58 protein-coding genes (2 of these 58 only partly in view) are annotated in these 54,365 nt (G+C 70.9%); 23 read left to right on the top strand and 35 right to left on the bottom strand.

Annotated features, from left to right (window positions below; all coding sequences use genetic code 11):
- The 5 genes from ELY19_RS14535 to ELY19_RS14515 form a co-directional block, all read right to left on the bottom strand.
- Positions 1–1,027: the 5' portion of a cysteine desulfurase family protein gene (locus ELY19_RS14535; RefSeq protein WP_126196850.1), read on the bottom strand. Its footprint begins 179 nt before the window's first position; 1,027 of the gene's 1,206 nt are visible here — the first part of the coding sequence; its start codon is at positions 1,025–1,027; its stop codon lies beyond the left edge, outside the window.
- A 64-nt stretch (positions 1,028–1,091) separates the two neighbouring features.
- Positions 1,092–1,964 (bottom strand): lysophospholipid acyltransferase family protein, encoded by an 873-nt coding sequence (locus ELY19_RS14530; protein ID WP_126196849.1) that lies wholly within the window; start codon positions 1,962–1,964, stop codon positions 1,092–1,094.
- Positions 1,965–1,966: 2 nt separating this feature from the next.
- Entirely contained in the window at positions 1,967–2,758 is a 792-nt protein-coding gene (locus tag ELY19_RS14525) for a GNAT family N-acetyltransferase (RefSeq protein ID WP_126196848.1), read from the bottom strand.
- A 127-nt stretch (positions 2,759–2,885) separates the two neighbouring features.
- Positions 2,886–3,704: an NUDIX hydrolase gene (locus ELY19_RS14520; protein WP_126196847.1), complete on the bottom strand. Its 819-nt coding sequence runs from the start codon at positions 3,702–3,704 to the stop codon at positions 2,886–2,888.
- A gap of 62 nt (positions 3,705–3,766) precedes the next feature.
- Positions 3,767–4,132 (bottom strand): hypothetical protein, encoded by a 366-nt coding sequence (locus tag ELY19_RS14515; RefSeq protein ID WP_126196846.1) that lies wholly within the window; start codon positions 4,130–4,132, stop codon positions 3,767–3,769.
- Between the two features lie 96 nt (positions 4,133–4,228).
- On the opposite strand from ELY19_RS14515, the gene ELY19_RS14510 reads away from it, so the two are divergent.
- Complete coding sequence (locus tag ELY19_RS14510) at positions 4,229–4,657, top strand: MarR family winged helix-turn-helix transcriptional regulator (RefSeq protein WP_126196845.1); 429 nt, start codon at positions 4,229–4,231, stop codon at positions 4,655–4,657.
- Here the strand turns inward: ELY19_RS14510 and ELY19_RS14505 are convergent, their stop codons facing one another.
- Positions 4,658–5,257, bottom strand: coding sequence for a TetR/AcrR family transcriptional regulator (locus ELY19_RS14505; protein WP_126196844.1), 600 nt, complete (start codon positions 5,255–5,257; stop codon positions 4,658–4,660). It abuts the gene before it with no gap.
- 81 nt (positions 5,258–5,338) lie between these two features.
- On the opposite strand from ELY19_RS14505, the gene ELY19_RS14500 reads away from it, so the two are divergent.
- Entirely contained in the window at positions 5,339–6,652 is a 1,314-nt protein-coding gene (locus ELY19_RS14500; protein ID WP_126198851.1) for an oxygenase MpaB family protein, read from the top strand.
- Here the strand turns inward: ELY19_RS14500 and ELY19_RS14495 are convergent.
- Positions 6,637–7,131: an HXXEE domain-containing protein gene (locus tag ELY19_RS14495; protein ID WP_126196843.1), complete on the bottom strand. Its 495-nt coding sequence runs from the start codon at positions 7,129–7,131 to the stop codon at positions 6,637–6,639. The two genes, ELY19_RS14500 and ELY19_RS14495, sit on opposite strands and share 16 nt — an antisense overlap.
- Positions 7,132–7,154: 23 nt before the next feature.
- Here ELY19_RS14495 and ELY19_RS14490 point away from each other — a divergent pair, with 23 nt between their 5' ends.
- Entirely contained in the window at positions 7,155–7,733 is a 579-nt protein-coding gene (locus tag ELY19_RS14490; protein ID WP_126196842.1) for a TetR/AcrR family transcriptional regulator, read from the top strand.
- A gap of 6 nt (positions 7,734–7,739) precedes the next feature.
- Here ELY19_RS14490 and ELY19_RS14485 read toward each other — a convergent pair whose 3' ends face one another.
- From ELY19_RS14485 to ELY19_RS14470, 4 genes are all read right to left on the bottom strand, one after another.
- A complete protein-coding gene (locus ELY19_RS14485; protein WP_126196841.1) occupies positions 7,740–8,186 on the bottom strand; it encodes a hypothetical protein in 447 nt (148 codons plus the stop codon).
- A 239-nt stretch (positions 8,187–8,425) separates the two neighbouring features.
- Positions 8,426–9,880 (bottom strand): catalase, encoded by a 1,455-nt coding sequence (locus ELY19_RS14480; RefSeq protein ID WP_126196840.1) that lies wholly within the window; start codon positions 9,878–9,880, stop codon positions 8,426–8,428.
- Positions 9,881–10,036: 156 nt separating this feature from the next.
- Positions 10,037–10,993, bottom strand: coding sequence for an electron transfer flavoprotein subunit alpha/FixB family protein (locus tag ELY19_RS14475; RefSeq protein ID WP_126196839.1), 957 nt, complete (start codon positions 10,991–10,993; stop codon positions 10,037–10,039).
- A 36-nt stretch (positions 10,994–11,029) separates the two neighbouring features.
- A complete protein-coding gene (locus ELY19_RS14470; protein ID WP_126196838.1) occupies positions 11,030–11,809 on the bottom strand; it encodes an electron transfer flavoprotein subunit beta/FixA family protein in 780 nt (259 codons plus the stop codon).
- Positions 11,810–12,017: 208 nt separating this feature from the next.
- On the opposite strand from ELY19_RS14470, the gene ELY19_RS14465 reads away from it, so the two are divergent.
- The 4 genes from ELY19_RS14465 to ELY19_RS14450 all read left to right on the top strand — a co-directional run bounded on the left by ELY19_RS14465 (position 12,018) and on the right by ELY19_RS14450 (position 16,233).
- Positions 12,018–12,758, top strand: coding sequence for a class I SAM-dependent methyltransferase (locus ELY19_RS14465; protein ID WP_126196837.1), 741 nt, complete (start codon positions 12,018–12,020; stop codon positions 12,756–12,758).
- A 20-nt stretch (positions 12,759–12,778) separates the two neighbouring features.
- On the top strand, positions 12,779–14,281 hold the full coding sequence (locus tag ELY19_RS14460; RefSeq protein ID WP_126198850.1) for a 1,4-alpha-glucan branching protein domain-containing protein: 1,503 nt from the start codon (positions 12,779–12,781) through the stop codon (positions 14,279–14,281).
- Between the two features lies 1 nt (position 14,282).
- Positions 14,283–15,590, top strand: coding sequence for a glycosyltransferase family 4 protein (locus tag ELY19_RS14455; protein ID WP_126196836.1), 1,308 nt, complete (start codon positions 14,283–14,285; stop codon positions 15,588–15,590).
- 115 nt (positions 15,591–15,705) lie between these two features.
- Complete coding sequence (locus ELY19_RS14450) at positions 15,706–16,233, top strand: GNAT family N-acetyltransferase (protein ID WP_126196835.1); 528 nt, start codon at positions 15,706–15,708, stop codon at positions 16,231–16,233.
- 19 nt (positions 16,234–16,252) lie between these two features.
- On the opposite strand, the gene ELY19_RS14445 is transcribed toward ELY19_RS14450, so the two are convergent.
- Entirely contained in the window at positions 16,253–17,008 is a 756-nt protein-coding gene (locus ELY19_RS14445) for an acyltransferase (protein ID WP_126196834.1), read from the bottom strand.
- A 98-nt stretch (positions 17,009–17,106) separates the two neighbouring features.
- On the opposite strand from ELY19_RS14445, the gene ELY19_RS14440 reads away from it, so the two are divergent.
- The 4 genes from ELY19_RS14440 to map all read left to right on the top strand — a co-directional run bounded on the left by ELY19_RS14440 (position 17,107) and on the right by map (position 20,634).
- On the top strand, positions 17,107–18,438 hold the full coding sequence (locus tag ELY19_RS14440) for a PQQ-binding-like beta-propeller repeat protein (protein WP_126196833.1): 1,332 nt from the start codon (positions 17,107–17,109) through the stop codon (positions 18,436–18,438).
- A 162-nt stretch (positions 18,439–18,600) separates the two neighbouring features.
- The gene (locus ELY19_RS14435) at positions 18,601–19,563 is read left to right on the top strand and encodes an acyl-CoA thioesterase (protein WP_126196832.1); all 963 of its coding nucleotides are present in this window, start codon (positions 18,601–18,603) and stop codon (positions 19,561–19,563) included.
- Positions 19,564–19,580: 17 nt separating this feature from the next.
- Complete coding sequence (locus ELY19_RS14430) at positions 19,581–19,847, top strand: helix-turn-helix domain-containing protein (RefSeq protein WP_126196831.1); 267 nt, start codon at positions 19,581–19,583, stop codon at positions 19,845–19,847.
- Between the two features lie 19 nt (positions 19,848–19,866).
- A complete protein-coding gene (gene map / locus ELY19_RS14425) occupies positions 19,867–20,634 on the top strand; it encodes a type I methionyl aminopeptidase (protein WP_126196830.1) in 768 nt (255 codons plus the stop codon).
- On the opposite strand, the gene ELY19_RS14420 is transcribed toward map, so the two are convergent.
- Entirely contained in the window at positions 20,618–21,190 is a 573-nt protein-coding gene (locus tag ELY19_RS14420; protein WP_126196829.1) for a TetR/AcrR family transcriptional regulator, read from the bottom strand. The two genes, map and ELY19_RS14420, sit on opposite strands and share 17 nt — an antisense overlap.
- Positions 21,191–21,285: 95 nt before the next feature.
- Here ELY19_RS14420 and ELY19_RS14415 point away from each other — a divergent pair, with 95 nt between their 5' ends.
- Positions 21,286–22,239 carry an alpha/beta hydrolase gene (locus ELY19_RS14415; protein WP_126196828.1) on the top strand — a complete coding sequence of 318 codons (954 nt, stop codon included), beginning with the start codon at positions 21,286–21,288 and terminating at the stop codon, positions 22,237–22,239.
- A gap of 79 nt (positions 22,240–22,318) precedes the next feature.
- Here the strand turns inward: ELY19_RS14415 and ELY19_RS14410 are convergent, their stop codons facing one another.
- The 6 genes from ELY19_RS14410 to ELY19_RS14385 form a co-directional block, all read right to left on the bottom strand.
- Positions 22,319–23,476: a pyridoxal phosphate-dependent aminotransferase gene (locus ELY19_RS14410; protein ID WP_126196827.1), complete on the bottom strand. Its 1,158-nt coding sequence runs from the start codon at positions 23,474–23,476 to the stop codon at positions 22,319–22,321.
- 100 nt (positions 23,477–23,576) lie between these two features.
- Positions 23,577–24,731, bottom strand: a complete 1,155-nt coding sequence (locus tag ELY19_RS14405; protein WP_126196826.1) for a class I SAM-dependent methyltransferase — start codon at positions 24,729–24,731, stop codon at positions 23,577–23,579.
- Between the two features lie 14 nt (positions 24,732–24,745).
- Positions 24,746–25,708 carry a class I SAM-dependent methyltransferase gene (locus ELY19_RS14400; RefSeq protein ID WP_126196825.1) on the bottom strand — a complete coding sequence of 321 codons (963 nt, stop codon included), beginning with the start codon at positions 25,706–25,708 and terminating at the stop codon, positions 24,746–24,748.
- Between the two features lie 111 nt (positions 25,709–25,819).
- Positions 25,820–26,608 (bottom strand): enoyl-CoA hydratase/isomerase family protein, encoded by a 789-nt coding sequence (locus tag ELY19_RS14395; RefSeq protein ID WP_126196824.1) that lies wholly within the window; start codon positions 26,606–26,608, stop codon positions 25,820–25,822.
- A 69-nt stretch (positions 26,609–26,677) separates the two neighbouring features.
- On the bottom strand, positions 26,678–27,337 hold the full coding sequence (locus tag ELY19_RS14390; RefSeq protein ID WP_126196823.1) for an NUDIX hydrolase: 660 nt from the start codon (positions 27,335–27,337) through the stop codon (positions 26,678–26,680).
- Positions 27,334–28,206, bottom strand: a complete 873-nt coding sequence (locus ELY19_RS14385) for an ABC transporter ATP-binding protein (RefSeq protein ID WP_126196822.1) — start codon at positions 28,204–28,206, stop codon at positions 27,334–27,336. Before ELY19_RS14385 ends, ELY19_RS14390 begins: the two co-directional genes overlap by 4 nt.
- A gap of 40 nt (positions 28,207–28,246) precedes the next feature.
- On the opposite strand from ELY19_RS14385, the gene glgX reads away from it, so the two are divergent.
- Positions 28,247–30,415, top strand: a complete 2,169-nt coding sequence (gene glgX / locus ELY19_RS14380) for a glycogen debranching protein GlgX (RefSeq protein ID WP_126196821.1) — start codon at positions 28,247–28,249, stop codon at positions 30,413–30,415.
- Positions 30,416–30,433: 18 nt separating this feature from the next.
- Here glgX and serB read toward each other — a convergent pair whose 3' ends face one another.
- Together serB and ctaD are read right to left on the bottom strand one after the other, a co-directional pair.
- Positions 30,434–31,672: a phosphoserine phosphatase SerB gene (serB, locus tag ELY19_RS14375; protein ID WP_126196820.1), complete on the bottom strand. Its 1,239-nt coding sequence runs from the start codon at positions 31,670–31,672 to the stop codon at positions 30,434–30,436.
- A gap of 85 nt (positions 31,673–31,757) precedes the next feature.
- The gene (gene ctaD, locus ELY19_RS14370) at positions 31,758–33,461 is read right to left on the bottom strand and encodes an aa3-type cytochrome oxidase subunit I (RefSeq protein ID WP_227966841.1); all 1,704 of its coding nucleotides are present in this window, start codon (positions 33,459–33,461) and stop codon (positions 31,758–31,760) included.
- Positions 33,462–33,707: 246 nt separating this feature from the next.
- Between ctaD and ELY19_RS14365 the strand changes: the two genes are divergently transcribed.
- The 6 genes from ELY19_RS14365 (at position 33,708) to ELY19_RS14340 (ending at position 39,963) form a co-directional block, all read left to right on the top strand.
- Positions 33,708–34,652 carry a TroA family protein gene (locus ELY19_RS14365; protein ID WP_126196819.1) on the top strand — a complete coding sequence of 315 codons (945 nt, stop codon included), beginning with the start codon at positions 33,708–33,710 and terminating at the stop codon, positions 34,650–34,652.
- Between the two features lie 389 nt (positions 34,653–35,041).
- Entirely contained in the window at positions 35,042–36,046 is a 1,005-nt protein-coding gene (locus ELY19_RS14360) for an AurF N-oxygenase family protein (RefSeq protein ID WP_164711719.1), read from the top strand.
- Between the two features lie 94 nt (positions 36,047–36,140).
- The gene (locus ELY19_RS14355; RefSeq protein ID WP_126196817.1) at positions 36,141–37,664 is read left to right on the top strand and encodes an FAD-dependent oxidoreductase; all 1,524 of its coding nucleotides are present in this window, start codon (positions 36,141–36,143) and stop codon (positions 37,662–37,664) included.
- Between the two features lie 10 nt (positions 37,665–37,674).
- Positions 37,675–38,622 (top strand): non-homologous end-joining DNA ligase, encoded by a 948-nt coding sequence (gene ligD, locus ELY19_RS14350; RefSeq protein ID WP_126196816.1) that lies wholly within the window; start codon positions 37,675–37,677, stop codon positions 38,620–38,622.
- A gap of 205 nt (positions 38,623–38,827) precedes the next feature.
- Positions 38,828–39,475 (top strand): hypothetical protein, encoded by a 648-nt coding sequence (locus ELY19_RS14345; RefSeq protein WP_126196815.1) that lies wholly within the window; start codon positions 38,828–38,830, stop codon positions 39,473–39,475.
- Positions 39,472–39,963, top strand: coding sequence for a hypothetical protein (locus ELY19_RS14340; RefSeq protein ID WP_126196814.1), 492 nt, complete (start codon positions 39,472–39,474; stop codon positions 39,961–39,963). Before ELY19_RS14345 ends, ELY19_RS14340 begins: the two co-directional genes overlap by 4 nt.
- A gap of 17 nt (positions 39,964–39,980) precedes the next feature.
- Here the strand turns inward: ELY19_RS14340 and ELY19_RS14335 are convergent, their stop codons facing one another.
- The 4 genes from ELY19_RS14335 to ELY19_RS14320 form a co-directional block, all read right to left on the bottom strand.
- Positions 39,981–40,220 carry a DUF1272 domain-containing protein gene (locus tag ELY19_RS14335; protein WP_126196813.1) on the bottom strand — a complete coding sequence of 80 codons (240 nt, stop codon included), beginning with the start codon at positions 40,218–40,220 and terminating at the stop codon, positions 39,981–39,983.
- A gap of 81 nt (positions 40,221–40,301) precedes the next feature.
- The gene (locus ELY19_RS14330; protein WP_126196812.1) at positions 40,302–40,883 is read right to left on the bottom strand and encodes a hypothetical protein; all 582 of its coding nucleotides are present in this window, start codon (positions 40,881–40,883) and stop codon (positions 40,302–40,304) included.
- 98 nt (positions 40,884–40,981) lie between these two features.
- Positions 40,982–41,986: a class 1b ribonucleoside-diphosphate reductase subunit beta gene (gene nrdF, locus ELY19_RS14325; protein WP_126196811.1), complete on the bottom strand. Its 1,005-nt coding sequence runs from the start codon at positions 41,984–41,986 to the stop codon at positions 40,982–40,984.
- 112 nt (positions 41,987–42,098) lie between these two features.
- Positions 42,099–42,839: a maleylpyruvate isomerase family mycothiol-dependent enzyme gene (locus tag ELY19_RS14320; protein ID WP_164711606.1), complete on the bottom strand. Its 741-nt coding sequence runs from the start codon at positions 42,837–42,839 to the stop codon at positions 42,099–42,101.
- Positions 42,840–42,958: 119 nt separating this feature from the next.
- Here ELY19_RS14320 and ELY19_RS14315 point away from each other — a divergent pair, with 119 nt between their 5' ends.
- Positions 42,959–43,579, top strand: coding sequence for a hypothetical protein (locus ELY19_RS14315; protein ID WP_126196809.1), 621 nt, complete (start codon positions 42,959–42,961; stop codon positions 43,577–43,579).
- Between the two features lie 16 nt (positions 43,580–43,595).
- Here ELY19_RS14315 and ELY19_RS14310 read toward each other — a convergent pair whose 3' ends face one another.
- Complete coding sequence (locus ELY19_RS14310; RefSeq protein ID WP_126196808.1) at positions 43,596–44,345, bottom strand: maleylpyruvate isomerase family mycothiol-dependent enzyme; 750 nt, start codon at positions 44,343–44,345, stop codon at positions 43,596–43,598.
- 37 nt (positions 44,346–44,382) lie between these two features.
- Between ELY19_RS14310 and ELY19_RS14305 the strand changes: the two genes are divergently transcribed.
- Both ELY19_RS14305 and ELY19_RS14300 read left to right on the top strand, forming a co-directional pair.
- Positions 44,383–45,000: an LON peptidase substrate-binding domain-containing protein gene (locus tag ELY19_RS14305; RefSeq protein ID WP_126196807.1), complete on the top strand. Its 618-nt coding sequence runs from the start codon at positions 44,383–44,385 to the stop codon at positions 44,998–45,000.
- A gap of 36 nt (positions 45,001–45,036) precedes the next feature.
- On the top strand, positions 45,037–45,414 hold the full coding sequence (locus ELY19_RS14300) for a hypothetical protein (protein WP_126196806.1): 378 nt from the start codon (positions 45,037–45,039) through the stop codon (positions 45,412–45,414).
- Here the strand turns inward: ELY19_RS14300 and ELY19_RS14295 are convergent.
- Positions 45,399–46,013, bottom strand: coding sequence for a TetR/AcrR family transcriptional regulator (locus ELY19_RS14295; RefSeq protein WP_126196805.1), 615 nt, complete (start codon positions 46,011–46,013; stop codon positions 45,399–45,401). The genes ELY19_RS14300 and ELY19_RS14295 overlap by 16 nt on opposite strands.
- 101 nt (positions 46,014–46,114) lie before the next feature.
- Between ELY19_RS14295 and ELY19_RS14290 the strand changes: the two genes are divergently transcribed.
- Positions 46,115–46,597 carry an SRPBCC family protein gene (locus tag ELY19_RS14290; protein ID WP_126196804.1) on the top strand — a complete coding sequence of 161 codons (483 nt, stop codon included), beginning with the start codon at positions 46,115–46,117 and terminating at the stop codon, positions 46,595–46,597.
- Between the two features lie 13 nt (positions 46,598–46,610).
- On the opposite strand, the gene ELY19_RS14285 is transcribed toward ELY19_RS14290, so the two are convergent.
- The 8 genes from ELY19_RS14285 to nrdH all read right to left on the bottom strand — a co-directional run.
- Positions 46,611–46,958, bottom strand: a complete 348-nt coding sequence (locus ELY19_RS14285; protein ID WP_126196803.1) for a hypothetical protein — start codon at positions 46,956–46,958, stop codon at positions 46,611–46,613.
- A gap of 127 nt (positions 46,959–47,085) precedes the next feature.
- Entirely contained in the window at positions 47,086–47,262 is a 177-nt protein-coding gene (locus ELY19_RS23515; RefSeq protein WP_164711605.1) for a hypothetical protein, read from the bottom strand.
- A 68-nt stretch (positions 47,263–47,330) separates the two neighbouring features.
- On the bottom strand, positions 47,331–47,822 hold the full coding sequence (locus ELY19_RS14280; protein WP_126198848.1) for an Hsp20/alpha crystallin family protein: 492 nt from the start codon (positions 47,820–47,822) through the stop codon (positions 47,331–47,333).
- A gap of 243 nt (positions 47,823–48,065) precedes the next feature.
- On the bottom strand, positions 48,066–49,109 hold the full coding sequence (locus ELY19_RS14275; RefSeq protein ID WP_126196802.1) for a Rieske 2Fe-2S domain-containing protein: 1,044 nt from the start codon (positions 49,107–49,109) through the stop codon (positions 48,066–48,068).
- Positions 49,106–51,526, bottom strand: a complete 2,421-nt coding sequence (locus ELY19_RS14270; RefSeq protein ID WP_126196801.1) for a cytochrome P450/oxidoreductase — start codon at positions 51,524–51,526, stop codon at positions 49,106–49,108. The genes ELY19_RS14275 and ELY19_RS14270 overlap by 4 nt, the downstream gene beginning before the upstream one ends.
- 151 nt (positions 51,527–51,677) lie before the next feature.
- A complete protein-coding gene (gene nrdE, locus ELY19_RS14265) occupies positions 51,678–53,858 on the bottom strand; it encodes a class 1b ribonucleoside-diphosphate reductase subunit alpha (protein WP_126196800.1) in 2,181 nt (726 codons plus the stop codon).
- Positions 53,855–54,304, bottom strand: coding sequence for a class Ib ribonucleoside-diphosphate reductase assembly flavoprotein NrdI (nrdI, locus tag ELY19_RS14260; RefSeq protein WP_126196799.1), 450 nt, complete (start codon positions 54,302–54,304; stop codon positions 53,855–53,857). The genes nrdE and nrdI overlap by 4 nt, the downstream gene beginning before the upstream one ends.
- Before the next feature lie 2 nt (positions 54,305–54,306).
- Positions 54,307–54,365, bottom strand: partial view of a glutaredoxin-like protein NrdH gene (gene nrdH, locus ELY19_RS14255; RefSeq protein ID WP_126196798.1) — the end only. It continues 190 nt past the right edge of the window; the window shows 59 of its 249 coding nt (coding positions 191–249); the start codon falls outside the window, past its right edge — the gene reads right to left on this strand; the stop codon is at positions 54,307–54,309.

Below are 54,365 nucleotides of genomic sequence, written 5' to 3'. Positions count from 1 at the left end.
CGACGCCGGCGCTGCACGCCGAGCCGGTGGCGCACTCGATACCGCGCGCATCGAGCAGCATGAGCAACGAATCGCCCTCGCAGCCCGCGAACGAGACGTGGGCGATGCCCGGCAGCGCGGGGATGCCGTGCCCGGCGCCGCCGTTGATCACGGCGCCCTCGAAGCCCCGGACGCCCGCGATGAGGCGGTCGCGCAGCGCGGCGCGGCGCGGCGACTCCTCCCCCATCCGGTCGACCGCCACCGTCAGCGCCGCGGCCATGCCCGCGGCGCCGGCGACGTTGGGCGTCCCCGACCGCAGATCGCGCTCGTGGCCGCCGCCGTGCGCCAGCGGCACCAGCGCGACGTTCCGGCCGATGAGCATGGTGCCCACGCCCTGCGGGCCGCCGAACTTGTGGGCGGCGTTGGTGAGCACGGCGAGGCCGCTGGCGTCGAAGTCGATGGGCACGTGGCCGGTCGCCTGGGTGGCGTCGGAGTGCATCGGCACGCCGTGCCGCGCGCACTCCGCGGCAAGCTCGGCGATCGGTTGCAGCGTGCCCACCTCGTTGTTGGCCCACATGACGCTGACCAGGGCGACGGTGCCCGCCGCCTCCTCCAGCGCGGCCCGCAGGTCGGCGGGGTCGACGAGGCCGCGGTCGTCGACGGGCAGCAGCCGCACGACGGCGCCCTCGTGCTCGCCGAGCCACTGACAGGCGTCGAGCACGGCGTGGTGCTCGATCGCGGACGCGATGACGGTGACGGCGGCGGGGTTCTCGGCGCGGCGGGCCCAGTACAGGCCCTTCACGGCGAGGTTCACCGCCTCCGTGCCGCCACCGGTGAAGATCACTTCCGAGGGGCGTGCGCCCAGCTCGCGGGCGATCGACTCACGCGACTCCTCGAGGATGCGGCGGGCGCGGCGGCCCGAGCCGTGCTGCGAGGAGGCGTTGCCCGGCCGGGCCGCGGCCTGCGCCATCGCCGCCAGTGCCTCGGGCACCATCGGGGTGTCCGCGGCGTGGTCGAGGTAGACGGGGTTCTCGCGGTCGGGAGTCATCGCGTCCCAAGAATACGCGCGCCGGCCCGCGTCACGGATGCCGGAGGTACCGCTCCGCGCCCGCTCAGGCGGCGAGCGGAAGCGGGGCGGCGGGATCGAGGAAGGCCGCGTCGGCGAAGACGGCGGCCTCGGCCCTCGCAGCGAGCGCCCCGCGGCCCGCCGCGACCCACCGACCGGCGTCGACGACCTCGGTGGCGTGCACGCGCACCGCGACGCCCCGCGCGGCGATGACGCGGGAGAGCGTGCCGATCTCGGTGTCCGATCCCACGTAGGCCGCGACGGTGGTCTGCCGTGCGCCGCGCGTGGGTCCGGGCAGGCGCATCGAGTAGCGCAGCGAGACGGGCACCACGTCGGCGCGGGCGTCGATCGCGGCCTGGAAGAAGGCCGGCCGGAATTCACCCCGGTGCACGCCGCAGTACGTGGTGCCCTCGGGGAACAGCGCGACGGTACGGCCCCGGCGCAGCAGCTCGGCGACGTGGTCGACCGTGACCGGCAACTCGCTCAGGCGCTCGCGGCGCAGCGGGATCGCACCGAACGCGCGCATCACGACCGCGACCGGGCGGACGTCGAAGATGTCGGCCTTCGCGACGAACGCCGCCGGCGCGATCGACGCGATCGCGACGATGTCGAGCAGCGACTGGTGATTCGCCACCACGAGGGAGCGCAACGGCACGTTGCCCACCGGCTCGACACGCACCCCCAGCGAGAAGAGCATCGCCCGCGCGCCGCCGCGGATCACCACGCGGCGTGCGGTGGCGCCGCACGGGTAGGCGAGGGCCAGCGCGAGCAGGCCCGCCGACAGCACCGCGACGAGCGCCGCCCATCGGATCGCCCGCAGCCAGGCCGCGGTCTCCTGCGGCTCGCCGGCGGAACAGGCCCCGTCGCACGGGGAGACCTGCTGCCAGGGATGCCGGGCGAGTTCCGCAACGGGGATCACGATCAGATGCTTCCCGCCGCCTGCTGCAGCCGTTCGAGGTAGCGGACGTTGAACCGGGTGCGGTCGATGATCATCGGGAAGTCCGCGACGTCGAAGACCGGGTCGAAGCTCGGGGCGCCGAGGATCTCCGCGTTCATCCGCAGGTAGCCGGTGACGAGCGGAGGGAAGGTCCGGCGGGAGGCGGGCTCGGCGGTGATCTCCTCGACCGCGTTCCTCGGCGTCACCACCCAGCGGGCGCGGTGCTTGGCGTCGACCAGCTCCCGGACCGCCCGCACCGTCGCGCCGCGGTCGTGGCCCTCGTACTGCATCGGGACGCTGACGGCGCCCATCGCGTAGCGGATGCCGCGCAGGTCGCTGTAGGCGAGCAGCCCCGCCCACATGAGGCACAGGACGCCGCCGGTGCGGTGGTCGGCGCGGACGCAGGCCCGGCCCATCTCGAGCGTCTCGGGCCGGATGTGGTCGAGGGCGTCGAGTTCGAACTCGGTGGCGAGGTAGAGCCCACCGGCCGCGATCGCCCCGGGCGGCGGGAGGATCCGGTAGCACCCGACGATGGCGTCGCCGGGCTTGTGGCGGATCACGAGGTGGTCGCAGAACTCGTCGAACCGGTCGGCGTCGCGGCCGTCGGCCACGCCGGCCATCGAGGCCTCGAACCCCGGCTCCGATCCGAAGACCTCGTAGCGCAACCGCTGCACCGTGTCGATGTCGTCCGGGCGGGTGGTGAGCACGACCTCGTACTCGGCACCGTCGATCAGCGTCTCTGCGGCCGGGCTCCGGCCGGTGACCAGTGTTGCCATGCGCTCACACTGGGCGCGCGAGACGACGGGGCGGTGAACCGCGACCGCGCGGGTCGGTGAACCCTTGCCGAACGCGGGTGAATAACGGGCTACGCCCGGGTGCCGGGTCCGGGCGCGGTGCCGCCCGTCAGAGCGCGGGTCGCGGGATGTTCTGCGGCATCGAGGCGACGTAGTCGGCCGACTCGGCGAACCGCAGGGAGTCGATGGTGCCGCCGGGCGGGAGCTCGGGCTCGACGGGCTCGATGGTGCGCTCGGCCGCGAGCAGATCGGCGACGGTGCGGTGTGCGGCCACGGCGCGCAGCTGGGACCAGGTGGGCGGCAGCAGGAAGCAGCGGCCGGCGGACCAGTCCTCCAGGGCCTGGGCGGCGGTCCGCCACCCGGCCTCCTCGACCTCGCTCGTGCGGTCGTCGGCCTCCTGACCGGCGGGGAGGGCGGCCAGGAAGAAGCGGGTGTCGTAGCGGCGCTTCTCGTTCTTGGGGGTGATCCAGTGCGCGAAGGGACGCAGGAGGTCCGCGCGGAGCACGAGGTCCTCGTCGCGCAGGAACCGGGCGAGCGAGAGCTCCTTGGCCTCGAGCCGCGCCCGGGCGGGCGCCAGGGCGGCGACGTCGGGGGCGCCGCCGCCGGCCGCGGAGACGAGGAGCACGCCGCACTCCTCGAAGGTCTCCCGCACGGCGGCGCAGACCAGTTGCCGCGCGTCGCGTTCGTCGGCGCCGAAGCGCTCGGCCCACCACGACGCCGCGGGGCCCTCCCACGCGAGGTCGGCGTCGCCGTCGCGGGGATCCACTCCCCCGCCGGGGAAGACGGTCATGCCGCCGGCGAAGGCCATCTGCTGTACGCGGCGCTGTAGGAACACCTCGATCCCGTCCGCTCCGTCGCGGACCAGGACGACGGTGGCGGCGTCCTTGGGCTGGGGCGGCGCCGCGGGAGATTCGATGTTCGAAGACATTCGCTCACCGTATCCGACGCGCGCCCCGCGATGTCCGGTTCGGCTCGCGTGCCCCGGTCCCGTCAGCCGACCCCGAGCGCCGCGCTCACCCCGAGGGCGCCCTCGTCGATCGCGCGCGCCAGTGCACCGAGCTCGGCCGCGGCGGCGTCGTCGCCGGGTGCGGCGGCGGCCGCGGCGGCGAGCCGGCGGAGCGCACGCCGGAAGGGCCTCTCGTGTCCCCCGCCGTAGGCGTCCGGCGGGCCCGCGTTCTCGGGCGGCGGCGGCACTGCGCCGAGTGCCGCCGCCAGGGCGGAGGCCCGCGCGATCAGCGCGTCGGTCAGGTCGGCGACCGTGCGGTCGCCGGCCGACGCCGACAGGTCCGCCGCCGCGGCCTCCGACAGCACCGCGGCGTACTCCCGCGCCGCGCGATCCAGATCCGATGTGTCCATGACGCCCCCAGTAGGTTCGAATGGTCGACGAGTGCGCGATTCCGTACACCACGGTAGACGATATTCGTGCACCACGGTAGAGGACATGGAGGAGACATGGCCACCGAGGATCCCCCGACCGCCCCGGACCTCGCGGAGGCGGTCGGCGCCCTGGGGCGCCGCCTACTGTCACTGGAGGAGCCGATCCTCCGCTCCGCCGGCGTATCGATGTGGGAGTACGCGATCCTCACCACGCTGCTCCGCGGCGGCGCGGTGTCCCAGGTCGAACTGTCCCGGCGCACCGGGCGCGACACCACCCGCCTGGGCAAGAACCTCGCCGAACTGGAATCACGAGGGCTCATCACGCGCGAACAGGCGGACGACGCGCGCCGCCGGACCGTCGCGGCGACCGCCGACGGCGCAGCGGCTCAACGGCACGCGAAGCAGGAGATCCGCGCCGCCGAGGATCGCCTGCTCGCCGCGCACCTGTCGAACGAGGAGGCGGCGACCCTGCGCCGGCTCCTCGAGCGCCTCCTGCCGGAGTGACTACGAACCCGCCGGGGGGCGTTCCGATCCCGGCGAGGGCGGCGCGAAGGTGCGCAGGCGGCGGATGAGCCCGGTCAGGCGCTCGACCGTCGCGTTCTCCGGGTCCGTCAGGCGCAGGCACAGCAATTCCCGTGCGGTCGCGTGCACCACGCGGGCCAGGTACTCGGGATCCTCGACCCCGGGGAAGGTCTCGCGCAGGCTCAGTTCCATGAACGCCACGACGGCTTCGCGCGATTCGGCCAGCCGCTCATGCAATGCGGGCGGCGCCCCCTCGGGTGGCAGCAGGAAGAGCCGCCAGCCCGACGGATTCCCGTCGATCGCGCGCACGGCCCCCTCGAACGCCGAGACGAAGGGGTCGTGATCCGAGTCCGGCGCCACCTCCGCCACCGCCTCGAGGTACTGCTCCCCGATTCGATCGGCCTCCCGGTCGATCAGCGCGACGAACAGTCCCGCGAGATCGCCGAACTGCTGGTAGAGCACCGTCCGGGTGACGCCGGCAGCGTCGGCGATGCGCTTGGGGGTGGCGGCGTGAAAGCCCTCGGCGGCCACGATCGCGTGCGTCACGTCGAGGATCTGCTCGCGCCTGTCGGTGGCGCTCATACGAGTTCGCGTCATTCCCTTGACAGGATAACTTACACCCTGTCATCGTCGTACTTACGCAATGAAAGTTAAGGAGTGTTCATAGTGCGGCACTTCCCCGAACTCGCCGAACGGGTGCGGTCACAGGCGATCCTGCAGCCGGACCTGTACGGCGACGTCGATTTCGACACCCCGCCCTACCGCCACACGACGAACCCCGGCGACCGGTCCAGCCTGCGCCCGCGCCTGGGCAGGCGGTCCGCGACGCTCGACGACGAGCGGACCGTCGAACTGATCGCCACCGCCACGCTGCTGGGCGACGTGGTCGCCGATCCCTACGCCGCCCTCGAACCGCGCTACGGTACGAGGACACTGGTGGCGATGCTGCGCCGGGCGTGCCGCGAGGGCGTCGAGGCGGTGCCGGACGCCCCGCGGGAACTGGTCGACTTCCTCGCCGCGATGGAGGCGACGCCCGAGTGGGTCGACATGGACCTCGTCGAGCACGGAGCACGGCTCGCGCGGATCGGCTCGGCGCTGACCGCTCCGTTCATCACCCGCGGCGTGTTCCTGGCCACCTTCCTCAACACCTACGCGGCGCTACCGATGGCCCTCACGGGCGCCCTCACCGGCAAACGGGCGGCGCGGCGGATCAACGAGACCGCGAACTTCTTCGCGGTGACGACGCTCCCGGGTGCACTCGACCGGCACCGCGAGGGCTTCGAGGCGGCGGCGATGGTCCGGCTCATGCACTCGATGGTGCGATTCCATGCTCTGACCAGGCCGGGTGCCTGGAACCGGGAGGTCTACGGCATCCCCATCCCCCAGGTGGACCAGATGCCCGCGGGCACCATCGGCAGCTACCTGGTGGCGATCAAGGCCCTCCGCGCCGGGCGCGGCTTCGGCCCCGGCGAGCGGGCGATCGTCGAGTTCAACCGCTATCGCTGTTTCCTGCTAGGCCTACCGGAGGAACTGCTACCGACCACACCCGAGGACATCGTGTCGGTCTTCCACGGGCGCGCCGCCCTGCTGCGCGACGACTTCGACGACGCGACCTGCGGCGAGCTCGTCCGGTCGTCGATGGAGGCCTACCTGCGACCCGAGCGGACCCTCTTCGACCGGGCCGCGGAGCGCGTGGAGAAGGCCTGGAGCAAGACGGCTTTCGCGTTCGCGTTCTGCGACCTGCGCCCCTCGAAGGCCGCCCGCCTCGGCGTCGACTTCACGGCGGCCGACGTCGGCCTCGTCGCGCTCACCTACCCGTTCCTGGCCGGGCGCCTGCTGGCCTGCGAGCGCGGGATCAGGGTCCCGGCGCTGACGGACGCCGTCGACCGCTACCTGACCGATCTCATCCGCCGGCGCCTCGTGACGTACGGGCACCCCGAGTTCGTCTCCGACGGCGCCGACTACGCGCGCGCCTGACGACGCCGGCGCTGCGCCACCGCCGCGATGCCGTACGACCCGGCGACGCCCCCGACGAACATCGCGGCCGCACCGGGCAGCAATCCGGCCGCGGGACGGCGGACGCCCGCGCGCGCGAGGCGCGAGGAGACCCACCACCAGAAGGGCAGCACCGCGATCGGCGTCGTGGCCACACCCGGCGCGTAACCGCCGAAGCGCGCCGCCAGGGCCAGGTGCGAGAAGCCGTGCAGGCCGTAGGCGAGGAGCGCGGTCTGGTACCAGGCCGAACGACCACCCGTCCGCGCGCCGTCCGCCGCCGCCGCTGCGACGACCACGCCCATGACACCGATCGCCGTGTGCGCCACCTCGTCCGACACGGGCAGCCCGCGCTCCCGTGCCCACGGGCCGTTCATGAACCACTCCTCCGCATCGTGGACCGCCCAGGCCGCGAAGAGGCCCGCCGTCGCCGCCACGGGCACCGCCACATTACGTTCCGTCATGTAACGAAACTAGACTGGGTGGCATGCCCGCCGCAACCCCCGGACGCCCCCGCAGCGCCGCCGCCGAACGCGCCATCATCGACGCCGCGCTCGCCGAACTCGAGGACGTCGGATACCAGGGCCTCACCATCGAGAACGTCGCGAAACGCGCCGGGGTCGGACGGCCCACGATCTACCGCCGCTGGCCGGACCGCGACGCCCTCGTCGTCGGGGCGCTGATCGCGACGGTGCCGCCGCTGCGGGCACCGTCGACCGAGGACCCCGTAGCCGACCTGAGGTCGCTCGTCTCCGACTTCGTGGCCGGGATCGCGCGCTCCCCCGCGGCCCGGGCCATGCTCGCGGTGCACGCCGCCGGGGCGCACCGCCCCGACCTGCGGGCAGCACTGCACGAGCACTACCTCGCACCCCGCGCCGAGGTGCTCGCGGACGCCCTCGCGCGGGCACGCCGGTCGGGCGCGATCCGTGGCGGCGTCACCGACGCGCAGGTGCGCGACCTGCTGTTCGGGCCGGCCGTCTACCGGTGGCTGATCGTCGGTGAGGTGCCGCCACCGTCGGAGCTCGACGATCTGCTGGACCTCGCGCTCGCCGCGCTCGGCTCCTGAGCGGGCTCAGCGGACCTCGAACGACCCGCTCCCCGGCGTGGGCATCAGCACCACCGCGACGGTGCCCGTGCTCACGAACCGGGCGGCGTAGGTGATCCGGCCGGTCCCCGTCTGCGCGACGGCCGACTCCGGGACCTGCCCGGCGGCGAAGGGTTTGACGGTGACCGATCCCCGCGCACCGGTCCGCAGATTGTGGAAATCGATGCGCACCAGCGACATGTACGAGTTGTAGCCGACCGAGCTGTGCGCGGCGAGCCGGACCTCGCCCGGCCGCCCGGTCGTATCGGCACCGATCCGGGTGGTGAAGGGCTGCGGAATCCCCAGGCCCGCGACCTGCGTGGCGGTCAGCGGCACCTGGGGAACCGCCAGCGGCGCCGCCTGCGCGGGCACGGCGCCGATGCCGGCGACCAGCCCCGCCGCAGCGATTCCGGTGACGAGAGTCTTCTTGAGCATGGGGCTCCTCCGATCATCGGTCGTCCGCCCGGGGCTGGAGCGGAAGGTTCCTCACGGGGGAGGTCGGCCCCGGCGTTGCGACCGTTACACCGGACGCGGGCGACCGCGCAGGGGACTTCGGCGGGCGCACGCCCTCGACCACCGCCGCGGTCGATGCCCACCCCGTGCGCCCGCGCCCTGCACGGCGCCCCGGCCCGGCACGCCGCGATCCTCGTGGAGGAGGGTGGCAGCGGTCGGGATCAGGACTGCCCGGCGCGGACCGCCTCCTCGATGCGCTCGCCGATCCGCTGGTCGATCCGCCGCCAGTAGTCGAAGGCGCGCTGCAGGACCGGCTCGCTCACCCCGTCGAGGAGGTGTCCGGCGACGTTCGAGACGAGCCGGTCGCGCTGGGCGTCGTCCATCACGTCGCGGACCAACGTGCCGGCCTGCCCCCAGTCGTCGTCCTCGCGATGCGCGACGTAGGCCGCCCGTACGATCTCGCCGTCGGCGGCCCACTGCGGCTCGGGCTGCCCCGGGTAGTCTGCGGCGGGACCGCCCTTGGAGTTCGGTGCGTACACCGGATCGCGGACGGGGTCGATGCGCATCGCGCCGTCCTTGGAGTAGCTCCGCACCTCGTTCCGGGGCCGGTTGACGGGGATCTGCTTGTAGTTCGCGCCCAGCCGCGCGCGGTGCGCGTCCGCGTACGCGAAGACCCGTCCGAGCAGCATCCGATCCGGGCTGAACCCGATGCCCGGGACGATGTTGCTGGGCTCGAACGCCGCCTGCTCGATCTGGCTGTGATTGTCGGTGGGGTTGGTGTGCAATGTCATCCGGCCGACCTCCTGCAGCGGGTAGTCGGCGTGCGGCCACACCTTCGTCAGGTCGAACGGGTTGAACCGGTAGTCGGCCGCGTCCTCGTACGGCATCAGCTGCACCTTCAGCGTCCAACTGGGGTGCTCGCCACGGGCGATCGCGCCGAAGAGGTCGCGCACGTGGAAATCGCCGTCGGCGCCCGCGAGTTCGTCGGCCTCGTCCTGCGTGAGCGTCTCCACGCCCTGGTCGGAGATGAAGTGGTACTTCACCCAGTGCTTCACGCCGTCGGCGTTGACCCACAGGTAGGTGTGCGAGCTGTAGCCGTTCATGTGCCGCCACGACTTCGGGATACCGCGGTCGCCCATCAACCACGTGACCTGGTGGGCGGACTCCGGCGACAGGGTCCAGAAGTCCCACTGCATGTCGTGATCGCGAAGGTTGTTGTCGGCGCGCCGCTTCTGCGAACGGATGAAGTGCTGGAACTTCATCGGGTCCTTGATGAAGAACACGGGCGTGTTGTTGCCGACCATGTCGTACACGCCCTCCGGGGTGTAGAACTTCAGCGCGAAGCCGCGCGGATCGCGCCACGTATCGGGGCTCCCGCGCTCGCCCGCGACCGTCGAGAAGCGCGCCATCATCTCCGTCTTCGCGCCGGGCGCGAACACCGCCGCGCACGTGAACGCCGAGACGTCGGCGGTCGTCTCGAACGTGCCGAAGGCACCGCTGCCCTTCGCATGCGGCTGCCGCTCGGCGATCCGTTCCCGGTTGAACTGGGCCATCTGCTCGATCAGGTAGTGGTCGTGCAGGACGATCGGCCCCGCGGCGCCGACGGTCAACGAGTGCTCGTCGCTCCCGGCGGGGGCACCGGAGTCCGCCGTGGTGAAGTTCGCGTTCTCGGACATGGCTGTTCTCCTCCGCGTATGTGATTGTCGTTCAGGGCTGTTCACACCCGTCGGGCTGAACGACGGGCGGATCGCAGCCCTGTCCCCACCGTAGCGAACACGAGCGAGCCCCGCCCGGAACGGATCCGGACGGGGCTCGTCGAAAGGGGCTAGCGCTCAGCCCTTGTGGGCCTTGACGGCCTCGGTGAGCTGCGGGGCGACGTCGAACAGGTCGCCCACGATGCCGTAGTCGGCGATCTCGAAGATCGGGGCCTCTTCGTCCTTGTTGACGGCCACGATGGTCTTCGAGGTCTGCATGCCGGCGCGGTGCTGGATGGCGCCCGAGATGCCCAGGGCGATGTACAGCTGCGGCGACACGGTCTTGCCGGTCTGGCCGACCTGGAACTGGCCCGGGTAGTAGCCCGAGTCGACGGCGGCACGCGAGGCGCCGACGGCGGCACCCAGCGAGTCGGCGAGCTCCTCGACGACCGAGAACTTCTCGGCCGAACCCACGCCACGGCCACCGGAGACGACGATCGACGCCTCGGTGAGCTCCGGGCGGTTGCCGCCCTGGATCGGCTGCTTCGAGATGATCTTCACGGCGTTCTCGGCCTCGGCCGGGACCGCGACGTCGATGATCTCACCGGCGCCCGCGACACCGTCGGCCTCGACGGCACCCGGGCGCAGCGACGCGACGGGGGTGTCGCCACCGGCGGTGGCCTCGACGGTGAACGCGCCACCGAAGATCGAGTGAGTGGCGGTACCGCCGGGGCCGAAGGCGATCGCGTCGGCGATCAGGCCGGAGCCGAGGCGCGCGGCGGCGCGGCCGGCCACCTCCTTGCCCTCGAACGTCGCGGCGGTGAGGATCGCCGCGGCGCCCTGGCTCTCGGCGAGCTCGGCGAGCACGCCGACCTTCGGGGTGACCAGGTGGGTGTCGGCGTCGGCCGACTCCGCGCGGTAGATCTTGGCGGCGCCGGCGGCCTTGAGCTGCTCGGCGAGGGCGTCGGTGGTGCCGGGGGCGCCCACGACGACGGCGGCGGGCTCACCCAGCGCCTTGGCGGCGGTCAGCAGCTCAGCCGTGACCTTCTTCAGCTTCCCGTCGACCTGCTCGACGAGGACGAGTACGTCTGCCATAACGGCTTCTCTCCTTATGAGGGGATTCGAGGGGTCCTAGATGATCTTCTGGCCGATGAGGAACTGCGCCACCTTGGTGCCGCCGTCGCCCTCGTCCACGACCTTCTCGCCCGCCTCCTTGGGCGGCTTCGGGGTGACAGCCGTGACGGTGGTGCCGGCGTTCGCGCCGCCGACCTCGTCGAGCTCCACGCCGATCTCCGCGAGGGAGAGCACGGTGATCTCCTTCTTCTTCGCGGCCATGATGCCCTTGAAGGAGGGGAAACGCGGCTCGTTGATCTTCTCGTTGACCGAGACGATGGCCGGGAGGGAGGCCTCGAGCTCGAAGACGCCCTCGTCGGTCTCGCGCTCGCCCTTGAGCGAGTCGCCGTCGACGGTGAGCGTGCGCATGTGCGTCAGCTGCGGCAGGCCCAGGTACTCGGCCAGGATGGCCGGGACGGCGCCGACGCGGCCGTCGGTGGCCTCGTTACCGGCGATGACCAGCTCGACACCCTCGATGGTGCCCAGCGCACGGGCGAGCACCCAGGAGGTCTGGATCGCGTCCGAGCCGTGCATCGCGTCGTCCTGGACGTGGACGGCCTTGTCGGCGCCCATCGACAGCGCCTTGCGGATCGCATCGGTGGCGCTCGCGGGGCCGACGGTCAGCACGGTGACCTCGCCGCCGTGGGCCTCCTTGATCTGGAGCGCGGCCTCGACGGCGCGCTCGTTGATCTCCTCGAGCCACGGGTCGATCGACCGGTCGACCGTGAAGTCATCGGACAGCTTGCGCTCGGACCCGGGATCGGGAGCCTGCTTGATCAGTACGACTACGTTCGTCATTGGTCTTCGTCGACCTCCATCGATGATCGGGATACTCGTAGGGCACATTCTCACACTGCCGTGAGGTACGGAAAATCGTCCCCCGCCGCAGTTTCTGCGAGTAGAACGTAGCACCGCCTCACCACACTGTTTAACGCCAGAGTAAGTTACCCAGCGGTAACTGTCCATGTGGGATGGCCCACGCCCCGCGACGACTAGGCTGAGAAGAATGTGTGACCCGCTGCCCCTGACCGGCGAGCGAACCGTTCCCGGCATCCCCGAGGAGAACTACTGGTTCCGCCGGCACGAGATCGCCTACCTCGCGATCGTCGACCGCTACGCCGGGAAGTCGGTCTTCGAGGCCGGCAGCGGCGAGGGCTACGGCGCCGCCATGCTCGCGGCCGGCGGCGCGACGGTGACCGCCCTCGACTACGACGAATCGGCCGTCGCGCACGTGCGGGCCGCGTACCCCGCGGTGACGATGCTGCACGGCAACCTCGCGGAGCTCCCGCTCGAGGACGACTCCGTGGACGCCGTCGTGAACTTCCAGGTGATCGAGCACCTGTGGGACCAGCCGCAGTTCCTCCGCGAGGTGGCCCGCATCCTGCGCCCCGGCGGCGAGCTCGCCATCTCCACCCCGAACCGCGTCACCTTCTCCCCCGGCCGCGACACCCCGCTCAACCCGTTCCACACCCGCGAGCTCAACTCGGCCGAACTCGTCGAGCTGCTCGAGCAGGCCGGGCTGGAGGTCACGGAGAAGCTCGGCGTCTACCACGGGGCCCGCCTCGCCGAGCTGGACCGCCGCCACGGCGGCAGCTTCATCGACGCGCAGATCGAGCGGTCGCTGGCCGGCGAACCCTGGCCCGCGGAGCTGTCGAACGACGTCGCCGCCGTCGCCGCCCAGGACTTCGACGTGCGCGCCGACGCCCCGGACAGCCTCGACCTGTTCTTCTACGCGAGGAAGCCGTGACCGCCGGGCGCGAGCCCGGGATGATCGCCTTCGTCCTGCACTCCCACCTGCCGTGGCTCGCCCACCACGGCGCGTGGCCCGTCGGCGAGGAGTGGCTCTACCAGTCGTGGGCCGCCTCCTACCTGCCGATGGCGGAGATGCTCGACCGGCTCGCGGCCGAGGGCCGCACCGACCAGCTCACCCTGGGCGTGACCCCCGTCCTCGCCGCGCAGCTCGACGACCCGTACTGCCTCGAGGCCATGCACCACTACCTCGGCAACTGGCAGCTGCGCGCCCACGAGGCCGCGCTGTCGGGCCGCCCCGCGGCGGCCGAGCTCGGGGCGCGCGAGCACCGCAACGCCGCGCACGCGCTCGACCTGTTCGAGACGCGCTGGCGGCACGGCGGCACGCCCGTACTGCGCCGGCTCGCCGACGCCGGCACCGTCGAACTGCTCGACGGGCCGCTGGCGCACCCCTTCCAGCCCCTGCTCCACCCCCGCCTGCGCGAGCTCTCGCTGCGCGAGGGCCTCGCGTACGGCACGGCCCGACTGGGTTCCCCCGCCCGGACCGGGATCTGGGCGCCCGAGTGCGCCTACAAACCCGGCATGGAGACGGGATACGAGTCCGCCGGGGTCACGCACTTCATGGTCGACGGCCCCACTCTCGGGGGCGACACCGCGCTGGCCCGCCCTGTCGGCGAGTCCTCCGTCCTCGCGTTCGGCCGGGACCTCCCGGTGAGCTACCGCGTGTGGTCGCCCAAGTCCGGCTACCCCGGCCATGCCGCGTACCGCGACTTCTACGCCCACGACCACGCCACGGGCCTCAAGCCCAGCCGGGTCACGGGCAAGAACATCGCCGAGGCCGACAAGGCGCCCTACGACCCCGCGCGTGCCGACGCCGCGATCGACAAGCACGTGGCCGACTTCGTCGACACCGTCGTCGCGCGCGTGCGGTCCGAGAGCGCGCGGATCGGGCGCGACGCCCTCGTCGTCGCGGCCTTCGACACCGAGCTCTTCGGCCACTGGTGGTACGAGGGCCCGATCTGGCTCGAGCGCGTCCTGCGGGCCCTGCCCGAGGCCGGCGTCCGGGTCGGCACCCTGCGCTCGGCCGCCGAGGCCGGGTACGTGGGTGCGGCCCGCGAGATCCCCGCCAGCTCGTGGGGCTCGGGCAAGGACTGGCACGTCTGGGACGGCCCGCTCGTGCGCGAGTTCGTCGAGCTCAACGAGGAGATCACCACGACGGTGCTGCGGGTGCTCGACAAGCGCGCCGGGCGCACCCGCGACGTGGTGAGCGATCAGGTGCTGCAGGAGGCGCTGCTGTGCCTGCAGTCCGACTGGCCGTTCATGGTCTCCAAGGACACCGCCGCGGCGTACGCCCGCGATCGCGCCTACAAGCACGCGCACGCCCTGCGGGAGATCGCCGAGGCCGCCGAGCGGGGCGACGAGGCCCGCGCGATCGCACTGGCCCGCACGTGGCGGCTCGCCGACGATCCGTTCCCCGGTCTCGACGCCCGGCGCCTCCCGGCGCCGCTGGGAGGGTTCTGACATGCGCGTCCTGCTCGTCTCCTGGGAGTACCCGCCCGTCGTGGTCGGCGGTCTCGGCCGGCACGTGCACCACCTCGCGCTGCAGCTGCGCGACCAGGGCCACGACGTGGTCGTCGTCTCGCGCCAGCCCACGGGCACGGACCCGCGCAGCCACCCCACGTCGGACTCCGTGGTCGACGGGATCCGCGTCATCATGGCCGCGGAGGATCCCCTCGCCCTCGACTTCGGCACCGACATGATGCCGTGGGTGCTGTCCATGGGGCACTCCATGCTCCGCGCGGGCCTGCGGCTCGCGGGGTACAACCCCACTGCCGGGGAGGACGCGCTGCACGGCGCCGGCACCGTCGGCCGGCCCTGGGTGCCCGACGTGGTGCACGCCCACGACTGGCTCGCGGCGCACGCCGCCGTCGGGCTCGCCGAGGCCTTCGACGCGCCCCTCGTCGCGACCATCCACGCCACCGAGGCCGGCCGGCACAGCGGCTGGGTCTCCGGACCGGTGAACCGGCAGGTGCACTCCACCGAGTGGTGGCTCGCGAACGAGGCGGATGCGGTCATCACCTGCTCGCGGTCGATGTCCGACGAGGTGAACCGCCTGTTCGGGCCGGGCCTCGCGCAGCTGCACACGATCGCGAACGGCATCGACGCCACGGCCTGGCCGTACCGGGACCGGTCCCGCGCCGCGGCCCGTCGGGGCGCGCCCCGCCTGCTGTACGTCGGCCGGCTGGAGTACGAGAAGGGCGTGCAGGACCTCATCGCCGCCCTGGCCCGGGTGCGCCGCACACATCCCGGGACGACGCTGACCGTGGCCGGCGACGGCACGCAGGCCGCGTGGCTGCGCGACGTGGCGCGGGAGCACCGGGTGCTGCGGGCCGTCGAGTTCACGGGCGCCCTGGATCACGAGGAGCTCGTCGCGCAGCTGCACTCCGCCGACGCGCTCGTGATCCCGTCCCGGTACGAGCCGTTCGGCATCGTCGCGCTGGAGGGCGCCGCCACGGGCATCCCCGTCATCGCGACGACCGCCGGTGGCCTGGCGGACTTCATCCGGACCGGGCGGACGGGGCTGTCCGTCGAGCCCGCCGACGTACCCGGGCTGACCGCCGCGATCCGCGCGCTGCTCGACGACCCCGTGTCGTCGTACGCGTGGGCCGCCGCGGCGCGCGCCGAGGTCGAAGAGCTCACCTGGGAGGCCGTCGCCCGCGAGACCGCGCAGGTCTACCTCGCCGCAAAGCGCCGCCCGCGCACCCCGCTCGGGCGGCGTGTGATCGACGAGCGGCCGCTCCCCGAGCGCGACCCGACGAACCCCGTCTAGGAGCCTCGGCCCCACGACCTGCGCAATGTGCACGATCGCAAATTCTGTGGCACCGTCGATTCATGACCGCACGACCGTTAGACATCCTTTCCATCGCGCTCGGGGAGGACCGGGCGTGCTGATCCGGAACGAGACGCCGGAGGACCACGCCGCGGTCGCGGAGGTGCACCGGAGCGCGTTCGCGCCCATGACGCCGCCCGGGCGGACCGAGCCACTGGAGGTCGTGCTGGTCGAGGCGCTGCGCCTGAGCGGCGCATGGATCGACGAACTCTCCTTCGTCGCCGAGGACGACGCGGGCACCGTGATCGGCCATGTCTGCCTCACGCGCGCGGCGGTGGGCACGAGCCCGGCACTGGCGGCGGGCCCCCTCGGCGTCCGATCCGACCTGCAGGGGCAGGGCACGGGCTCCGCGCTCATCGTCGCCGCCCTCGGCGCGGCGGATGCGCTCGGGGAGCCCCTCGTGGCGCTGCTCGGGCACAAGGACTACTACCCGCGCTTCGGCTTCGTCCCCGGCGCCGAGGTCGGCGTCGTCCCGGACGTCGCGGAATGGGCCGGCGATTCCTTCATGGTGCGCACGCTCGGCGCGTACACGCCGGACCTGCGGGGCGAGTTCCACTACGCCCGGCCGTTCTACGTGCTGTAGCCCCGGGCGGCGGCCGGGGTCAGTCCGCCTGCGGCAGGCCGCGCGCCTCGGCCTTCTTGCGCTCGATGTCGGCCAGGGCGCGCTCGAGCTCGGCGCGCTCGGCGACGTTGGCGTCCCACATCTCCTTGCGGTTCTTGACGACCTTCGCGGGCGAGCCGACGGCGATCGAGTACGGCGGGATCTCGCCGCGCACCACGGCGTGCGCACCGAGGACGCTGCCGTGGCCGATGAGGGTGTTGCGGGTGACCGTCACCTTGGTGCCGACCCAGGTGTCGCCGCCGATGCGGACGGGGCCCTTGACGATGCCCTGGTCCTTGATGGGGACGTGGATGTCGTCCATCTTGTGGTCGAAGTCGCAGATGTAGCACCAGTCGGCGACGAGCGACGCGGGGCCGAACTCGATGTCGAGGTAGCAGTTGACCACGTTGTCGCGACCGAAGACCGACTTGTCGCCGATGCGCAGCGAGCCCTCGTGGCAACGGATCTTGTTCGAGTCGCCGATGTGGACCCAGCGGCCGATCTCCATGCGCCCGAGGCCGGGCGTCGCGTGGATCTCGACGTTCTTGCCGAGGAAGACCATTCCCTTGAGCACGATGTGCGGGTTCGCCAGGCGGAACTTCAGGAGGCGGAAGTACCGCACCAGGTACCAGGGGGTGTACGCCTTGTTCTTGAGGACCCAGCGCAGCGACGCGGGCGTCAGGAATCGCGCCTGCTGGTCGGCCTGCCGCGCGTGCCGCCACCGCGATCGGTACGGGGCGTTCCACATGCTCGTCATGCAGGGGAGCCTATCCGGCGGGTGCGCCCCGCCGGTCCGGTACGGTCGCCGCGCTAGTCTGTGGGGCGTTCGTCGGAGTGGAGAGTCGAGGGAGTCACATGCGGGTGGGTAGGCGCGCGCTCACACTGGGCGCGACGGTGGCCGCCGCCGCGGTGCTCGTCTCATGCACGCCCGACGACACCTGGGTGTACGCCGACGACTCCGCCGCCTGGCCCGGTATGTACGGCGATTCGCGCAACAGCTCGTACGCCGAGAAGGACGCCGCGTCCTCGCTGGTGCCCGCGTGGAACCGCGATCTCGTCGGCCCCAACACCGTGCAGCCGGCGATCTCCAACCGCGGCATCGTGTCGGTGACCGCCCGCACCGAGACCGGCTGCAGCACGTTCAACCTCGAGCTCACGGTGGGCCGGAAGACCTACTGCCGCCGCGACGCCGCGGGCGCGGATCTGCAGGCCCCCGTCGTGGACCAGTTCGACTACACGTACCTCGGGATCCCGGGCTGGCTCTACAGCTTCAACGCGGACAACCAGGTGCGCTGGCGCTACCCCACGGCGGGCGCGCCGCTGTGGATCAAGCTCGCCGGCGACAACACGGTGCTCGGCGTGACGCACCTCGGCCAGATGGTGCTCGTCGACACGCACGACGGGGTCGCCGCGGGTGCCGCGATCGGACTGTTCCCCCAGGTGTCGGCCGACGCGAACGGCGCGGGCCTCGAGGACTGCGCGACCAACGGACCGGGCTGCCCGGTGTCGGGGCCGCCGGCCGTCGACACGGGCGCCGAACGCGCCTTCGTCGTGGTCGGGGCCAAGGGCGGCCCGTCGAAGGTGATGGCGGTCGACTACGACAAGAACGGCGGCGACCGGCACGACCTGCGGTACGCCTGGGAGCGCGCGGACCTGCCCGACGGGGCCATCGGGTCGCCGGCGCTGTCGGCCGACCGCTCGACCCTGTACGTGAACCTGCGCAATCAGAAGCTGGCCGCGCTCGACGCCCGGACCGGCGCCACCAAGTGGACCCACGACCTCGGGTACCAGAGCACGCAGCCCCCGTCGGTCGCGCCCGACGGCACGATCATCCCCGCCGCCCCCGGGCTGCACCGCGCCCCGTTCGTCGCCCTCAAGGACGAGGGCTCGAGCGTGCGCGAGGTGTTCAAACGCACCGACGCGGCCATGGTCTCCCCCGCGACGCAGATCCGCGGCGGTGTCGGCTACGCGGTGATCCGGTCGTGGGCGGCCGTGCAGTCGCAGCTCATCGAGTTCCGCACCGATACCGGCACCACGCTGCGCACGTTCGACCTGCCGGACTCGGTGAAGTCCGCCTCGGGCGTCTCCATCGGGCCCGACGGTGAGCTGGTGACCGTCGGGAACGACGGGACGGTCTTCGCCTTCACATCCGGGCGCCGCACCGGCGACAGCGTCGCCAAGAACTGACGGCGCTGCCGCTCGGCGGCACGACGGCGTGTTACGCCCGGATGATCCGTGCGGTTACCCGCCCGTCACGGACTCCTCATCGCGCTCCCCCGGTGCGCAGTGCGTTCGTGGGCCTCCTCACGATGGTGCGATCCGTCCACCTCTGCGAAGGAGTTCGCCGCCATGCCCATCACCGATCGCCGGATCACGCTTCGGTTCCTCGCCGCGCCCACCGACGTCGCCACGCTCGGCGGCGGCGTCCGCGGCGGGCGCATCCTGGAGTGGATCGACAAGGCCGCTTACGCCTGCGCCGCGGCGTGGTCGGGCGGCTACTCGGTGACCGCCTACGTCGGCAACATCGGGTTCGGCCGCGACATCGCCTCGGGCGACGTGGTCGAGGTGCGGGCCACGCTCGTCTACACGGGGCGCACGAGCATGCACATCCGCTGCGAGGTGGCCTCCGCCGATCCGCGGGTGGGCACGTTCACCGTCGCCAGCACGTGTCTGCTGGTCTTCGTCGCGGTCGACGAATCGGGCCGGCCGACCCCGGTGCGACAGTGGGAGCCGGTCCTCGCCGAGGACGTGCGCGCCGCGGAGGAGGCGGAGGCCCGGGCCGACGTGCGGCGGCGGATCGCGGCCGCGATGGGCGGAGCGGACTACACCCTGCCCTCCGAGGCGGAGCGGCGCACCACGCGCTTCCTCGCGGCCCCCACCGACATCAACTGGGGCGGGAAGGCGCACGGCGGCCGGGTGATGGGCTGGATGGACGACGCGGCCTACCTGTGCGCGGCGGGATGGAGCGGCGGCGAGGCCGTCACGGTGTACGTGGGCGGCGTGCGCTTCTACCGCCCGGTGCAGATCGGGCAGGTCATCGAGGTCTCGGCACGCCTGCTGCACACGGGCCGGCAGACGATGCACGTCTCCGTCCACCTGGCGACCTGCTGGCCGCACGAGCGCGAGCCGCAGCCGGCGGCGCACGCCCTGCACGTGCTGGCGGCGCTCGACGCCGGCGGCGACGCCACGGCGGTGCGGCCGTGGACACCGCGCCTGCCCGGCGACGTGGCGCTCGATGCGCACGCCCGCGAGCTCATCGCGATCCGCGGTCGGCGGACCGCGTCGGCCGCGACCCGGATGGTGGCGATCTGACCGGCTAAGCTGGGCGCATGGTCCGGCAGCCCCTCACCCCCGAACAGATCGCCGCGGGGCGGCGTCTGGGGGCGCGGCTGCGCGCGGCCCGGGGCGATCGCAGGCCCGACGAGGTCGCCCGCGCGGCCGGGATCTCGCCGGAGACGCTGCGCAAGATCGAGACCGGCCGGATGGCGACCCCCGCGTTCGGCACCGTCGTCGCGCTGGCGGCCGTCCTGGGTGAGCCCCTGGACGCCCTGGCGGCGGAGTACCTCGACGCGGTGCCGCTGCGGCCCACCGGCTGACGCGTGGTATTTTAATACCATGATGGAGCTCAAGACACCCGCCGAGATCGCGAAGATGCGCACCACCGGCATCTTCATCGCCGAGCTCCTCGAGGAACTCACCACGATGGCCGAGCCCGGGATGAACCTCATGGAGCTCGAGTACCGCGCGCGCACGATGATCGAGGACCGGGGCGCGGTGTCGTGCTACTGGGACTACGCTCCGTCGTTCGGCAGCGGCCCGTTCCGCAACGTCACCTGCCTCTCGGTCAACGACGCGTGTCTCCACGGCCTGCCGCACGACTACGTCTTCCAGGACGGCGACCTGCTCACCGTCGACATCGCGGTGTCGATCGACGGCTGGGTCGCGGACGCCGCCCGGAGCGTGAGCGTGGGCACCGCGCGCGCGGAGGACACGCGCCTCATCGAGTGCACGCGCGTCGCACTCGACGCCGCGATCGAGGAGATGCGGCCCGGGAACAGGCTCGGCACCGTCTCGTCGGTGATCGGGGAGACCGCCAAGCGGTACGGGTACCCGGTGAACACGCAGTTCGGCGGGCACGGACTGGGCCGGACCATGCACGAGGATCCGCACGTGCCGAACACCGGCAAGGCACGCAAGGGCATGCTGTTGCGGACCGGGACGACCCTGGCGCTCGAACCGTGGTTCTGCGCCACGACCGATCAGATCACGTTCGATCCGGACGGGTGGACGCTGCGCTCGGCCGACGGTTCCCGCGCCGCGCACAGCGAGCACACCGTCGCCGTCACGGAGGACGGCCCCGTGATCCTCACGGCGCCGGCGTAGCCTCCTGCTGCGCGCCCATCAGGACCCGGGCGGCCTGCCGCGCGCCGTCGACCACACCCTCCGGTCCGAGGATCGCGGCGGTGGCGAGCGCCCCCTCCGTCAGCAGGCCGATCTGCACCGCGACGCGCTCGGGTAGCCCGGCGTCGGCGACCAGCGCCGACAGCTCGTCCTGGTAGCAGGACTTGTTGTGCTGCGCGGCCTCGGCGACGGTCGGCGAGGTGGCGCCGAGCTCGCCGTAGCTGTTGATGAACGAACAGCCGCGGAAGTCGTTCTCGGCGAACATCTCGTCGAGCCAGTCGAAGACCGCGAGGACCCGCTCCTCCGGCCCCCTCGCCCGGTCGACGTACTTGTGCAGCCCGTCGGTCCAACGACGGTCGCGGATGGCGAGCACCTCGGCGACGAGCGCGTCCTTCGACGGGAAGAGCCTGTAGATCGCCTTGAGGGAGACGCCCGCGGCGGCGCGGATCTCGTCCATGCCGACGGCTTGGATCCCCTTGCCGTAGAACAACTTCTCCGCCGCCTCCAGCACAGCGACGCGCTGCTGGTCCGCATCCATGTCCCATCACCCCTTGACGAGAGAACGATCGTTCCCCTACTCTAACAGCCAGCGCGAGAACGATCGTTCTCCGCGAAGCCGACAAGGAGCAGATCATGAGCAAGACAGTCCTCGAGCCCGCCGCCCAGGCCTTCTCCGACGCCACCGCCAACCCGCCCTACCTGTTCGACCTCGGTCCCGTCGAGGGCCGCCGGACCGTCGACGAGGTGCAGTCCGGCGAGGGCGTCGCCCTCCCCGAGGTCGACGAGGAGTGGATCACCGTGCCCGGCGGCCCCACCGGCGAGGTCCGCACCCGCATCGTCCGCCCCAAGGGCGCCACCGGCGTCCTTCCCGTGATCCTCTACGTCCACGGCGCGGGCTGGGTCTTCGGCAACGCCCACACCCACGACCGCCTGGTCCGCGAGTTCGCGGTCGGCACCGGCGCGGCCGTGGTCTTCCCGGAGTACGACCTCTCCCCCGAGGCGCGGTACCCGGTCGCCATCGAGCAGAACTACGCCGTGGCGCAGTGGGTCGTGAACTCGGGTGCGGAGAAGAACCTCGACGGCACCCGCATCGCCGTCTCCGGCGACTCCGTCGGCGGCGACATGGCGGCCGTCCTCGCCCTGCAGGCCAAGACCCGCGGTGACGTGTCGCTGGCCGCACAGGTCCTGCTGTACCCCGTGGTCGACGCCGACTTCGACACCGGCTCCTACCACGAGTTCGCCGAGGGCTACTTCCTGCGCCGCGACGCCATGCAGTGGTTCTGGGACCAGTACACGACCGACGAGGCGCAGCGCGCCGAGATCTTCGCCTCGCCGCTGAACGCGTCGCTGGACGAGCTCGCCGGGCTGCCGCCCGCCACCGTCATCACCGCGGAGGCCGATGTGCTGCGCGACGGCGGCGAGGCCTACGCCGCCAGGCTCCGCGCGGCCGGCAACCAGGTGACCGCCGTGCGCGTCGGCGGTGTCATCCACGACTTCATGATGCTCAACGCGCTGCGCGAGACCCAGGGCGCGCAGGCCGGTTTCGACCTCGCCATCGCCGCGTTCCGCCGCGCGCTCGGCGTCTGACCGGACGCGCCGACGGGCTTCCGCCGCTGCGCCGGCCCGCGACCTCGGGCCGGCGCAGCGGCGTCCGCATGCACGAGATTCAGCGGAACACCGGGCGGAGCCGTACCAGCGCCTCCTCGATCTCGGCGGTCGCGCCCGCGAAGCTGAGCCGCACGGTGCGGCGGCCCCGGACGGTGTCGAAGTCCAGGCCCGGCGTGATCGCGACGCCCGTCTCGTCGAGCACCCGCGCGCACCAGGCGAGGGAATCGTCGGTGAGGTGCCCGATGTCGGCGTACGCGTAGAACGCGCCGTCGGGCGGCGCGACCTCCGTGACCCCCAGCTCCCGCAGGCCGGCGAGAACGATCTCGCGGTTGCGCGCGTACCCGGCGACGTGTGCGTCGAGCTCGTCCTGCGCCTCGTCGGAGAAGGCCGCCACCGCGGCGTACTGGCTGATGGCGGGCGGGCAGATGGTCATGTTCGCGGTGAGCCGCTCGACGGGCCGGCGCAGGTACTCGGGCAGCAGCATCCAGCCGAGCCGCCAGCCGGTCATGGCGAAGTACTTCGACACCGAGCCCATCACGACCTGCTCCCGCGAGCTCTCCCACGCGCAGGACGTGGGGCGGCCGTAGCTGACGCCGTGGTAGATCTCGTCGGAGATGAGCAGCGTGCCGTGCGCCTCGCACCAGCGCGCCAGGTCCGCGAGGTCCGACGGTGCCAGGATCGTCCCGGTGGGGTTCGCCGGGCTCGCGACGATGAGCCCCTTCGGCGGCGTCTCGAGCGATTCCAGCATGGCGACGGTCGGCTGGAAACGGGTCTCGGCACCGCAATCGAGCTCGACGACCTCGCAGCCCAACGCCTTCAGCGTGTTCCGGTACGCGGGGTAGCCGGGCCGCGCCATGACGACGGTGTCGCCCGCGTCGAAGGCGGCGAGGAAGATCAGCGTGAACGCGCCCGACGACCCCGTGGTGACGGCCACCGCCTCGGGCGCGACGTCCAGCCCGTAGGCCCGGCCGTAGTGCGCCGCGATGGTCTCCCGCAGCGGCGCGATGCCCATCGATTCGGTGTAGCCCAGCGGCCCCGCGTCCAGCGCCGCGTGCGCGGCGGCGAGCACCGGGCGCGGCGCCCCGGCGCTCGGCTGGCCCGCAGCCAGCGAGATCACGTCGCCGTGGGTCTCCCGGCGCCGCGCCGCCGCGGCCAGCACGTCCATGACGTGGAACATCTCGACATCGGATCGGCGTGCTTCCTGCATGGAGCCCATCGTTTCACGGCCGGTCGATTCCGAATCCGGCCTCGTGCTCGGTCGCGACGCGACCACTCCGACCCGACGCGGGAATCTGACGGCGTCGGACGGATGACGATCAGCGGGTCGGGCGGGTCAGGTACGCCATCACCTGGCGGCCGAGACGGGTGATCACGACCGTCATCGCCTGCGAGCCCTGGAGTTTGAGCCGCTTGCGCAGGACGTCGGGGTCCACGCCCGCGCCGCGGGTGAGGATCTCGACGGCGCCGACGTCGCGGGCGCGCAACGCCGCGCGGAGGGACTTCTCGGAGAACCGCATCTCCTCGAGGATCTCGAAGCCCCGTTCCCCCGCCGGCACGGCGTCACCGCTCAGATACGCGATGTGCGGGTCGAGCTGCCAGAGCCCGTGCCGCGCGGCGTAGTGCCGCACGAGCCCGGCTCGGATGACGGCGCCGTCGGGCTCGACGAGGTACTTGCCCGCGGGCTCCGGGTCGACGTCGTGCGGATCGGTGGAAAACACCTCGTAGCCGCCGGAGCCCGAGCCGTGCAGCACCGTCGCCCGGGTGAGCCCGGGGACGGCGACGGGGCCGGACCACAGGCAGGCCTCCCGGACTCCGCCGTCCAGCGAGACGACCTCCACCTCGCCGTCGAAGCCCTTGCGGCGCAGTCCGTCGTAGTCGATGCCGGGCGCGGTCTTCACCGCCAGCGAGCGTCCGGCGTACGCGGCGCGCAGGGCGGACAGCGCGGGCGACATCTGCTCGGGGTCGACGATCCGCCGTCCGCCGGCGCGGCGGGCCGGGTCGGCGATCACGACGTCGGCGGTGGACGTCGGCGTCAGCGCGTCCGCGACGTAGACGAGGGCCCGCGGCACGTTGTGCGCGGCCATCCGCGCGCGCAGCGGATCGAGGTCGCTGCCCACGACGCGCGGGCAGACCTGCACCAGCGCGCGCAGCTCCGCGCCGATCGAGCAGGTCACGTCGTGCACGGAGAGCCACGCCAGCCGACGGGCGCGATGCTCGGCGACCGCCGCCGGGGTGGCCTGCTGCACCGCCTCGTCGGTGAGCAGCCAACCGTCGACGTCGCCGAGCTTGGCGGCCGCGCGCCGTCGCGCCCGGACCTGTTCGATGACGGCCGGGGCGTGCGCCCCGGCGATGCCGCGCACCGTCCCGACGTCCGCGAGCAGGGTGCCGTCGGTCAGCGCGAGCCGGTCCGCCGCGGCGACGGCGGCCACGCCGTCGGCCGTGCGGAGATAGGCGAGATCGGCCCCGTCCAACCCGCGTGCCCGGACTACTCGGGCTTGGTGCCCGTGATGGCCAGGTTGTAGAAGAACTTGCGCGGTACGACGCGGCGCATCACGGCCTCGTCGAGTGCGGAGAGCTTCTTCCAGCCGCCGAAGGCGAACCCGGCCCAGCCGAAGCCGAGCTTCGCGGGCGGCACCGCCGCCTCGAAGGTGCGCACGGGCCAGCCCAGGAAGGCGGCCGTGAACTCGTCGGTGCTGGCCGCGACGTTGACGGCGCCGGCGCGGGCGGCCATGGCCTCCATCGCGTCGGGGTCGAAGGTGTGGATGTCGACCACGGCCTCGAGCGCCGCGGCGCGCGAGGACTCGTCGAGCTCCTCCTGCGGGCGGCGCCAGTCGGCGAGGAAGGGCAGCTTCGTGACGTTGGTGGTGATGCCCCACGTGATCCGGCCCAGCCAGCGGGCGTAGAAGTCGCCGATCGTGGTCGGCTCGCCCGCGAAGACGAACCGGCCGCCGGGCTTGAGCACGCGCAGCACCTCGCGCAGCGACTGCTCCACGTCGGGGATGTGGTGCAGCACGGCGTGGCCGACGACCAGGTCGAACGTGTTGTCCTCGTACGGGATGGTCTCGGCGTCCGCGACGCGGCCGTCGACGGTGTGCCCGAGGGCCTCGCCGTTGCGCAGCGCGACCTTCACCATGCCGGGCGAGAGGTCGGTGACCGAGCCGGTCTCCGCGACCCCCGCCGACATGAGGTTGAGCAGGAAGAAGCCGGTGCCGCAACCCAGCTCCAGGGCGCGGCCGTAGGGCTTCTCGTTCTCCCCGCCGGTGGCGGCCTCGAAGCGGTCGCGGGCGTAGTCGATGCACCGCTCGTCGAAGCTGATGTGCCACTTCTCGTCGTACGTCTCGGCCTCCCAGTCGTGGTAGAGCACCTGGGCGAGCTTCGTGTCGGAGAATGCGGCCTCAACCTCGTCCGCCGTGGCGTGCGGGTTGGGGGCCGGCTGCTGGTCGGTCATGAAGGCCTTTCGGAAAGATTGTTCCCGTCAGGTTACCGCCCGGTCAGATCACGGCCAACCCGCGTGATGAGAACACGTTCTGCCGCCCTCGGCGGCCACCGGGGTCCCCGACTACTTACCGACGAACTTCGCCTTGCCCGGACCGTTCTCGATGAACGACGTCATGCCGATGGTGCGATCCTCGGTGGCGAAGAGCCCGGCGAACAGGTGCCGCTCGATCGCGAGGCCGGTGTTGAGGTCGGTGTCCAGGCCCTGGTCGATGGCCTGCTTGGCGGCGCGCAGCGCCTGCGAGGCGGCACCGGTGAACTGCTTCGCCCAGGTCAGTGCGGCGTTGTAGACCTCGTCGGGCGCGACGACCTCGTCCACCAGGCCGATCTGCAGGGCCTCCTCGGCGCCGACGAAGCGGCCCGTGAACACCATGTCCTTCGCCTTGGCGGGCCCGACCAGGCGTGCGAGGCGCTGCGTGCCGCCGCCGCCGGGGATCACGCCGAGCAGGATCTCGGGGACCCCCACCTTGGCGTTGTCGCCGACGATGCGGCGGTCGGCGCCCAGCGCCACCTCGAGCCCGCCACCGAGGGCGTAGCCGGTGATCGCCGCGACGGTCGGCTTGGTGATCGACGCGATCGCCGAGAGGCCGCTCTGGAGCAGGGCGATGGCTTCGCTCATGTCCGTGTAGCCCATCGCCTGCATCTCCTTGATGTCGGCGCCGGCCGCGAAGACCTTGGGCCCGCCGTAGACCACGACGGCCTTGATGTCGTCGCGCTTGTTCACCTCGGCCGCGAGCTCCAGGAGCTCGTTCTGCACCTGCGAGTTGAGCGCGTTCATCGGCGGGCGGTTCAGGCGGATCGTGCCGATGCCGGGGTGCTCGTCGGTGGTCTCGAGGGTCACGAATTCAGTCATGACCCCAGAGGTTACCGGGTGCCCCGACGTTTAGTTGGACGTCCACGTAAATCCTGTGGGTGCACTCCGTCAGTAGATCGTCGACCCCGCGGCGTACTCGGCCCAGCCCGGGAACCGTCGCTCCTCGCGCGTCATGCCGTCGACGATCGCGACGGGCGTGAGGTCCGCCCCCTCGGCGGCCCACCCCAGCACGTCCTCGACCGTGTCGAAGGGCAGCAGCTGGAACAGCTGGGAGTAGGTCGGCGCCATGAGCTTGTTGCGACCCGCGAGCCACGCGTCGATGATCGCCTGCGGTCGGTGCCAGCCCGCCGACACGGCCTCCGTGGTCACGCACGTCGCCTCCTGCCCTGCGGGCAGCGCGGCCAGGTAGAACATCGTGTCGTAGCGGCGGGGCCGGCCGGGCGGCGTCACCCAGCGCGAGAGCGGCACGAGGTCGTCGGGGTGCACGCGCACGCCGCACTCCTCGTGGGTCTCCCGTGCCGCGGTGACCCGCAGGTCGTCGCCGTCCGACGGCTCGATGCCGCCGCCGGGGAACACGGTCACGTCCGGCGCGAACTCCATCCCGCTCGCGCGGGTCTGCACGAAGACCTCCAGCCCGTCGCGCGCGGTGCGCAGCAGCAGGACGGTGGCCGCGGGCCGGACGGGGACGTCCGGAAGGTCGCGCCGGTGGTCGGCGCCCTCCGCCCGGTGGGCCGCATCGGCGCGGCGGGCGGCCTCGTCGCCGCTCATGCCTGCAGCCTCCGGCGTCCGGGGCGCGAGGCCCGTCGGGCGAAGAACCGGCCGTCCACCTCGTCGAGCAGGATGCGCTGGCTGAAGGTCTCGGAGAGCACGTCGGCGGTGAGCACGTCGCCGATGAGGCCCTGCGCCACGACGCCGCCCTCCTTGAGCATCAGGGCGTGCGTGAAGCCCGGCGGCACCTCCTCGACGTGGTGCGTCACGAGCACCGTCGCCGGCGCGTCGGGATCGTGCGCGAGGGTGTCGAGCCGGGCGACGAGCTCCTCGCGGCCACCGAGGTCGAGCCCCGCGGCGGGCTCGTCGAGCAGCATGAGTTCGGGGTCGGTCATGAGGGCACGGGCGATGAGCACGCGCTTGCGCTCGCCCTCGGAGAGGGTGCCGAAGCGGCGGTTCGCCAGGTGTTCGGCACCCATGGACTCCAGCACGTCCACGGCGCGGCCGATGTCCACCTCGTCGTAGCGCTCGCGCCACCGGCCGAGCACCGCGTATCCGGCGGAGACCACGAGGTCGGTCACCAGCTCGTCGTCCGGCACCCGGGAGGCCAGTGCGGCGGAGCAGACGCCGATCCGCGCCGTGAGGTCCTGCACCACGGTCTTGCCGAGGACCTCTCCCAGGATGTGGGCGGCGCCGGCACTGGGGAAGTCCTGTGCGGAGGCGAGGCGCATCAGCGACGTCTTCCCCGCGCCGTTCGGGCCGATGACGATCCACCGCTCGTCCAGCTCGACCCGCCAATCGATGGGGCCCACCAGGGTTCGGCCGTCGCGCCGCAGGCTCACCCCGCGGAAGTCGATCACCAGGTCCTGGTCGGGTTCGTCGGCGGAGTCGGGGGCGGGCGCGGTGGAGGCGGCGGCGGGATCGGACACATCACCATCCTGCCGCACGGACCGGGCCGCGGTTGGCAGGATGGTCCCCGTGTCCACAGACCACCGCTCTCCCACCCCCGGCGCCCCGTACCCCCTCGGCGCCGACCCGCAGCCCGGCGGCGTGAACTTCGCCGTGCACGCCCCGCGCGCCACCGACGTGTGGGTGTGCCTGATCGACATCGACGAGGCGGGCGCGCGTACCGAGCAGCGCCTGCGGCTGCCCGCGCAGACGGCCGGGGTCCATCACGGCTTCGTCGCGGGGCTCGGTGAGGGCACGCGGTACTGTCTGCGCGCGGCGGGGCCGTGGGAGCCCGGGGACGGGCTGCGGTTCACCGAGCACAAGGCCCTCATCGACCCGTACGCCCGCCGCATCGACGGCGCACTGGGCGACGGTGCCGCCCTCCTCCCCTACGGCGAGGACGGCGGACCGTCGGAGGTCGACTCGCTCCCCCATATCCCTCTCAGCGTGGTCACCGGCCCACCGCCCGCTCCCGAGCCCGGGCCGCGCGTCCCGTGGGACCGGACGGTGATCTGCGAGATCCACGTCGGCTCGTACACCGCGCGGCACCCGGACGTCCCGGAGGAGTTGCGCGGTACGTACCTCGGACTGGCACAGCCCGCGGTCGTCGAGCACCTGCGGCGCATCGGCGTCACCGCGGTCGAGCTGCTGCCCGTCCAGGCCTGCCTGACCGAGCCGGGCGTCCGCGATCGCGGGATGCGCAACCACTGGGGCTATTCGACGGGCGCGTACTTCGCGCCGGACCCGCGGTACGCGGCACAGCCGGGCGCCGAGGTGGAGGAGTTCGCGCAGCTCGTGTCCGCACTGCACTCGGCGGGCCTCGAGGTGCTCATGGACGTGGTCTACAACCACACCGCCGAGGAGTCCGTCGCCGGGCCGTCGCTGTCCTGGCGCGGGCTGGACGCGCCCGGCTACTACCTGCTCGAGAACGGCGAGGACCTCGACTACACGGGCTGCGGCAACACGGTGGACTGCGCCTCCCCGGCGTCCGTGCGGATGATCCTCGACAGCCTGCGGCACTTCGCCGACGGGTTCGGCGTCGACGGGTTCCGGTTCGACCTCGCGAGCGTCCTGGGCCGCGGCCGCACGGGTACGGGCCCGCAGGGTCCGGTGATCCCGTTCGACCACCGCGCCCCGCTCCTCACCGCCATCGCGGCCGACCCGGTGCTCTCCACCCGCAAGCTCATCGCCGAGCCGTGGGACGCGACGGGCGAGGGCTACCGTGTGGGCGGCTTCCCGCCGGTGTGGGCCGAGTGGAACGACCGCTACCGCGACACCGTCCGCGACTTCTTCGCCGGGGGCGCGACCGTCGGCGCGCTGGCCTCGCGGGTGTCGGGCAGCCAGGACCTGTTCGGTGCGCAGGGCCGTACGCCCTTCTCGTCCGTCAACTTCATCACCGCACACGACGGCTTCACGGCCCGCGACCTGGTGAGCTACGAGCGCAAGCACAACGAGGCCAACGGCGAGAACAACCGCGACGGCACCGACAACAACCACTCGGTCAACCACGGCTTCGAGGGCGGCACCACCGACCCGGCCGTCCTCGCGGCCCGCGCGGCGCACGTGCGCGCCCTGCTGGCGACGCTGCTGCTCTCCACCGGCACCCCGATGCTCCTCGGGGGCGACGAGCTGGGCCACACCCAGTACGGCAACAACAACGCCTACTGCGTACCCGAGGGCACTCCCGCGGCCGACGCCTTCGCCGTGGACTGGGACGCCGCCGACGCCGACCTGACGGCCTTCGTCGCGCGGGTGGCGGCGGTGCGGCGTGCGGCGCCGGTGCTGCGGCAGCACGAGTTCTTCGACGGGCGCGCGACCCGGGACGGCGAGCCCGACCTCGCGTGGTTCGGGGCCGACGGGGCCGAGATGGCGGGCGACGCGTGGCAGTCCCCCGAGGTCCGCACCCTGCAGGCGTGGGTCGACGGTTCCGACGTCCGCGCCCCGGGCCGCGACAGCGCCGTCGCGGAGAAGGACGCGCTCATCGTCTGGCACGCGGGCGGCGATGCCGTCGTGGTGCTGGGCGGCCCCGAGTCGTGCTCGCACGACTGGGAGCTCATCGTCGACACGACGCTGCCCACGGGCGAGCCGGGCGGTGCCGGGAGCGAAGCGGGCGGCAGGCGCACCGTCTACCCGTCCCGCGCGGAGATCACCGTCTCGGGCCCGACGGTGCTGGCCTTCCAGCAGGTCTGACGGGTCGGGCCGAGCGACTCAGCTCTCGATCGGCACGCGGCGCACGCTGCCGTCGACGGCGTCGGCGGCCTCGATCTCGTCGCGGGTCACGCCGAGCACGAACAGCACGGCGTCGAGATACGGGTGCGAGAGCGCGGCGTCGGCGACCTCGCGCAGTGCGGGCTTGGCGTTGAAGGCCACGCCCAGCCCGGCGGCGGAGAGCATGTCGATGTCGTTCGCCCCGTCGCCCACCGCGACGGTCTCCTCCACCGGGACGCCGAACGTGTCGGCGAACTCCTGGAGCGCCCTGGCCTTCCCGGGCCGGTCCACGACCTCGCCGACGACCCGCCCCGTGAGCACGCCGTCGACCACCTCCAGGGTGTTGGCACGCACGAAGTCCAGCTCGAGATCCTGCGCGAGCGGCTCGATCACGGCCGTGAAGCCGCCGGAGACGACGCCGCAGCGGTAGCCGAGGCGCTTGAGCGTGCGGATCGTGGTGCGAGCGCCGGGGGTCAGCTGCAGCCCGGCGGCGACATCGTCGATCACCGACGCCGGAAGACCCGCGAGGTTCTGCACACGGGCGTGCAGCGACTGCTCGAAGTCGAGCTCGCCCCGCATGGCCGCCTCGGTCACCGCGGCGACCTCGGCCTCCTTGCCCGCGCGGGCGGCGAGCATCTCGATGACCTCGCCCTGCACCAGCGTGGAGTCGACGTCGAAGCAGATGAGCCGCTTGGAGCGGCGCGCGATGCCGGCGCGGGAGGTGGCGATGTCGACGCCCTGCTCCTTGGCGACGGCCGCGAGTTCCGCCCGGAAGGTGGCCTCGTCGGCAGCCCCGGGACCGCTGGGCACCGTCACCAGCAGCTCGAGCGCGGTGACGGGGTAGTCCGCGACACCGGCGATCGACTCGATGTTGACGTCGCGTGCGGCGAGGGCGGTCGCGAGCGCCGAGAGCGCGCGGGCGCTCACCGGCGCACCGAGGAGGACGACGGCGTGCGTGGGCACGGGCGGGCGGGGCGGCTGTTCGGCGGTGATCTCGACCGCGACGTCCATCCCGACGGTGGCCATGGCCTGCTCGACGAGCTCCTGCACGTGCTCGGGATCGCCGTGGACCGCGGCGAGCACGCCGAGCGTGAGGCGGCCGCGGATCACCGTCTGCTCCACGTCGAGGACGCTGACCTCGTTCCGGGCCAGGACGCCGAACAGGACCGAGCTCACGCCGGGCTTGTCGCCGCCGGTCACGGTGATGAGGATCGTGGGGGCCGAGGTCGCATCGTGCACGGGGAAAGCGTAGTCGGCGTGCGGTGGAACGCCGAACGGCGCCTCCCGGAGGGAGACGCCGTTCGTGTGGAGCCGGGGCCGTGCGCTAGTGGCCCTTGCCGGGGCCGGAGTGGGCCTCGGCGCGCATGCGCTCGACCATGTGCGGGTAGTGCAGCTCGAACGCGGGGCGCTCGGAGCGGATGCGGGGCAGCTCGGTGAAGTTGTGCCGCGGCGGCGGGCAGCTGGTGGCCCACTCGAGGCTGTTGCCGAAGCCCCACGGATCGTCGACCGTGACAACCTCGCCGTAGCGGTAGCTCTTGAAGACGTTCCACACGAAGGGCAGCGTCGAGGCGCCCAGGATGAACGCGCCGACCGTCGAGATCTGGTTCAGCGTGGTGAAGCCGTCGGTGTCGAGGTAGTCGGCGTAGCGACGGGGCATGCCCTCCGCGCCGAGCCAGTGCTGCACCAGGAACGTCATGTGGAAGCCGATGAAGGTGAGCCAGAAGTGCCAGCGGCCCAGGCCCTCGTCGAGCATGCGTCCCGTCATCTTCGGGAACCAGAAGTAGATGCCGGCGTAGGTCGCGAACACGATGGTGCCGAACAGCACGTAGTGGAAGTGCGCGACGACGAAGTAGGTGTCGGACACCGCGAAGTCCAGCGGGGGCGACGCCAGCAGCACGCCGGTCAGGCCGCCGAAGAGGAAGGTCACGATGAAGCCGATCGAGAACAGCATCGGCGATTCGAACGTTATCTGGCCTCTCCACATGGTGAGGATCCAGTTGAAGAACTTCACGCCCGTAGGCACCGCGATGAGGAAGGTCATGAAGCTGAAGAAGGGCAGCAGCACCGCGCCGGTGGCGTACATGTGGTGCGCCCACACCGCGACGGAGAGCGCCGCGATGGCCAGCGTCGCCAGGACCAGTCCGCTGTAGCCGAAGATCGGCTTGCGGCTGAACACGGGGAAGATCTCGGAGACGATGCCGAAGAAGGGCAGCGCGATGATGTAGACCTCGGGGTGTCCGAAGAACCAGAACAGGTGCTGCCACAGGATGACGCCGCCGTTGGCGGGGTCGTAGATGTGGGCGCCGAACTGGCGGTCGACCTCGAGGCCCATGAGGGCGGCGGTCAGCAGCGGGAAGGCCAGCAGGATCAGCAGCGAGGTCACCAGGATGTTCCAGGTGAAGATCGGCATGCGGAACATCGTCATACCGGGGGCGCGCATGCAGATCACGGTGGTCACCATGTTGACGGCACCGAGGATGGTGCCGAGACCACCCACGCCGAGGCCCATGATCCACAGGTCGGCGCCGGGGCCGGGCGAGTGGAGGGCGTCGGTGAGCGGGGTGTACGCGGTCCAGCCGAAGTCGGCCGCGCCACCCGGGGTGATGAAGCCGGCGATCACCATGAGCGCGCCGAAGACGAACAGCCAGTAGCCGAACGCGTTCAGGCGCGGGAACGCGACGTCGGGCGCACCGATCTGGAGCGGCAGCACGAAGTTGGCGAAACCGATGACGATCGGGGTCGCGTACAGCAGCAGCATCACGGTGCCGTGCATGGTGAACAGCTGGTTGAACTGCTCGGTGGAGAGGAACTGCAGGCCCGGGTTCGCGAGCTCGGCGCGCATCAGGAGCGCCATCAGGCCGCCGATGAGGAAGAACGCGAAGCACGTGACGATGTACATGATGCCCAGCGTCTTGTGGTCGGTCGTCGTCACCAGCTTGTAGATGAACGACCCCTTGGGCCCGGTCCGCTGCGGGTACGGACGTGCGGCGGTCACCTCGACTGCCGGACGATGCGCTTGCGCGGTCACAAATCCTCCTGCCCTGGGCCTGCCGGTACCGCGGCTGTCGGTATCGGCGTACGGCCTCTTCAATCAGGTCTTTCGGGCGGTGTTCGCTGACGGCGGACGCCACCCTTGTGGGGTAAGCGTAGCCCCTCGCCCCCGGGCTTGTCCCCGCGGTCCTACTCTGCGTCGTACTCGCGTCGCGGAAGCGGCCGGAAAGGCCACTGCTGCTACCGTGGCGCACGATCGGAACTACAGGTGAGGGCAGTTGTCGTGAACAGGGTCGGAACAACCAGGACGGGCGCCGCGATCGCGCTCGCCGTCGTCGCCGGCGCGACACTCACCGCGTGCGGCGGCTCGGAGCCGATCCAACAGCCGTTCGCCTCGATCTCCACGACGACGACGCGCCTCGCGTCCGCCGACATCATCGGCCTCGACCGCAAGCCCGACCAGGCCTGCGCGGCGCCGGTCGCGGGCGGCCCCGCGCCCGCCGAGATCGTCGTGGCGGATCCGGCCCTCCTCGACGGCCTGTGCGCGCTCGGCCTGCAGAACCGCGTCAAGGCCGTCGGCGGCGACGCGCCCTCCTACCTCGGTCCCACTCTGACGAAGGTCCCGAAGCTCGGCGACGGGGCCCAGGCCGACCTCGCGGTCGGCACCGATCGGTCCGCGGACGCGAACCGCCGCGCGGGCCGGACGGTGACCGTCCCGGCACCGTCGGCGGACTGGCGCCGCAGCTTCCTCGCCCTGGCCGACGCGGTGCGGATGCCCGCGGAGGCACGAGCCGTGCTGGACCGCTACCAGCGCGACGTCGCCGAGAAGTCCGTGAAGATCGACGCGGTGCACAACACCGTCTCCCTGGTGCGCTTCACCGCGGACGGGAAGTCGCTCGCGCTCGGCACGGCGCCGCTCGCGGCGCAGGTGCTCGCCGACCTCAAGGTCGTGCGGCCGGAGCCGCAGCGCAAGCCGGAGGCGGTCGAGATGTCGGGCGACGACGTCTCGGCGGCCGACGCCGATCTGATCTACGTGGGGTACGAGGGCGACGCGGGCCGCGAGCACGGCATGGCGGTGATGACCTCGAAGCCCTGGAAGCAGCTCCGCGCGGTCGTCGCCAAGCGACAGCTCCTGGTCCAGGACTCCGCCTGGTTCTCCGCGGGCGGGCCCGTCGCCGCCGGCATCGTGCTGCACGACGTGGGCAACACCATCAGGGCCTCGTCCTAGGCGTCCGCGCCCGCTTCCCTCCCACGCCCCCACCCGAACCGCGCGACGGGCGTTCACCGCACCCGTCGTCGTTGCCGGACGGGTGTTCACCCGCACCGGCCCGCGGAGGCACTGAGCAGCCCGGGAACGCGAACGTTCCTCCGTGACGCCTCTCACATCGGTCGCGCAAAACCGCTGGCCGAGAGCTCGGTGTACACCTGTTCACGGATTCCTGGCCGAAGACCCTTCATTCATGCTTGTTTCAAGTGATAGCCTGAGGACGATTCAATCTCATACACGGCTTCTACCAGCACAGACGCCTGTGGGATTTCCCACAGCGTCAGGGAAGAAACACCAGGTACGAGCCGGACGAGGGTGCCAGGAAAGGATCCATCATGGCCCTGCTGAACATGCCCCGGGTGACCCACATGGCTCGCATGCGCGGTCGCTCGTTCCCCGGCCAGGCCGAGTACGAGCAGACGCTGAACGACCTGTCCGAGGCGTCGGTCCGCCGTAACTTCGATCCCTACGTCGACATCGACTGGGATTCCCCCGAGTTGGCGATCGTGCCCGACGATCCGCGCTGGGTGTGCAACCCGCGCTTCGACCCGATCGGTCGCCACCCCTGGTACCAGGCCCAGCCGCTGGCCAAGCAGATCGAGATCGGCATGTGGCGGCAGGCCAACGTCGCGAAGGTCGGCCTGCAGTTCGAGTCGATCCTGATCCGCGGCATCATGCAGTACACCGCCGTGCAGCCGAACAACTCCCCCGAGTTCCGGTACGCCACGCACGAGGCGAAGGAGGAGTGCCAGCACACGCTGATGTTCCAGGAGTTCGTCAACCGCGTGGGCATGGACGTCCCGGGCGGCGCCTGGTGGTTCCGCCGGCTGTCGCCGATCATCCCGCTCGCGGCCACCACCTTCCCGAACATCTTCTACATGGGCGTGCTCGGCGGCGAGGAGCCGATCGACCACCTGCAGAAGCAGTTCCTGCGCTCGGCGGACACGCAGCACCCGGCGATGACCGCCGTCATGCAGATCCACGTGGCCGAGGAGGCCCGCCACATCTCGTTCGCGCACCAGCTGCTCGAGCACAAGATCCCCACCCGCGGACCCGTCCCCCGGTTCCTGCTGTCGCTGGCCCTGCCGCTGGTGATGCGGATCCTGCTCGGCGCCATCATGGTCCCGCCGCGCCAGTTCTGGGAGACCTTCGACATCCCGCGCGAGGTGAAGAAGGACATCTTCTGGCGCTCGCCCGAGTCCAAGGCCATGCGCCAGGAGGTCTTCGGCGACGTGCGTCTGCTCGCCGAGCGCTCCAACCTGATGAACCCGGTCTCCCGCCTCCTGTGGCGCGCGCTCGGGATCTACGGACGTACCTCGCGGTTCCGCAGCGAGCCGTCGTACGCCGCGCAGTAGTCTCGAACCACCCCGATATCCGGCTCGGCGGTCACCCGCCGAGCCGGACCCGTATCCCGGCCCGGATGCGCACCACCCCGGAGGAGATTCCTCGATGCCCCACGTCATCACCCAGTCCTGTTGCAGCGACGCGTCGTGCACGTTCGCGTGTCCGGTGAACTGCATCCACCCGACGCCCGATGAGCCGGGCTTCGCGACGGCCGAGATGCTGTACGTGGATCCGACCACCTGTGTCGACTGCGGCGCCTGCGTGACGGCGTGCCCCGTCGACGCCATCGGTCCGGCGCACCGGCTCCCGGAGGAGCACAAGGTCTACATCGAGCTCAATCGCTCGCTCGCGGCGGCCGACCCGGCCAACGCGGCGCTGGACGGCCCGAACCCGCAGGAACGCAGCCGCCCGCCGATGGCGCACACCGTGCCGCCGAAGGTCCTGCCGATCCCGGACGGCACCGTCATCAGCGTCGGCGTGATCGGCAGCGGCCCGGCCGCGATGTACGCGGCCGACGAGCTGCTGCGCTACCCGGGTGTCACCGTCGACGTGTACGAGAAGCTGTCCACGCCGTACGGCCTCGCGCGCTTCGGCGTCGCTCCCGACCACACCCGCACCCGCAAGGTCTCCGGGCTGTTCGACAAGGTCGCCGCGGATCCGAACTTCCGCATCCACCTGAACACCGAGGTGGGTCAGGACGTGAGCCTCGAGGAGCTGCGTTCGCGGCACGACGCGATCGTCGTCGCCGTCGGCGCCAGCACCGACAAGAAGCTGGGCATCACCGGCGAGGACCTGCCGAACGTGCGCAGCGCCACCGACTTCGTCGCCTGGTACAACGGCCACCCCGAGCACAAGGGCGACGACGTCGACCTCTCGCACGACCGCATCGTCATCATCGGCAACGGCAACGTGGCACTGGACGCGGCGCGCATCCTCACGGCCGAGCCGGAGGAGCTGGAGGCGACCACCATCTCCCCCGCGGCGCTCGCCGCGTTGCGGGAGTCGAAGGTCGAGGAGGTCGTGATCGTGGCCCGACGCGGGCCCGAGCACGCCGCCTTCACCCTGCCGGAGGCACTCGGCCTCGCCGACGAGCGCACGGTAATCGTGCACCCGGACCCCGACGTCGCCGAGACCCTCGTCGCGGGTAGCGATTCCGAGTTGATCGGGCACAAGTTGCAACTCCTCGAATCGCTGGACACCCAGTCGGAGGCGCCGCGCCGCATCCGCCTGCGCTTCCTCACGACGCCGGAGTCCATCGAGGCCACCGACGACGGCCTCGTGCTGCACGCGAAGCACACCGTCACCGGCGAGGCCGTCGACCTGCCCGTCGGCATGGTGCTCACGTCCGTCGGCTACCGGGGCGTCCCGGTGCCGGGCCTGCCGTTCGACGACCGCCGCGCGGTGCTGCCGAACGAGGCCGGCCGGGTCGTGGGTGACGACGGTGCGCCGCTCCCCGGCGTGTACGTCACGGGCTGGATCAAGCGCGGCCCCAACGGCTTCATCGGTACGAACAAGACGGACTCGCAGGAGACCGTCGAGAAGTTCGCCGAGGACGTCGTGGCGGGCGTGATCACCGGACGCCCGTCCGGTAAGCGCAAGCGCCCGCTGAGCAAGTTCCTGGGCGCGTAACCTCGTCGCCGTGGCCTCCTCCGAGCACGGCGCGCCGATCGAACTCACCGTCGGTGACCGGGTCGTCCGCGTCTCCAGCCCGGAGCGCGTGTACTTCCCGCGGATCGGCGCGACCAAGCTCGACGTCGTGCGCTACTACGAGGCGGTCGGTCCGGGCATCGTGCGCGCGCTGCGCGGGCGCCCGACGATGCTGCACCGCTACCCCAAGGGCGTCGACGGGGCGAAGGTGCACCAGAAGCGGATCCCCGCCGGCGCACCCGACTGGCTCGAGACGGTGGAGATCTACTTCCCGCGTTTCGGCCGCACCGCCGACGAAGTGGTCGTGACCGAGCTCGGATCGGTGATCTGGGCTGCGCAGATGTCGACGGTCGAGTTCCACCCGTGGAACTGCCGCGCCGGCGACCTGGAGCATCCCGACGAGTGGCGCATCGATCTCGACCCGATGCCCGATTGCTCGTGGGAGCGCGTGCAGCGGGTGGCGGGGGTCGTGCGCGAGGTGCTCGACGAGCTCGGCATCCGCGGGTTCCCCAAGACTTCGGGCGGATCCGGCCTGCACGTCTACGTGCGGATCGAGCCCCGGTGGACGTTCTCGGAGGTGCGACGGTGCGCCCTCGCCTTCGCCCGGGAGGTGGAGCGCCGGGCGCCGTCGGACGTGACGACGGTGTGGTGGCGCAAGGACCGCGACCCCGCGGCGGTGTTCCTGGACTTCAACCAGAACGCACGCGATCACACCATCGCGTGCGCGTACTCGCTGCGCGGCACCCCGATCGCCACGGCGTCCGCCCCGATCACGTGGGACGAGGTGCCGGACGTGCACCCCGACGATTTCACGATCGGCACCCTGCCCGCGCGCTTCGCCGAGCTCGGCGACCTGCATGCATCCATCGACGACGAAGCGTTCTCGCTCGACACGCTCGTCGAGTGGGCCGACCGCGACGATCTCCCCCTCGCCGACTGACACCGGCATCCGCGACCCGCCCCTCGGTCTGCGGCGGCCCTCATCGGAGGACCATGAGTTACGACCTGTTCGATCTTCCCCGGCACAGCGCTGCCGATGCGGATGCGGCGTCCTGTCCGTGACCGACGCATCCATCGAATCCATCTCAATGGATTCGAGATGCATTATTCTGCGCTTCGTGAGGATGCGGAGGCAGTACGGGACCATGGCAGCTCTTCTCCTGGCCGGCTTCGTGGCCGGCGGGTTCGGCGGCGTCGCATTGTCCGATTCCCCTGATCCGCCACGACCGTTCGCACCTCGCGCCGATGCGCTCGGTCCTTGTGCGGACTGCGACGATCAGCTACTCGACCACGCATTACTGCCCGCCCCGCAGTCGGTTGTGGACAGTGTGGACCGCGCGAGCTGGTCGATGTGCCCGGCGGGATTCCGAGGCACGGGCCGCCTCGGAGAGAACGGACGATGCCTCTCCGACACCACTTTCCTCGTATGGTCCGAGAACATTCACGGCTTCTACCGCACGCCGGGACTGGCCCCGGTCGCTGTCTGTGAGGTCGGCGAGGAGAAGGGCTTCACCGTGATCGCCGAACGAGGCCGTCATCGTGGCCCCATCGCTCCTGGCAATCCGGTGGTGCAGCGGGACACGACGAAAGGAAGTTGCGCCGGCATCCGAAGTGCGCAACCCGAATTGGCTCAGCAGCGATTCGAAGTGCACCAACTCAGTCGGGTGAGCCGCGTGCTCGCCGAGCCTCGCGACACCCCTTCGCGGCGCGTCGTCGGCCCCGCCCGCGACATCGGACAGATCCGGTTCCCGTTAGCGTTCGCGATCGGCGTGGAAGCCGCGCTCACGAGATGACCGCGAATCGACGGAAGCCACGCTCCTTCTACTGGAGCATCGTCCTGCTGGTGCCCGTCGTCGTACTCACGGCGATCTACCCTGGCATGCGGTGGTTCGTGAACGGCATGTTCGACGTCGGGCCGCCGCACACGATCAGTGAGCAGGAGGCCCGCGAGGAACTCGAGCGCCGGAACATCCACATCCCCTCGAGTTTCCACCTCGATTCGATGACCGTGTACCCGGTGTTCGTCGGCCGATCGTCCTACCGCGGGACCTTCTCTGCGCCGGCCGACCGCTTCGACGACTATCGACACATCGTCGCGAAGGCACCCGGGATGGTCGACCCCAGTCCGCCGGGCTGCGTCCCATCGGAGGCGGATCCGTGCCCGACGAACTTCCTCGTCATCGAGTACCCACCCGGCAGTGGCGGATTCGACACCACGACCCTGCGCATCTCGCGCACGTCCGAGACCGCGTGGATCGCGGTGGACGCGCAGGGACATTGAATCTGGTCGACGACGGGCTACGCGCGACAGGTGCCGCTGACCACGCGGACCGTCGAGGCGGGATGGGCTTCGAGGAGGGCGGCCGGGCGGATGGGGCGGCGGACGAGTTCGCCGCCGCAGTTGGGGCAGGTGCCGTGCAGCTTCTCGTCGTTGCAGTCCGCGCACCACGTGCACTCGAAGGTGCAGATCAGCACCTCGCGCGAATCGGGGGCGAGGTCACGCCCGCAGCATTCGCAGTTCGGCCGGATCTCCAGCATCGCCGTCCCTTTCGTCCCGCTCACTCTCGCAGTTCCCAGCGGTTTCGGCGGCGAATTCTCGGCGTGTCGCCGCCGAAACCACTAGGAACCGCCGATGAACCCGAGCAGTCCGCCCGCTGGATCGAGGGTGTTCGTGACGTTCGCCGCGGTGACCACCCCGGCGACGACGGCCGCCACCAGCGTCGCCACCGCCCACCGTCGACGCCCCTGCCGCCACGCACGACCGGCGAACACCACCAGCACGGCGGTCAGCGCGCCCGCCATCACCACCATCGCAAGGTGATACCGCGCGAAGTCGTCGACCAACGCCCGGACAGGGCCGGACGGCGTCGCCTGCAACTCAGCACGCGTCAGCGCGAGCGCCCGCCCGAGCTCTCCTTTCCGCACCCGCACCGGGTCCAGCAGAGAGAACGCGGACGACAGGGGCGCGACCGCCCCCTGGATGCTGGGAATGAGCAACACCACGGGGATCAGTGCCACCGCGCGATGGCCGGCGTACAGTGCGAGCGCGGCGAGCAGCGCGGCGCACACCGCCTTGATGAGGTGGAAGCCCGCCCAATCATCGACGAGCGATTCCAGCCCGGTCGTCAATTCCGCCCGCTCCCCGAGCAGCCAGGGCGGGAACGCATCGACGGCCCTGGCCTCGGGGTCAGCGCCGTACACCGCGCGCGGTACGAACGCGAACGCGAGAACGAGAACGCCCGCGCCGACGAGCCACCAGAGGCTCGGGCGCGGGCGGGTCCCGTCGACGTCGTCCTGGATCAGAAGTCCCAGTCCTCGTCCTCCGTGTTGACGGCCTTGCCGATCACGTACGACGAGCCGGAACCGGAGAAGAAGTCGTGGTTCTCGTCGGCGTTGGGCGACAGGGCGGAGAGGATCGCCGGGTTCACGTCGGTGGCGTCCTTCGGGAACAGGGCCTCGTAGCCCAGGTTCATCAGCGCCTTGTTGGCGTTGTACCGCAGGAACTTCTTGACGTCCTCGGTGAGGCCGACCTCGTCGTACAGCGACTCGGTGTAATCCTCCTCGTTCGAGTACAGCTCCATGAGCAGGTCGAACGTGTAGTCCTTGATCTCCTCGCGGCGTTCCGGCGTCTGCGTCTCCAGCCCGCGCTGGAACTTGTAGCCGATGTAGTAGCCGTGCACGGCCTCGTCGCGGATGATCAGGCGGATCATGTCGGCCGTGTTGGTGAGCTTGGCCCGCGAGGACCAGTACATCGGCAGGTAGAAGCCGCTGTAGAACAGGAACGACTCGAGCAGCGTCGAGGCGACCTTGCGCTTGAGCGGGTCGTCGCCGCGGTAGTAGTCCATGACGATGGACGCCTTGCGCTGCAGGTGCTCGTTCTCCTCCGACCAGCGGAAGGCGTCGTCGATCTCGCGCGTGCTGCACAGCGTGGAGAAGATGGAGCTGTAGCTCTTCGCGTGCACCGACTCCATGAACGCGATGTTGGTGTACACCGCCTCCTCGTGCGGGGTGATCGCGTCGGGGATCAGCGAGACCGCGCCGACCGTGCCCTGAATGGTGTCGAGCAGCGTCAGGCCGGTGAAGACCCGCATGGTGAGCTGTTTCTCGTGCTCGGTGAGCGTGCCCCACGACGGGATGTCGTTACTGACCGGCACCTTCTCGGGCAGCCAGAAGTTCCCCGTCAACCGGTCCCAGACCTCGGCGTCCTTCTCGTCCGGCACCCGGTTCCAGTTGATCGCCGACACCCGGCTGACCAGCTTGAGCGGGGCTCCGTCGGCGGGGCTGTGAGCGGCGGTTTCAGACATGACACCTCGGTTTTCGCGGAGCTGGATTTCTACGCTCATGACACTACCCCTTGGGGCCGACAAGTCCGTGAGGCGCAAGATTTAGTTCATAGCGCCAGTTCGGCGTGTCGAGTCAGATGACCACGACGTCGAGCAGACCGTCCAGCACGGACCGGTCGCCGTCGAGGTCGACGGTGCCGGGCTCGGCCCGGCGCCACAGCACCAGATCGAGGTCCGACGCGGTCCCGCGCAGGCTCACGTCCGCCGGGGCCGGCGGGGCGAGGACGTCGATGCCGTCGGCACGCAGCCGGAGGGTCCACCGGTCGCCGGTGTCGGTGGCCGCGATGTCGACGACCTTCCCCACGAGCCCGTCGGGCAGTCCCTTCTTCCCGAGGAGCAGCGGGATCTGCATCTGTGTCAGCTCGGTGACGCCGTCGGCGGCGGTCCACGCCGGGAGCGGCTCGGCACCGTCGGGCAGCGAGTTCTGCAGGTCCCAGCGATGGATCGAGACCTCCTGCGCCATCCGGCGCATCCAGAAGGCGGCCACGGTGCGGCCGATGAAGGCGCGCGCCGGCTCGTCGGGCTCGTGGCGCCGGAGCTCGTCGAGCAGGGCCGCGTTGACCCCGGCGTACCACCGGAGGACGTCGTCCCCCTCCGGAGCGTCGGACACGTCGGGGATGAAGCGCTCCTTCGAGTCCGCGCCCGCTTGCAGGAAGGCGGTGGCCCAGCGGTGGGCGCCGGCGGTGTGGACGACACCGTCGCGCACCGTCCACCCCGGGCAGCTGGGCACGGGCAGGCCGAGGGAGGCGGGATCGATCGCGGCGATGCGGGCGCCGTCGGCGGCGATGGAGTCGAGCCAGAGCTGCTTCGTCATGTCCACGACCCTACGAACCCGGAGGCCGGTCGCGCTGCGCGATGCGGATTCGTCCCGCCCGATTCCTCCCTCCGATGCTAATCTCCAACACATCATGCAGTATTGAGGATTGGGGAGAAATGGGATTCCGGAACGTCGCCGTCGCGGCGGTCGCCGCCACCACTGCCGCACTGGCCGCGCTCATGCCGGCGACGGCGCAGGCCGAGCCGAACACCGTCACCTGCAGCCAGTCGCCCGATGTCGGTGCGCCGTCGACCGCCGGCGGTCTCTTCGGCACCGCTCCCCTGACCTTCCCCGCAGCACTGGTCGGCGGATGGGACCTCGACACCGGCTACTCCGCCGGTGCGGCGACGACCGCCGCGGCCCGGTACTCGCCGGGCGGCAACGTGATGAACCTCGTCGAGGTCGGGCGACTCCGGGTCAGCCCCGGCAGCCACGCCACCACGTCCATGGCGCTCGCGTTCTCGCTCTGCCGCTTCCCGGACCGGTCCGGACAGGCGCAGCGCACCATCACCGATCGACGGGCCCGGCCCGTCGTCATCGACGGCGTGAAGGGCACGCGGCTCGACCTCAACGCGAACACCCCGCAGGGAGCCGGAGGCGCCCCGGAGTCGGACTGGTTCACGATCATCGTTCTCGATACCACCCCGACGTCGTACTTCCTCGGTGGCGCGAACAAGACCAACACCGACGCGCGCGGCAAGGTCGACGCGGTGATCCGCGCCCTCCAGGTGCGTTAGCGGCGGCCGCGCGCAGTCACGTCACCTGCACCGCGTCCAGCAACCGGGGGACGACGGTGCCGTCGCCGAAGGTCTCGAGCCGGGTCACCGGGACGCGGCGCCAGAGCGCGAGGTACACGTCGGACGTGGCGCCCCGGAGCGCGGCATCGCCCTTCGCGTGGCCACGCTCGACGGTGACGGCCTGCCGGTCGAGCGCCAGGGTCCACTCCGCGTCGTCGCGGTCGGTGCCGTGCAGGTGGACGGTCCGCCCGACGAGTTCGTCCGGCAGGCCGGGGCCGCGGGAGAGGAACCGTCCGGCGAAGACCTGTGCCCACTCCTCGATCCCGTCGCCGGCGAGTACGGACTCGACCGGGACCGCTGCGTTCCAGGCGTTCTCGGCGTCCCACCGGTGCACTGCGGTCTCGAGGGCCTGGCGGCGCATCCAGAAGGCGGCGGTCACGCTGCCGATGAAGGCACGGGCCGGCTCGTCGGGGGCGTGCCGTCGCAGTTCCCGCAGGAGTCCGTCGAGCCGGTCGCGGTACCAGCCCGTCACGGCCGCACCGGAGGGCGCGTCGTCCTCGATCGGGGCGAACCGGGTGGTCGAGTCGGGCCCCTCGGCGAGGAAGGTCGCGGCCCAGCGATGCACTCCCCCGAGGTGCACGACGAGGTCGCGCACGGTCCATCCGGGGCACGTCGGAACGTCGAGGTCGAGGCGCTCCGGGGACGTCGCCGCGATCGCGCCGCCGTCGCGTTCCAGGGCCGCGAGCCACTCGTTCGGGGCGGTCATGCCGGTGACGATACCGCGGACGGTGCATGCTGTAGCGGTGACCGAACTGCCGATGTTCCCGCTCGGGGCCGTCCTCCTCCCGGGCGAGGAGCTGCCGCTGCGCGTCTTCGAACCTCGGTACCGCCGGATGGTGGAGCAGTGTCTCGCGACGGACGGCCGGTTCGGGGTGGTGCTCATCGAGCGCGGCAGCGAGGTGGGCGGCGGCGACGTGCGCACGGACGTCGGCACCGTGGCGCTCATCGACCGGTACGTGCGCCGCGCCGGCGGCGAGTTCACGCTGCTCTGCCGGGGCGTCGAACGAGTGCGGGTCGCGCGGTGGCTGCCCGACGATCCCTATCCCCTCGCGGAGGCCGACGTCTGGCCGGACGAGGTGCAGCGCGCCGTGGACCTGATCCCGCTGTTGAGCAAGCGCGGCGAGGCCGAAAGGCTGGCGGCGCGGCTCGCGCGCGCCGAGGGCGTCACGCCGCGGGCATGGCCGAAGTTGACGCTCCCGGAGGATCCGGTCGAACGCAGCTACTACCTCGCGCGTGCGCTGCCGCTCTCGGATGCCGACCGGCATCGCGCGCTGGCAGCGGCCGGCCCCGCCGACCGCGTTCGCGTGCTGGGCGACGCGCTCGACGACGTACTCGCGACGCTGCGTTTCCGGTTGCAGTAGAAGGAGTCCCATGCCCCACGGCCCCCTCCCCGGCGGATGATCGGCATCGACGAGGTGCGCGCCACGCGCCCCGCGTGGCGCCGCACGGGTTTGCTGTACTTCCCGTACGCCGCGTTCGTCGACGGCGCTTGGTGGGTCCTGCGGGTCAATCATGGCTTCCCCGAACACGATCTGTACACGGTGTTCGTCGACGGGACAGCGGTCGCCGATGCCACGCCGGGCCGCGGCTCCTTCCCGTTCGACGCGAGCCTCGCACAGCTCGAGCAGCTGAGTAAGGGCCGAGGACCGCAGGTGGAACCCGCCGTCGCGCACGCCGCGATCGCCCCGATCGCCGCGCTCGCGGACTACGGCAGCGAGAACGGCGACACCTGCGATTTCTGCTTCGGCGACAAGGACGGCTACGCGCCGATGTGACGCCCGCCGGCGGCGTCGATGACCTCCGCGGCCAACGCACGGGCGCGGTCGAGTTCGGCGTCGTCGCCGAAGAGTTCGCGGCGGGTGTTCGCCGCTGCGAGGTAGGCGTCCAGCCGGAACGCGGCCGCCGCGGGGTCGGCGGCCCCCTCAGCCGCGAACTCACGCTCGAGGAGATCGAGCCATTCCCGCTTCAGGTTCCGGACCGCTTCGGCGACCGCGCCTGTCCGGTGGCCGTACTCCGTCGCGGTGGCCGTCACGAAGCAGCCACCCGGAAAGGTCTCGGCGCGGAGGTACCCGCCCCACGCGTCGAGGAGGGCGTGCAGCCTGTCGGCGCCGGGCGACATCGCCAGCGCGGGCCGGATCACCACGTCGATGTAGACACGGCGCGCCTCCGCGACGGCGGCGACCTGGATCGCCTCGCGCGTCGGGAAGACGGTGAGGATGCCGCTCTTGCTGACGCCGGTCGCGGCGGCCAGGCCACCCACGGTGATCGCGTCCAGGCCGTGGACGGTCGCCAGGTCGGCGGCGGCCCGCGCGACGCGGCGCCGGGTGGCGTCGCCGCGCGCCCGCCGGCGGTCGGCGGTCGCCGGTGTGGTCATGGGTTCAACTGTAGCCACGCGGTAGCTCTGGACGGGGCGCGGCGGACGGCGTAGTGTCGAGCCATGTTTACGACCGATCGGTCGTATTGATGGGGAGGGTCATGTCCGACAGAGCTTTCGCGCCGCTCCTGGAGCGCACCGTGACCATCGCCGCCCCGCCGGCCACCGTCTGGGAGGCGGTGGGCGATGTCCGGCGCATGCCCGAGTGGAGCCCCCAGGTGGTCTCTGTCAGGCTGCGCGCGCCCGCGGCCGACGTCCGCTTGGGCACGCGCTTCACCAACCTCAACCACCTGGGAGAACTCGAATGGGTCACGCACGGCGAGGTCGTACGACACGAGCCCGCGCACGCGATCGCCTTCCGCATCGAGGAGAACTACACGATCTGGTCGTTCACACTCGAATCCGAGGACGACGGCACCGTCCTGACGCAGCGCCGGGAGGCGCCGGACGGGATCTCGCAGTTCTCGCTCGACCTCACCGAGAGCCACCTCGGCGGGCAGGAGGCGTTCACGGCCCTCCTGCTCGAGGGCATGGAGCGCACTCTCGCCGGCATCCGGTCGGCCGTCGAGGCGACCGACCGGTGACCACCCGTCCCGATCAGGAGGCGAGCTGCGCCGCCGCTGGCGGTGGCGCGTCGAGGTCGTCGCAGAAGTAGAACGCGGCGGCAGCGGGATCGGCCTGGGCGGGCGGGGGCAGGTGAGTCAGCAGCCGGGACAGGGTCGCCGAATGGTGGAACGGGAGGTCCGCCGGATCCCGCAGGTCGGCGCCGCCTCCCGCGACGGGATGCCAGGTGTCGTCGCCCACGGCGCGACAGCGCATTTCAGCCCGCCCGGACGGGGCGCACTCACTGACGATCTCCACCGTGCCGACGACACGGGCGCCGTCGGCGGTGGGGATCGGGTGTTCGGCCTCGATCGTCGTGGTGAGCCGATGCAGAGTTCTCATGACGTTTCTTCCTCATGGACTCCAGGGGCTGGTCGGAAAACACGAGGGAATCGGGTCGGGGGCTCCGACCAGCCCGTCAAGGGGCCCCCGACCCTCGCAGCGTGGTCTGTGCGCCGTGAGATGTCGTCTAGATGAAGAACCGCCGACCGTCGATGGTCAGTACCTCGTCGCGGCGGACCCAGGGGTAGTCCTCGATCACGGCGTCGAGGTCGACGCTGCGCGCCTGCTCGGCGAGATCCGCCGGGTCCGCGTGGGGCACGCCGATTCCCAGGTCCCGAATACGGGGATCGTTGCTCTGCTGCATGTCCGCCCTCCGATCACGGTCGGGGTGGTCGCGGGCCGGCGCGCGGCCGGCCCGCCACCACTCCGGAGCTATCCGGCTACGTCGACGCGTGCGTCGTCGTCGGTCGCACTCGACTCGACGGCGAGTTGTTCGCACTGCGGTTCATCGGAGCCCTGCTCGACGACGATCCGGCGGGGTTTCGCGCGCTCGGCGATCGGAATCGTCACTGTGAGAACGCCGTTGTCGTAGCGCGCGGCGATCCCAGCGGTGTCGATGCTGTCGCCGAGGGTGAGCTGCCGGCGGTAGACGCCGGAGAAGCGCTCGCTGGTCAGCCACCTCACCCCGGAATCGGGCATCGCCGTCCGTCGGCCAGTGAGCGTGAGGACACCGTTCTCGACGTCGACGTCGATGGAACCGGGGTCCGCGCCCGGTAGGTCGGCTGTGAGGACGTAGTGGTCGTCCACCTGGTAGAGGTCCATCGGCATGAACCGCGGGGAGCGCGCCGAACCGGTTTCCCGACCGGCGGCGAGCAGACCCTGGGCCACCACGTCCAACTCGGAGAATGGATCGAACCTCAGCACAGCAAACACCTCCCGTGAACTCCAGGCCGCCCGCCACCCTGACGGGCGACTCATCAACTGTGCACTTCCAGTTTTAGCACTCTCGGCGCGTGAGTGCCAGCCCCTTGCGCGTCGAACTCCGGGGAGGGCCGGGGCACGCACTCCGGCGAGTCCTACTCGCCGCCAGGGGATCCGGCCGTCGCGGCCACGCCCCCCGACGGCGACCACTGCAACCGTCAGTACGCCGCACCGGCCGCGACTGGACTACGGTCCCCGCTCGTCCTCCACCATCGCCGTCAGGATCCGACGGGCGCGCACAGCGGCTCGGTCCGCCTTGACGTTGACGTAGCGCCGTGGGACCGGGTCTTCGTCGAGGCACCGCTGCATGGTCTCGAGGACGGCGATGTCCCGGTCGGCCATCGCGTGGAAGACGCCGATCAACCGCTGCCCGATGTCGGGTGAGACCGAGGCGCCCCGCCACGAGATCTGCAGGAAGACATGGGTGACTCCCGAGGACCGGGGTGTGAAACCGTGGGTCCGCACGAGTTCCAACTCGGGTCCGTTCGGACCGATGATGGAGTAGGTCTGTTTGTGCAGGCCGGGCGTCACGAAGGTACCCGTCTCCGTCCGGCCGAAAGTCGCAGTGGCGTCGGCCAGTCCGCTGACCTCGGCTTCCCACGGCGCCAGCGGCGCCCTGGGGAGTTCTCGCCGGTAGGAGACCGACACCTCGGAGACCTCGACGTCCTCCAACGGCGGCAGCGCCTCGATGCCGGGCGGCAGCATCTCCGGATGCATCGCGACGACGTTGGACAGGTCGAGGTAGTGCTCGTGCAACAACTGCAGGTTGGCGGCCACCTCGCGTCGTTCCCCGACGCTCGTCCAGCCGTCGTCGTGCAACCACGGTGTCGCCGGCGGTGGGCGCAACCGTTCGCCGCCGGGCGTCCCCGCCCAGATCCAGACGAAAGGTCCACGCTCGATGACCGGGAAGGCTCGCACCCGCGCGGACGTCGGCGGACTGTCCTGGGACGGCACGCTCACCCAGCGACCAGTCGCATCGTAGGTACAGCCGTGGTAGCCACACACGATGAAGTCGTCCTCCCGGCGTCCCGCCGACAGCGGGTAGGGCCGGTGCGCGCAGCGGTCCTCCAGCGCGGCGATCGTGCCGTCGGAGAGGCGGAAGAGCACGACCGGTGTGTCGAGGACGCGCCGCGCGGTGAATCCGTATCCGACCTCGGCAGCGGTGGCGACGACGTACCAGCAGTCCCTCGGATAGTCGCCGGCGAATGGGGTACGAGCGGTGTCGTTCATACGTCCAGCACCAGCCTCTTCGACAGCGAGCGGGAGACGCAGAGCATGATCGTCTCGCCCCGTTCCCTCTCCGCCTTGGACAGGATCGAGTCCCGGTGCTCGGGCGTGCCCTCGAGCACGTCGGCCTCACAGGTGCCGCAGATGCCCTCCATGCAGGATCCGAGGACATCGACGCCGGCCTTCTCGACCGCGTCGAAGATCGTGGTGCCCTCCGGAACGACCACGGTCACTCCCGAGCGCGAGCACACGACCTCGAACGAGTCGAGCGCGTCCTCGGAGGCCGCGACCTCCTTGGCGGCGAAGCGTTCGATGTGCAGGCTGCCGTCGGGCCACGGCGCGCACGCCTCCTCCACGGCGTCGAGGAAAGCGCCTGGGCCGCAACAGTAGACCACCGTGTCCGGCGCGGGCGTTCCGAGCGTCGCCGCCAGGTCGATCCGGCCGTTCTCGCTGCTCGGCCAGATCGTGACCCGATCATCGTCCTCGAATCGGTCCAGGAACGCCATCGACTCACGGGAGCGGCCGCAGTAGAGCAGGCTCCACGTCGCCCCGCGCGCCTCGGCCGCCTCGATCATCGGGAGGATCGGCGTGATCCCGATGCCGCCCGCGACGAATCGGTAGTTCGCGGAGGCGACCAGGGGGAAATGATTGCGCGGACCACGCACGCGGACGGTCACACCATCCGTCAGCTTCTCGTGGACGTACGCCGAGCCGCCCCGGCCGGCCGGATCGCGAAGGACGCCGATCTTCCACGACGACTCGTCCGAGGCGCTGCCGCACAGCGAGTACTGCCGCGTCAGCGACGGCTCCAGGAGGAGGTCGATGTGGGCCCCGGCTGTCCACGCCGGGAGAGGCCCTCCCGCCGGATCGCTGAGGGTGAGCTCGACGACCCCGTCCGCCACCTCGCGCCGGCCCGCCACCTGAACGTCGACCTCCGTCTCGGTGGTGGTGGTCGCTTCGCGGGAGCGACGGATCTGTGGCCGAGCGGGGGCCTGTTCCGCGGAGGGTTGCAGCGTCCGTTGGTCGCGGGGGCGGGGCTTCTGGCCGATCGGCGTCAGCGTGACCATCATCTTCGTGTAGCCCCGGACGAAGTTCGATTGGAGGTACTCGGGCTCCTCCACCACTTCGATGTCCTCGAACCGCGCGAGCAATTCCTCCCAGAGGATCCGTAGCTGCAGTTCCGCGACGCGGCTGCCCATGCAGCGGTGCACGCCGATGCCGAACGAGAGATGGTGGCGGGCGTTGTGCCGGTCGATGATGAAGTCGTCCGGATTCTCGAAGGTGCGCTCGTCCCGGTTCGCCGAGGCGTACCACATGACGACCTTGTCGCCCTTGCGGATGAACTGACCGTTCAGGACGGTGTCCTTCTTCGCGATCCGGCGCATGTAGGCCAGCGGCGTCTGCCAGCGGATGTTCTCGTGGACGAACTTCGGGATCAGGCTGTGATCGGCTTTGAGCCGGTCGAACTGGTCGGGGAACAGGTTGAGTGCGTACACGCCGCCCGACATCGAGTTGCGGGTCGTGTCGTTGCCACCGACGACGAGCAGGATCAGATTGCCGAGGAATTCCATCGGCCTGTTGATCAGGTCCTTGGTGTCCTCGGACATCTGCATCAGGGTGATCAGGTCGTATCCCGGCTTCTCGCCGGCCTTCAGGCGCGCCGCCTTGTCGTGCCACAGGGCGCTGAAGCTCTTCGCCATCTCCGCGGCGCCCTGGTACATCTCGTCCATGTCGACGTCGCCGCCGGTGGCAGCCGCGCTCGCCCCAGCCAACTCGGTCCAGTGCACGAGCTTGCGCCGATCCTCATAGGGGAAATCGAGCAGGGTGGCGAGCATGCGGGACGTCAGCTCGACGCTGACTCTGTCCACCCAGTCGAAGGGTTCGCCGACCGGCAGGTCGTCGAGGACCTCCTGGACGCGCGACCGGATCAGTCCCTGCATCTCCTCGAGGTTCTGCGGTGCTACGACGCCCTGCACCGCTGCGCGCTGCTCGTCGTGGCGCGGCGGGTCCATCGCGATGAACATCTCGATGTCGAGCCCGTCCGGCGGTACGCCGATGACGATCTGCGGCTCGGCCGAGTAGGTCTCGAAGTCGCGGTCCACCGTCACGATGTCGTCGTACCGCGTGACCGACCAGTACGGCCCGAATTCACTCGACGCCCGGAAGTGGACCGGTGCCTCGTTGCGCAGGCGCTCGAAGTACGGGCGCCACTGGCCCTGCCGCCACATGAACGGGTTGCTCATGTCGATATCGGTCAGCGCCACCGTGTCGACGTCGGGGATCTCCTCCTCGACGAACTCCGGCTGCCGATTGCCAAGAGCCAGCGTCTTGGCCTTCTGGAAGAGGTGCAGGCCCTGGACCTGCCGCTCCATCGGGACGATCGCCTGGGCCTTGTTGATGACCCGGTCGAGAAGACTCATGGTCCAACCGCCTTGCGGACGAGGATGTGTGGACTCATCCAAACTATGCCGCCCACCGCGTCGCGCGGCCGAGTTTCTCGTTTTCGATCGACCACCGAGGACAAGAACGCCGGCCGGGGACGTCTCCCCGACCGGCGTTTTGCTTACCTGATTACAGCATGCAGCTGACGCAGCCCTCGACCTCGGTGCCCTCGAGCGCCATCTGCCGCAGGCGGATGTAGTAGAGCGTCTTGATGCCCTTGCGCCACGCGTAGATCTGCGCCCGGTTCACGTCGCGGGTGGTGGCGGTGTCCTTGAAGAACAGCGTCAGCGACAGGCCCTGGTCCACGTGCTGCGTGGCGGCGGCGTAGGTGTCGATGATCTTCTCGTAGCCGATCTCGTACGCGTCCTGGTAGTAGTCCAGGTTGTCGTTGTCCATGTACGGCGCCGGGTAGTACACGCGGCCGATCTTGCCCTCCTTGCGGATCTCGATCTTCGCCGCGACGGGGTGGATCGAGCTCGTGGAGTGGTTGATGTAGCTGATCGAGCCGGTGGGCGGCACCGCCTGCAGGTTCTGGTTGTACAGGCCGTACTGCTGCACGTCGGCCTTGAGGGCACGCCAGTCGTCCTGCGTGGGAATGTGGATCTCCGAGTCCGCGAACAACTGGGCCACCTTGGCCGTGGCGGGCTTCCACTCCTGCTCGGTGTACTTGTCGAAGAACTCGCCCGACGCGTACTTGCTGTTCTCGAAGCCGCCGAACGACTGGCCGCGCTCGCGCGCGATCCGGTTCGACGCGCGGATCGCGTGGAACAGCACCGTGTAGAAGTAGATGTTCGTGAAGTCGACGCCCTCGTCGGAGCCGTAGAAGACCCGCTCGCGCGCGAGGTAGCCGTGCAGGTTCATCTGCCCGAGGCCGATCGCGTGGGAGAGGTTGTTGCCCTTCTCGATCGACGGCACGGAGCGGATGTCGGTCTGGTCCGAGACGGCGGTGAGGCCGCGGATCGCGGTCTCGATGGTGGCGCCGAAGTCGGGGCTGTCCATCGTCTTCGCGATGTTCAGCGAGCCCAGGTTGCAGGAGATGTCCTTGCCGATCTCCGCGTAGGACAGGTCGTCGTTGTAGGTCGACGGCGTGGAGACCTGCAGGATCTCGCTGCACAGGTTGGAATGCGTGATCTTGCCCGCGATCGGGTTCGCCCGGTTCACGGTGTCCTCGTACATGATGTACGGGTAGCCGGACTCGAACTGCAGCTCGGCGAGGGTCTGGAAGAACTCGCGCGCGTTGATCTTGGTCTTGCGGATCCGCGAGTCGTCGACCATCTCGTGGTACTTCTCGGTGACGTTGACGTCCGCGAAGGGCACGCCGTAGACCCGCTCCACGTCGTACGGCGAGAACAGGTACATGTCGTCGTTGTTCTTCGCGAGCTCGAAGGTGATGTCGGGGATCACCACGCCCAGCGAGAGGGTCTTGATGCGGATCTTCTCGTCCGCGTTCTCCCGCTTGGTGTCGAGGAAGCGGTAGATGTCCGGGTGGTGCGCGTGCAGGTACACCGCGCCGGCGCCCTGGCGCGCCCCCAGCTGATTGGCGTAGCTGAACGAGTCCTCGAGCAGCTTCATGATGGGGATGACGCCCGAGCTCTGGTTCTCGATCTTCTTGATCGGCGCGCCGTGCTCGCGGATGTTCGACAGCAGCAGGGCCACGCCGCCGCCGCGCTTGGACAGCTGCAGCGCCGAGTTGATCGACCGGCCGATCGACTCCATGTTGTCCTCGATGCGCAGCAGGAAGCAGGAGACCGGCTCGCCGCGCTGCTTCTTGCCCGAGTTGAGGAACGTGGGAGTGGCCGGCTGGAACCGGCCCGCGAGGATCTCGTCCACCAGGCTGACGGCGAGCTTCTCGTCACCGTCGGCCAGCGTGAGCGCCACCATGCACACCCGGTCCTCGAAGCGCTCCAGGTAGCGCTTGCCGTCGAAGGTCTTCAGCGTGTAGCTGGTGTAGTACTTGAACGCACCCAGGAACGTGGGGAACCGGAACTTCTTCGCGTACGCCCCGTCGAACAGGGTCTTGACGAACTCGCGGCTGTACTTGTCCAGAACCTCGGGCTCGTAGTAGTTCTCCTCGACGAGGTAGTCGAGCTTCTCGTCCAGGTTGTGGAAGAAGACCGTGTTCTGGTTGACGTGCTGCAGGAAGTACTGCCGCGCGGCCTCGCGGTCCTTGTCGAACTGGATGCGCCCGTCCTTGTCGTACAGGTTCAGCATCGCGTTCAGGGCATGGAAGTCCAGTTCGCTGTGGCCGGGGCCGCCGTGGACGCCGGACTGGCTCGCGGAGGGGACGAGGTCTTCCTGGGTTGCGGTCATGAGCGCGCGCTTTCCTTGAGGTCGTTGCGTGTGAAGAAGTCGACGAGCCCGCTGCGGACGCGCTCGACGTCCTCGGTGGTGCCCATCAGCTCGAAGCGGTACAGGTACGGGACCCGGCATTTGCGGGAGATGATGTTGCCCGCATAGCAGAACTCTTCGCCGAAGTTGGTGTTCCCCGCCGCGATCACGGCGCGGATCAGGGAGCGGTTGTGCTGGTCGTTGAGGAACCGGATCACCTGTTTGGGGACGTATCCCCCGCCGGAGACCGCGGTGGCCTGCTTCCCACCGCCGTACGTGGGGGTGATCAGGACGAAGGGCTCGTCGACGGTGAGCGGCTCCGCCGCCCGCGTCACCGGGATGCGCACGGCGCGCATGCCCAGCTTCTTCACGAATCGGTGCGTGTTCTCCGACACCGACGAGAAGTAGACGACGAGCGGCGTGGCCATCGCTACGCCGTGGCGGCGACGGCGGCGAGCGCCTTGACCCGGTCCGGGCGGAAGCCCGACC

This window comes from Tsukamurella paurometabola (assembly GCF_900631615.1).
GTDB classification, from domain to species: domain Bacteria; phylum Actinomycetota; class Actinomycetes; order Mycobacteriales; family Mycobacteriaceae; genus Tsukamurella; species Tsukamurella paurometabola_A.
Note: the sequence above shows the minus strand (reverse complement) of the source record. Positions and strands in the feature narration are given on the sequence as shown.

What these genes read in the sequence shown, in the direction of transcription:
- ELY19_RS14525 (WP_126196848.1), bottom strand. Translation starts at nt 2,758, where the DNA reads ATGGCAACACTGGTCACCGGCCGGAGCCCGGCCGCAGAGACGCTGATC.
- ELY19_RS14520 (WP_126196847.1), bottom strand. Translation starts at nt 3,704, where the DNA reads ATGTCTTCGAACATCGAATCTCCCGCGGCGCCGCCCCAGCCCAAGGAC.
- ELY19_RS14515 (WP_126196846.1), bottom strand. Translation starts at nt 4,132, where the DNA reads ATGGACACATCGGATCTGGATCGCGCGGCGCGGGAGTACGCCGCGGTG.
- ELY19_RS14510 (WP_126196845.1), top strand. Translation starts at nt 4,229, where the DNA reads ATGGCCACCGAGGATCCCCCGACCGCCCCGGACCTCGCGGAGGCGGTC.
- ELY19_RS14505 (WP_126196844.1), bottom strand. Translation starts at nt 5,257, where the DNA reads ATGAGCGCCACCGACAGGCGCGAGCAGATCCTCGACGTGACGCACGCG.
- ELY19_RS14495 (WP_126196843.1), bottom strand. Translation starts at nt 7,131, where the DNA reads ATGACGGAACGTAATGTGGCGGTGCCCGTGGCGGCGACGGCGGGCCTC.
- ELY19_RS14490 (WP_126196842.1), top strand. Translation starts at nt 7,155, where the DNA reads ATGCCCGCCGCAACCCCCGGACGCCCCCGCAGCGCCGCCGCCGAACGC.
- ELY19_RS14485 (WP_126196841.1), bottom strand. Translation starts at nt 8,186, where the DNA reads ATGCTCAAGAAGACTCTCGTCACCGGAATCGCTGCGGCGGGGCTGGTC.
- ELY19_RS14480 (WP_126196840.1), bottom strand. Translation starts at nt 9,880, where the DNA reads ATGTCCGAGAACGCGAACTTCACCACGGCGGACTCCGGTGCCCCCGCC.
- ELY19_RS14475 (WP_126196839.1), bottom strand. Translation starts at nt 10,993, where the DNA reads ATGGCAGACGTACTCGTCCTCGTCGAGCAGGTCGACGGGAAGCTGAAG.
- ELY19_RS14470 (WP_126196838.1), bottom strand. Translation starts at nt 11,809, where the DNA reads ATGACGAACGTAGTCGTACTGATCAAGCAGGCTCCCGATCCCGGGTCC.
- ELY19_RS14465 (WP_126196837.1), top strand. Translation starts at nt 12,018, where the DNA reads ATGTGTGACCCGCTGCCCCTGACCGGCGAGCGAACCGTTCCCGGCATC.
- ELY19_RS14460 (WP_126198850.1), top strand. Translation starts at nt 12,779, where the DNA reads ATGATCGCCTTCGTCCTGCACTCCCACCTGCCGTGGCTCGCCCACCAC.
- ELY19_RS14455 (WP_126196836.1), top strand. Translation starts at nt 14,283, where the DNA reads ATGCGCGTCCTGCTCGTCTCCTGGGAGTACCCGCCCGTCGTGGTCGGC.
- ELY19_RS14445 (WP_126196834.1), bottom strand. Translation starts at nt 17,008, where the DNA reads ATGACGAGCATGTGGAACGCCCCGTACCGATCGCGGTGGCGGCACGCG.
- ELY19_RS14440 (WP_126196833.1), top strand. Translation starts at nt 17,107, where the DNA reads ATGCGGGTGGGTAGGCGCGCGCTCACACTGGGCGCGACGGTGGCCGCC.
- ELY19_RS14435 (WP_126196832.1), top strand. Translation starts at nt 18,601, where the DNA reads ATGCCCATCACCGATCGCCGGATCACGCTTCGGTTCCTCGCCGCGCCC.
- ELY19_RS14430 (WP_126196831.1), top strand. Translation starts at nt 19,581, where the DNA reads ATGGTCCGGCAGCCCCTCACCCCCGAACAGATCGCCGCGGGGCGGCGT.
- map (WP_126196830.1), top strand. Translation starts at nt 19,867, where the DNA reads ATGATGGAGCTCAAGACACCCGCCGAGATCGCGAAGATGCGCACCACC.
- ELY19_RS14420 (WP_126196829.1), bottom strand. Translation starts at nt 21,190, where the DNA reads ATGGATGCGGACCAGCAGCGCGTCGCTGTGCTGGAGGCGGCGGAGAAG.
- ELY19_RS14415 (WP_126196828.1), top strand. Translation starts at nt 21,286, where the DNA reads ATGAGCAAGACAGTCCTCGAGCCCGCCGCCCAGGCCTTCTCCGACGCC.
- ELY19_RS14410 (WP_126196827.1), bottom strand. Translation starts at nt 23,476, where the DNA reads ATGGGCTCCATGCAGGAAGCACGCCGATCCGATGTCGAGATGTTCCAC.
- ELY19_RS14400 (WP_126196825.1), bottom strand. Translation starts at nt 25,708, where the DNA reads ATGACCGACCAGCAGCCGGCCCCCAACCCGCACGCCACGGCGGACGAG.
- ELY19_RS14395 (WP_126196824.1), bottom strand. Translation starts at nt 26,608, where the DNA reads ATGACTGAATTCGTGACCCTCGAGACCACCGACGAGCACCCCGGCATC.
- ELY19_RS14390 (WP_126196823.1), bottom strand. Translation starts at nt 27,337, where the DNA reads ATGAGCGGCGACGAGGCCGCCCGCCGCGCCGATGCGGCCCACCGGGCG.
- glgX (WP_126196821.1), top strand. Translation starts at nt 28,247, where the DNA reads ATGGTCCCCGTGTCCACAGACCACCGCTCTCCCACCCCCGGCGCCCCG.
- ELY19_RS14360 (WP_164711719.1), top strand. Translation starts at nt 35,042, where the DNA reads ATGCCCCGGGTGACCCACATGGCTCGCATGCGCGGTCGCTCGTTCCCC.
- ELY19_RS14355 (WP_126196817.1), top strand. Translation starts at nt 36,141, where the DNA reads ATGCCCCACGTCATCACCCAGTCCTGTTGCAGCGACGCGTCGTGCACG.
- ELY19_RS14345 (WP_126196815.1), top strand. Translation starts at nt 38,828, where the DNA reads ATGGCAGCTCTTCTCCTGGCCGGCTTCGTGGCCGGCGGGTTCGGCGGC.
- ELY19_RS14340 (WP_126196814.1), top strand. Translation starts at nt 39,472, where the DNA reads ATGACCGCGAATCGACGGAAGCCACGCTCCTTCTACTGGAGCATCGTC.
- ELY19_RS14335 (WP_126196813.1), bottom strand. Translation starts at nt 40,220, where the DNA reads ATGCTGGAGATCCGGCCGAACTGCGAATGCTGCGGGCGTGACCTCGCC.
- nrdF (WP_126196811.1), bottom strand. Translation starts at nt 41,986, where the DNA reads ATGTCTGAAACCGCCGCTCACAGCCCCGCCGACGGAGCCCCGCTCAAG.
- ELY19_RS14320 (WP_164711606.1), bottom strand. Translation starts at nt 42,839, where the DNA reads ATGACGAAGCAGCTCTGGCTCGACTCCATCGCCGCCGACGGCGCCCGC.
- ELY19_RS14315 (WP_126196809.1), top strand. Translation starts at nt 42,959, where the DNA reads ATGGGATTCCGGAACGTCGCCGTCGCGGCGGTCGCCGCCACCACTGCC.
- ELY19_RS14310 (WP_126196808.1), bottom strand. Translation starts at nt 44,345, where the DNA reads ATGACCGCCCCGAACGAGTGGCTCGCGGCCCTGGAACGCGACGGCGGC.
- ELY19_RS14300 (WP_126196806.1), top strand. Translation starts at nt 45,037, where the DNA reads ATGATCGGCATCGACGAGGTGCGCGCCACGCGCCCCGCGTGGCGCCGC.
- ELY19_RS14295 (WP_126196805.1), bottom strand. Translation starts at nt 46,013, where the DNA reads ATGACCACACCGGCGACCGCCGACCGCCGGCGGGCGCGCGGCGACGCC.
- ELY19_RS14290 (WP_126196804.1), top strand. Translation starts at nt 46,115, where the DNA reads ATGTCCGACAGAGCTTTCGCGCCGCTCCTGGAGCGCACCGTGACCATC.
- ELY19_RS14285 (WP_126196803.1), bottom strand. Translation starts at nt 46,958, where the DNA reads ATGAGAACTCTGCATCGGCTCACCACGACGATCGAGGCCGAACACCCG.
- ELY19_RS23515 (WP_164711605.1), bottom strand. Translation starts at nt 47,262, where the DNA reads ATGCAGCAGAGCAACGATCCCCGTATTCGGGACCTGGGAATCGGCGTG.
- ELY19_RS14275 (WP_126196802.1), bottom strand. Translation starts at nt 49,109, where the DNA reads ATGAACGACACCGCTCGTACCCCATTCGCCGGCGACTATCCGAGGGAC.
- ELY19_RS14270 (WP_126196801.1), bottom strand. Translation starts at nt 51,526, where the DNA reads ATGAGTCTTCTCGACCGGGTCATCAACAAGGCCCAGGCGATCGTCCCG.
- nrdE (WP_126196800.1), bottom strand. Translation starts at nt 53,858, where the DNA reads ATGACCGCAACCCAGGAAGACCTCGTCCCCTCCGCGAGCCAGTCCGGC.
- nrdI (WP_126196799.1), bottom strand. Translation starts at nt 54,304, where the DNA reads ATGGCCACGCCGCTCGTCGTCTACTTCTCGTCGGTGTCGGAGAACACG.